This window comes from Pseudomonas sp. MWU12-2029, assembly GCF_023242425.1.
GTDB lineage: Bacteria > Pseudomonadota > Gammaproteobacteria > Pseudomonadales > Pseudomonadaceae > Aquipseudomonas > Aquipseudomonas kribbensis.
Genome location: NZ_JALJDY010000010.1, coordinates 230,192 through 287,862, shown reverse-complemented (window position 1 = coordinate 287,862; position 57,671 = coordinate 230,192). Strand labels below are relative to the sequence as shown.

The 57,671-nt window shown below is 61.3% G+C and carries 46 protein-coding genes (2 of these 46 running past the window's edge); 19 read left to right on the top strand and 27 right to left on the bottom strand.

Annotated elements, in window-relative coordinates; all coding sequences use genetic code 11:
• A protein-coding gene (locus tag M5B44_RS24035; RefSeq protein WP_248740724.1) for a LysR family transcriptional regulator crosses the window boundary here: on the bottom strand, nucleotides 1-714 show its 5' portion. The gene continues 210 nt to the left of window position 1, outside the view; only the first 714 of its 924 coding nucleotides appear in the window; its start codon is at nucleotides 712-714; the stop codon falls past the left edge of the window.
• Between the two features lie 130 nt (nucleotides 715-844).
• Here M5B44_RS24035 and M5B44_RS24030 point away from each other — a divergent pair, with 130 nt between their 5' ends.
• Complete coding sequence (locus M5B44_RS24030; RefSeq protein WP_248740723.1) at nucleotides 845-1,120, top strand: DUF2798 domain-containing protein; 276 nt, start codon at nucleotides 845-847, stop codon at nucleotides 1,118-1,120.
• Nucleotides 1,121-1,132: 12 nt separating this feature from the next.
• Here the strand turns inward: M5B44_RS24030 and M5B44_RS24025 are convergent, their stop codons facing one another.
• Complete coding sequence (locus tag M5B44_RS24025) at nucleotides 1,133-1,738, bottom strand: LuxR C-terminal-related transcriptional regulator (RefSeq protein ID WP_248740722.1); 606 nt, start codon at nucleotides 1,736-1,738, stop codon at nucleotides 1,133-1,135.
• 113 nt (nucleotides 1,739-1,851) lie between these two features.
• Here M5B44_RS24025 and M5B44_RS24020 point away from each other — a divergent pair, with 113 nt between their 5' ends.
• Entirely contained in the window at nucleotides 1,852-3,489 is a 1,638-nt protein-coding gene (locus tag M5B44_RS24020; RefSeq protein WP_248740721.1) for a hybrid sensor histidine kinase/response regulator, read from the top strand.
• Here the strand turns inward: M5B44_RS24020 and yecR are convergent.
• Both yecR and M5B44_RS24010 read right to left on the bottom strand, forming a co-directional pair.
• Nucleotides 3,461-3,769 carry a YecR family lipoprotein gene (gene yecR, locus M5B44_RS24015; protein ID WP_007950440.1) on the bottom strand — a complete coding sequence of 103 codons (309 nt, stop codon included), beginning with the start codon at nucleotides 3,767-3,769 and terminating at the stop codon, nucleotides 3,461-3,463. The two genes, M5B44_RS24020 and yecR, sit on opposite strands and share 29 nt — an antisense overlap.
• Before the next feature lie 44 nt (nucleotides 3,770-3,813).
• Nucleotides 3,814-4,128 (bottom strand): hypothetical protein, encoded by a 315-nt coding sequence (locus M5B44_RS24010; RefSeq protein WP_248740720.1) that lies wholly within the window; start codon nucleotides 4,126-4,128, stop codon nucleotides 3,814-3,816.
• Between the two features lie 327 nt (nucleotides 4,129-4,455).
• On the opposite strand from M5B44_RS24010, the gene M5B44_RS24005 reads away from it, so the two are divergent.
• Nucleotides 4,456-5,019 carry a hypothetical protein gene (locus M5B44_RS24005; RefSeq protein WP_248740719.1) on the top strand — a complete coding sequence of 188 codons (564 nt, stop codon included), beginning with the start codon at nucleotides 4,456-4,458 and terminating at the stop codon, nucleotides 5,017-5,019.
• Between the two features lie 562 nt (nucleotides 5,020-5,581).
• On the opposite strand, the gene M5B44_RS24000 is transcribed toward M5B44_RS24005, so the two are convergent.
• From M5B44_RS24000 to M5B44_RS23990, 3 genes are all read right to left on the bottom strand, one after another.
• Nucleotides 5,582-6,760 (bottom strand): cystathionine gamma-synthase, encoded by a 1,179-nt coding sequence (locus tag M5B44_RS24000; RefSeq protein ID WP_085711347.1) that lies wholly within the window; start codon nucleotides 6,758-6,760, stop codon nucleotides 5,582-5,584.
• Entirely contained in the window at nucleotides 6,757-8,133 is a 1,377-nt protein-coding gene (locus M5B44_RS23995; protein ID WP_248740718.1) for a pyridoxal-phosphate dependent enzyme, read from the bottom strand. The genes M5B44_RS24000 and M5B44_RS23995 overlap by 4 nt, the downstream gene beginning before the upstream one ends.
• Nucleotides 8,134-8,392: 259 nt before the next feature.
• Complete coding sequence (locus tag M5B44_RS23990; RefSeq protein ID WP_248740717.1) at nucleotides 8,393-9,328, bottom strand: Ppx/GppA family phosphatase; 936 nt, start codon at nucleotides 9,326-9,328, stop codon at nucleotides 8,393-8,395.
• 296 nt (nucleotides 9,329-9,624) lie between these two features.
• Here M5B44_RS23990 and M5B44_RS23985 point away from each other — a divergent pair, with 296 nt between their 5' ends.
• Both M5B44_RS23985 and map read left to right on the top strand, forming a co-directional pair.
• Nucleotides 9,625-9,885, top strand: a complete 261-nt coding sequence (locus tag M5B44_RS23985; RefSeq protein ID WP_085711344.1) for a ParD-like family protein — start codon at nucleotides 9,625-9,627, stop codon at nucleotides 9,883-9,885.
• The gene (gene map, locus M5B44_RS23980) at nucleotides 9,882-10,673 is read left to right on the top strand and encodes a type I methionyl aminopeptidase (protein WP_248740716.1); all 792 of its coding nucleotides are present in this window, start codon (nucleotides 9,882-9,884) and stop codon (nucleotides 10,671-10,673) included. Before M5B44_RS23985 ends, map begins: the two co-directional genes overlap by 4 nt.
• Nucleotides 10,674-10,735: 62 nt before the next feature.
• Here map and M5B44_RS23975 read toward each other — a convergent pair whose 3' ends face one another.
• From M5B44_RS23975 to ribBA, 5 genes are all read right to left on the bottom strand, one after another.
• A complete protein-coding gene (locus M5B44_RS23975; RefSeq protein WP_248740715.1) occupies nucleotides 10,736-11,890 on the bottom strand; it encodes an ABC transporter ATP-binding protein in 1,155 nt (384 codons plus the stop codon).
• A gap of 16 nt (nucleotides 11,891-11,906) precedes the next feature.
• Nucleotides 11,907-12,716, bottom strand: a complete 810-nt coding sequence (locus tag M5B44_RS23970) for an ABC transporter permease (protein WP_248740714.1) — start codon at nucleotides 12,714-12,716, stop codon at nucleotides 11,907-11,909.
• Between the two features lie 6 nt (nucleotides 12,717-12,722).
• Nucleotides 12,723-13,670, bottom strand: coding sequence for an ABC transporter permease (locus tag M5B44_RS23965; RefSeq protein ID WP_248740738.1), 948 nt, complete (start codon nucleotides 13,668-13,670; stop codon nucleotides 12,723-12,725).
• Nucleotides 13,667-14,692 (bottom strand): ABC transporter substrate-binding protein, encoded by a 1,026-nt coding sequence (locus M5B44_RS23960; RefSeq protein ID WP_248740713.1) that lies wholly within the window; start codon nucleotides 14,690-14,692, stop codon nucleotides 13,667-13,669. Before M5B44_RS23960 ends, M5B44_RS23965 begins: the two co-directional genes overlap by 4 nt.
• Before the next feature lie 166 nt (nucleotides 14,693-14,858).
• Entirely contained in the window at nucleotides 14,859-15,968 is a 1,110-nt protein-coding gene (gene ribBA, locus M5B44_RS23955; protein ID WP_248740712.1) for a bifunctional 3,4-dihydroxy-2-butanone-4-phosphate synthase/GTP cyclohydrolase II, read from the bottom strand.
• Between the two features lie 65 nt (nucleotides 15,969-16,033).
• Between ribBA and M5B44_RS23950 the strand changes: the two genes are divergently transcribed.
• The gene (locus M5B44_RS23950) at nucleotides 16,034-16,327 is read left to right on the top strand and encodes a DUF1330 domain-containing protein (protein ID WP_248740711.1); all 294 of its coding nucleotides are present in this window, start codon (nucleotides 16,034-16,036) and stop codon (nucleotides 16,325-16,327) included.
• A gap of 139 nt (nucleotides 16,328-16,466) precedes the next feature.
• Nucleotides 16,467-16,949, top strand: coding sequence for a hypothetical protein (locus tag M5B44_RS23945; RefSeq protein WP_248740710.1), 483 nt, complete (start codon nucleotides 16,467-16,469; stop codon nucleotides 16,947-16,949).
• 57 nt (nucleotides 16,950-17,006) lie between these two features.
• Here M5B44_RS23945 and M5B44_RS23940 read toward each other — a convergent pair whose 3' ends face one another.
• Genes M5B44_RS23940 through M5B44_RS23910 form a run of 7 tightly spaced genes read right to left on the bottom strand, consistent with a single transcriptional unit; the run spans nucleotide 17,007 to nucleotide 22,215 of the window.
• On the bottom strand, nucleotides 17,007-17,570 hold the full coding sequence (locus tag M5B44_RS23940) for an NUDIX hydrolase (protein WP_248740709.1): 564 nt from the start codon (nucleotides 17,568-17,570) through the stop codon (nucleotides 17,007-17,009).
• Between the two features lies 1 nt (nucleotide 17,571).
• Nucleotides 17,572-18,324 (bottom strand): GntR family transcriptional regulator, encoded by a 753-nt coding sequence (locus M5B44_RS23935; protein WP_134826442.1) that lies wholly within the window; start codon nucleotides 18,322-18,324, stop codon nucleotides 17,572-17,574.
• Between the two features lie 58 nt (nucleotides 18,325-18,382).
• Nucleotides 18,383-18,772: a carboxymuconolactone decarboxylase family protein gene (locus M5B44_RS23930; RefSeq protein WP_007957404.1), complete on the bottom strand. Its 390-nt coding sequence runs from the start codon at nucleotides 18,770-18,772 to the stop codon at nucleotides 18,383-18,385.
• 11 nt (nucleotides 18,773-18,783) lie between these two features.
• Entirely contained in the window at nucleotides 18,784-19,269 is a 486-nt protein-coding gene (locus M5B44_RS23925) for a flavin reductase family protein (protein ID WP_248740708.1), read from the bottom strand.
• Nucleotides 19,270-19,281: 12 nt separating this feature from the next.
• Nucleotides 19,282-20,763 (bottom strand): aldehyde dehydrogenase, encoded by a 1,482-nt coding sequence (locus M5B44_RS23920; protein WP_085603065.1) that lies wholly within the window; start codon nucleotides 20,761-20,763, stop codon nucleotides 19,282-19,284.
• Complete coding sequence (locus M5B44_RS23915; RefSeq protein ID WP_248740707.1) at nucleotides 20,760-21,593, bottom strand: alpha/beta fold hydrolase; 834 nt, start codon at nucleotides 21,591-21,593, stop codon at nucleotides 20,760-20,762. Before M5B44_RS23915 ends, M5B44_RS23920 begins: the two co-directional genes overlap by 4 nt.
• Nucleotides 21,594-21,624: 31 nt before the next feature.
• Nucleotides 21,625-22,215, bottom strand: a complete 591-nt coding sequence (locus M5B44_RS23910; protein WP_248740706.1) for an amino acid synthesis family protein — start codon at nucleotides 22,213-22,215, stop codon at nucleotides 21,625-21,627.
• 325 nt (nucleotides 22,216-22,540) lie between these two features.
• On the opposite strand from M5B44_RS23910, the gene M5B44_RS23905 reads away from it, so the two are divergent.
• Nucleotides 22,541-23,569 carry a WD40/YVTN/BNR-like repeat-containing protein gene (locus M5B44_RS23905; protein ID WP_085711333.1) on the top strand — a complete coding sequence of 343 codons (1,029 nt, stop codon included), beginning with the start codon at nucleotides 22,541-22,543 and terminating at the stop codon, nucleotides 23,567-23,569.
• Nucleotides 23,570-23,597: 28 nt separating this feature from the next.
• Nucleotides 23,598-25,982: an efflux RND transporter permease subunit gene (locus tag M5B44_RS23900; RefSeq protein ID WP_085711332.1), complete on the top strand. Its 2,385-nt coding sequence runs from the start codon at nucleotides 23,598-23,600 to the stop codon at nucleotides 25,980-25,982.
• Nucleotides 25,983-26,038: 56 nt separating this feature from the next.
• Here M5B44_RS23900 and M5B44_RS23895 read toward each other — a convergent pair whose 3' ends face one another.
• Entirely contained in the window at nucleotides 26,039-26,758 is a 720-nt protein-coding gene (locus M5B44_RS23895; RefSeq protein WP_248740705.1) for a FadR/GntR family transcriptional regulator, read from the bottom strand.
• Nucleotides 26,759-26,883: 125 nt separating this feature from the next.
• Nucleotides 26,884-28,620, bottom strand: a complete 1,737-nt coding sequence (locus M5B44_RS23890; RefSeq protein WP_114883595.1) for an IlvD/Edd family dehydratase — start codon at nucleotides 28,618-28,620, stop codon at nucleotides 26,884-26,886.
• Nucleotides 28,621-28,813: 193 nt separating this feature from the next.
• Here M5B44_RS23890 and M5B44_RS23885 point away from each other — a divergent pair, with 193 nt between their 5' ends.
• From M5B44_RS23885 to M5B44_RS23850, 8 genes are all read left to right on the top strand, one after another.
• A complete protein-coding gene (locus M5B44_RS23885; protein WP_248740704.1) occupies nucleotides 28,814-30,136 on the top strand; it encodes an MFS transporter in 1,323 nt (440 codons plus the stop codon).
• Nucleotides 30,137-30,158: 22 nt separating this feature from the next.
• Complete coding sequence (gene araD1 / locus M5B44_RS23880) at nucleotides 30,159-31,151, top strand: AraD1 family protein (protein WP_248740703.1); 993 nt, start codon at nucleotides 30,159-30,161, stop codon at nucleotides 31,149-31,151.
• Between the two features lie 9 nt (nucleotides 31,152-31,160).
• Nucleotides 31,161-32,741 (top strand): aldehyde dehydrogenase (NADP(+)), encoded by a 1,581-nt coding sequence (locus M5B44_RS23875; protein ID WP_248740702.1) that lies wholly within the window; start codon nucleotides 31,161-31,163, stop codon nucleotides 32,739-32,741.
• A gap of 96 nt (nucleotides 32,742-32,837) precedes the next feature.
• A complete protein-coding gene (locus tag M5B44_RS23870; protein WP_085711602.1) occupies nucleotides 32,838-33,146 on the top strand; it encodes a DUF5629 family protein in 309 nt (102 codons plus the stop codon).
• Nucleotides 33,143-34,318, top strand: a complete 1,176-nt coding sequence (locus tag M5B44_RS23865; RefSeq protein WP_248740701.1) for a lactonase family protein — start codon at nucleotides 33,143-33,145, stop codon at nucleotides 34,316-34,318. The genes M5B44_RS23870 and M5B44_RS23865 overlap by 4 nt, the downstream gene beginning before the upstream one ends.
• A gap of 156 nt (nucleotides 34,319-34,474) precedes the next feature.
• A complete protein-coding gene (locus tag M5B44_RS23860; RefSeq protein WP_007941320.1) occupies nucleotides 34,475-34,654 on the top strand; it encodes a hypothetical protein in 180 nt (59 codons plus the stop codon).
• 254 nt (nucleotides 34,655-34,908) lie between these two features.
• On the top strand, nucleotides 34,909-35,121 hold the full coding sequence (locus M5B44_RS23855; protein ID WP_248740700.1) for a hypothetical protein: 213 nt from the start codon (nucleotides 34,909-34,911) through the stop codon (nucleotides 35,119-35,121).
• Nucleotides 35,118-35,375: a hypothetical protein gene (locus M5B44_RS23850; RefSeq protein WP_248740699.1), complete on the top strand. Its 258-nt coding sequence runs from the start codon at nucleotides 35,118-35,120 to the stop codon at nucleotides 35,373-35,375. The genes M5B44_RS23855 and M5B44_RS23850 overlap by 4 nt, the downstream gene beginning before the upstream one ends.
• Nucleotides 35,376-35,380: 5 nt before the next feature.
• On the opposite strand, the gene M5B44_RS23845 is transcribed toward M5B44_RS23850, so the two are convergent.
• The 3 genes from M5B44_RS23845 to M5B44_RS23835 are packed head-to-tail and all read right to left on the bottom strand — an operon-like array spanning nucleotide 35,381 to nucleotide 40,844.
• Nucleotides 35,381-35,965 (bottom strand): glutathione S-transferase, encoded by a 585-nt coding sequence (locus M5B44_RS23845; protein ID WP_248740698.1) that lies wholly within the window; start codon nucleotides 35,963-35,965, stop codon nucleotides 35,381-35,383.
• The gene (locus M5B44_RS23840) at nucleotides 35,962-39,603 is read right to left on the bottom strand and encodes an AAA family ATPase (protein ID WP_248740697.1); all 3,642 of its coding nucleotides are present in this window, start codon (nucleotides 39,601-39,603) and stop codon (nucleotides 35,962-35,964) included. The genes M5B44_RS23845 and M5B44_RS23840 overlap by 4 nt, the downstream gene beginning before the upstream one ends.
• Nucleotides 39,600-40,844 (bottom strand): exonuclease SbcCD subunit D C-terminal domain-containing protein, encoded by a 1,245-nt coding sequence (locus tag M5B44_RS23835; protein WP_248740696.1) that lies wholly within the window; start codon nucleotides 40,842-40,844, stop codon nucleotides 39,600-39,602. The genes M5B44_RS23840 and M5B44_RS23835 overlap by 4 nt, the downstream gene beginning before the upstream one ends.
• Nucleotides 40,845-41,263: 419 nt before the next feature.
• Between M5B44_RS23835 and M5B44_RS23830 the strand changes: the two genes are divergently transcribed.
• The gene (locus M5B44_RS23830) at nucleotides 41,264-53,020 is read left to right on the top strand and encodes a glycohydrolase toxin TNT-related protein (protein WP_248740695.1); all 11,757 of its coding nucleotides are present in this window, start codon (nucleotides 41,264-41,266) and stop codon (nucleotides 53,018-53,020) included.
• A gap of 16 nt (nucleotides 53,021-53,036) precedes the next feature.
• Nucleotides 53,037-53,273, top strand: a complete 237-nt coding sequence (locus M5B44_RS23825) for a hypothetical protein (RefSeq protein WP_248740694.1) — start codon at nucleotides 53,037-53,039, stop codon at nucleotides 53,271-53,273.
• 428 nt (nucleotides 53,274-53,701) lie between these two features.
• Here M5B44_RS23825 and M5B44_RS23820 read toward each other — a convergent pair whose 3' ends face one another.
• The 3 genes in view from M5B44_RS23820 to M5B44_RS23810 are tightly spaced (each overlapping or abutting the next) and all read right to left on the bottom strand, a layout consistent with a single transcriptional unit that may run on beyond the window.
• Nucleotides 53,702-55,342, bottom strand: a complete 1,641-nt coding sequence (locus M5B44_RS23820) for a BatD family protein (protein ID WP_248740693.1) — start codon at nucleotides 55,340-55,342, stop codon at nucleotides 53,702-53,704.
• Nucleotides 55,339-57,075 carry a tetratricopeptide repeat protein gene (locus tag M5B44_RS23815; RefSeq protein WP_248740692.1) on the bottom strand — a complete coding sequence of 579 codons (1,737 nt, stop codon included), beginning with the start codon at nucleotides 57,073-57,075 and terminating at the stop codon, nucleotides 55,339-55,341. The genes M5B44_RS23820 and M5B44_RS23815 overlap by 4 nt, the downstream gene beginning before the upstream one ends.
• A protein-coding gene (locus tag M5B44_RS23810; protein ID WP_248740691.1) for a vWA domain-containing protein crosses the window boundary here: on the bottom strand, nucleotides 57,072-57,671 show its 3' portion. It continues 480 nt past the right edge of the window; the window shows 600 of its 1,080 coding nt (coding positions 481-1,080); its start codon lies off the right edge, out of view — the gene reads right to left on this strand; its stop codon occupies nucleotides 57,072-57,074. Before M5B44_RS23810 ends, M5B44_RS23815 begins: the two co-directional genes overlap by 4 nt.

The following is a 57,671-nucleotide window of genomic DNA, read 5'->3' as shown; positions in this document are numbered from 1 at the left end:
AATGCCCGCGCCATGAGCCGTCATCTGCGCCAGGGCATCGATGTCGTCGCTGATCCCGGTTGCATTGATCGGTGCTTCGAAGCGCCGCCCGTCGCGGATGAACCACCAGCGCAGGAAGCGCCCGTCCAGCGGGTAACGGAACGCAAGGCAGGCGTGCTGCGGAAGATCTTCCGGGGTAGCCGGGTAACCGGCCCTTCGCAGATAGCCGGGGCTGGCACAAATCACGAACGGCACTGACGCGACCTTGCGCGCGATGATGCCGTCCTCCAGTTGCGGCTCGATGCGCAGGCTCAGGTCGATACCTTCATGCAGGTGATTGATCTTGCGGTCGGTGGTCGAGAGCTCGAGCGTCAGCTGCGGGTAGCGCTCGGCGAAACCGGCAATGACCGGCGCCAGTACGTGGCGTCCGAATCCGGCGGTGGAGGCGATGCTCAAGTGGCCTTGAAGTTGCGTCTGGGGGTGGCTGATGGCGCTCTGCGCGGACTCAAGATCGAGCGCGATACGCTTCACTTTCTCGAAATACACCGATCCACTTTCGGTCAGCGCCATGCTGCGGGTGGTGCGTTGCAGCAGGCGAGTGTCGAGGTGAGCCTCCAGGCGGTTGAGCGTCTGGCTGACGGCGGCAGCGCTGACCCCGAGGACTTTTGCGGCGCCGACGATCGATCCCGCCTCAACGACTTTGATAAAGCAATCGATTGCACCCAGCAGATTCATGTGCGGATCCCGGCCACTGAATATTCATAAGATTGTGTTTATAAAGTCCTCACGACGATCCGTCTAGTTTCCGGATGGTCGGGTTGTTAGGGTGCTCGACGCCCGAGCATTTCAAACAACAAGGACCGACATGAATCAGCGACTTCCCTCAACCACCACCGCACTCAGCCCGCGTAAGCTGTCTGCCCGTGCCACGCCGTACGTGTTCGCGTTGTACATGGCGACCATCATGGCGTTCCTGATGTCACTGGTGATCACCGCGGCGAACTCCGGCATTGAGTCGGACTACCTTAGCAATGCACTGCACGCCTACAAACTGGCAATGCCCGTGGCGTTTTTGTGCATCCTGGTGGTCCGGCCAATCGTGGTGAAGCTGGTGGCGCTGACGGTGCACCCGCACCGCTGACGCAGGAACAAGCTACATCGCCCCGGAATATTTCACCGCTGCCGCCGCCCTCGACGGCACATTCAATGCCCGCAACAACGACGACACATGAATCCGCACCGTGAACGGGGAAATATCCAGTTCACGGGCGATTTCCTTGTTGGTCTTGCCTTGGGCAATCAGTCGCAGAACATCCTGCTGACGCGGGGTGAGGGCGGCGCCGGTTTCCAGCGGCAGCAGGCCCGACGGGGCGAATTTCACCAGTACTTCGCCTTCGCGGATCGCCAGGATGGCCTCGCCGATCTCGTCGGGGGCGATGTTCTTGCCGATGAAACCGTCGATGCCCGCCGCCATGACTTCGCCGATCAGCACCTCGTCATCCACCATCGACACCACGATCAGTGTGGTACGTGGCAGGCGCCGACGCAGTTCGCCGAGCTGGCTGACGCAAGTCAGGCCGGGGAAGCGCAGATCGAGGATCAAGGTGTCGGGTTCATCACCCGATGGCAGCAGGGCGAGCACCGCCTCCAGATCACCGGCTTCTTCAATCAGCGCTTCAGGCAACAGGCGCCGGACCGTGCGCACCATCGCTTCGCGAAACAGCGGATGATCGTCGGCTATGATGATTCGGCATGTCATGGCTCAACCCTCCCTGGGTCGACATTTCTCACGGCGTGCACCTTAGCACCGGGCGAAGGCGTTGCCTGTCGGTTCGTGCTGATTCTGACGATTGCCGCACAAGGACGTTCCCCATGAAGTTCGAAAAGAACACCGAGCTCGACCAGGCCAATCTGCGCATCATCATCGCCAGTATCGCGCTGGTTTACATGGGCGTGCTCGGTTTCCTGCCGGGCCAGCGCTTCGATACCTATCTGCCGGTGGTCACTTACATTGCCCTGTTTTTGCTGGCCTCCGTCGGGTTGCGTCAGGCCATCGTGCGTTGGCCGGGGCATTACCCGGCGCGACGGATCTTCGGCATGGTCCACGATTACACCGGCACCAGTTTCGGGCTGGTGGTCGGTGGCGAGGCGGCGTTGCCCATTTACGCGGTGATGGTCTGGGTCAACCTCGGCAACGGCATGCGCTATGGCTCGCGCTATCTGGCGATCGCCACGGTATTGGCATTGCTCGCGCTGCTGGCGGTCTATCGGTTGACGCCGTACTGGCAGGCGCAACCGTTCATGGTGTTGATGCTGATGATCACCAGCACGGTGATTCCGGTCTATGCGCACCTGTTGCTGGAGCGCACGCGCAAGGCTTCCGAAGAGGCGGTCGCGGCGAATCTTGAAAAGTCGCGATTCCTGGCCCAGGCCAGTCATGACCTGCGCCAGCCGATCCACTCCATCGGCCTGTTTACCGCGTGCCTGCGCGAATCGCGGCTGGGCGAGGATGAGCGGCGGCTGGTGGACAATATCGACCGGTCGCTGCTCAACGTGTCGCAGCTTTTCCGCTCGATCCTCGATCTGTACACCCTTGATAACGGCCGGGTTCAACCCAGGATGCAAACGCTGGAGCTGGGGCAGTGGCTGACGGAACTGATTCGCCAGAATGCCGAGGCTGCACGTTGGGCGGGTGTGGAATTGCGTCTGCACCGTTGCGAGCATTGGGTGCGCACGGATCCGGCCCTGCTGGCGACCATGGTGCAGAACGTGTTGTCCAACTGTTTCAAATATGGCGCGCAGCGGCCGGTGCTGGTGGGCGTGCGCAGAAAGGGCGCAGGGTTGGCCATCGTGGTGTATGACCGTGGCAGCGGCATCGCCGAGGAACATCTGCCCAGGGTTTTCGAGGAGTTTTATCGGGTTCGTCAATTGCGTGACAAGGACGTTGAAGGCGTGGGGCTGGGCCTGTCGATCGTCAAGCGGCTGGGGCAGATGATCGGTGTCGATGTGCGGATTCGTTCTCGGCTGGGGCACGGTACGGGCGTGACGCTGCAGGGGTTGTCACGGGTGGCGCCGCAGTTACCGGTCAACCGGGAGGAGGCTCGTCAGGTCGGATTGCTGACGGGGTTGAAGGTGTGTCTGGTGGAGGATGACCATAACGTTCTGCTGGCGACGTCGGCGTTGCTCGAACGTTGGGGCTGCGTCGTGCAGGCCGAGTTGACGGGGCAGGGGCTGGTCACCGACTGCGACATTATCGTCGCCGACTATGACCTTGGTTCGCACAGCACCGGTATCGAGTGCATCGATGACGTTCGTCGTCAGCGGGGTTTTGCGGTGCCGGCCATGATCATCACCGGGCATGACATCGAAAAAATCCAGGCGGCCCTGCATGACCGCCAGATAGCAATTTTGTCCAAACCGGTGCGCCCGGCCGAGCTGCGCGCGACCTTGCGTGCGCTGCGCGACCGGCAGACCGAAGCGGTCAGCGCTTACACAGATAGTCCTGCGTAATGGTGGTTTGCAGGCAGTTGTACTGGCCCATGGTGCGGCAGATGTTTTTCTCCGAGCCGGAGACTTCGGCGCTCTTGTAGCCCCAGACCTTGCAGCGGCCTTCAGCGGTGGCCAGACCTTGGGCAGCAGAGGTTTGCCCGCTTTCGAACTGGCCCAGTTCATAGGACACCTGGACGACGCCGTCGGTCTTGCTGCCGCCGGTGGCTTCCCATTGTTTCGGTGTGGCGCAGCCGGTGAGCACGACGGCGGCGAGGCTGAGGGTGGCGATGAGTGTTTTCATGATCGAACGGAATCCTTTACCGGATGAGAAGGCGGTGTAACGGTTTACTGGACCGGAATCGGCGACGCGCCTTTGGGCAGGCAGGACAGCGGAGGCGTCATGATGCCCATGCTGGCGACCGCGATGATCGCGCCGCTGGGCAGTTCGCAGTTGTATTCGCCGGCGGCGGTGTAGGCGGTGTAATACGTCAGGGTGCTGTCGTTGCGGATGTTGCCGATTTTGGAGACGGGCTTGCCGATGACGGTCTGGGCCCGTTCGCGCATGCTGTCTTCAGTGGGCTTGGCGGTCTGGCAACCGGTGGCGCCGACAAGCAGGGCACCGAGCACCGTGATTCTGGCGAAGTTGAGGTACAGGTTCATGGTGTTGCTTCCTTGGTGTTGTTGTTTTTCCAGGCACAACGATCCCGCGCACTGCGCAGCGGCAATGTTGGGGAGTGTCGGGGGTTGCGAGGGAATATAACGCCAGGGAACGGGGTGGTCGATTAGCACAAATGTGCTAGTGCGGCGCAACCGGCAGGCCGCCGGTCGCGCCGAACAGCATTACTGAGGGCTGTTGAACTGGTCTGAATAGCTGCCGGTCATGAGGGCAGACGCGACCTGATCGGAGCCCACGCCACGGCGAGAGTAGGCGAGCCGTCTGGCGTCCACCTTGTCTGCGCCATCGGAAGCGACTGCTCCAGCGCCCACATGATCGGCGCCATCGGAAGCGACTGCGCCAGCGCCCACATGGTCGGCCCCATCAGAGGCGACTGCGCCGGCGCCCACGTGATCTGCGCCATCGGAAGCGACTGCACCAGCGCCCACGTGATCGGCCCCGTCGGAAGCGACTGCACCAGCGCCCACGTGATCGGCCCCATCGGAAGCGACTGCCCCAGCGCCCACATGATCGGCACCATCGGAAGCGACTGCGCCAGCGCCCACGTGATCGGCCCCATCGGAAGCGACTGCCCCAGCGCCCACGTGATCGGCACCATCGGATGCGACTGCTCCAGCGCCTACATGGTCGGCGCCATCGGATGCGACTGCGCCAGCGCCTACATGGTCGGCGCCATCGGAGGCAACTGCACCAGCACCCACATGATCGGCACCGTCAGACGCGACGGCCTTGGCGCCAACGTGATCCGAACCATCCGAGGCAACCGAACCTGCGCCCACATGATCCGCCCCGTCAGACGCCACAGCCTGCGCCTGCGCCGCCCAGACTTCGGGCATCACCACCACTGTTGCCGCGACTGCCAGGACCATGCCTGACCAAAGCTTGTGTTTCATGATTTTCTCCACGACCCATCAGCCACCCAGCATCCGAGCATTCCCCGTCGGTTGACGGTGTGGCTCGTTGGCCCCGGGGTTAACCAGATTGGCGATTGGCACGGGCGCGCCGCGAGGCGCACGGGTGTCGACGTTTTGCATGAAACCTGAACAGCGAACTCGAAAAGTATAGTTCGCCCCGATCGGGTGGCAGGTCCGGGGAGCGCGAAGGCGATAGTCGGTTAACTTCCTTGCAGGCAAGCGCTAGAAGAAAATCAGTCTAAAAGCCGCGTAGCGCAAAGTGGCGTGTTTGCTAGGCTCAAGAATGTAGGCGAAGACGCAGACTGATGCGCAAGCGGATAGCGAGGAAGCGTTGGGCGCGTTCCGAAGGGTACACGGTTAGAAAGAACCCCGCGCTGGGTTCCAGCCCTTATGCCGTGTGAAGCAGCAGAGCACATTGCCTGTACTGTGGGAGTCCTGAGAAACCTCGTAAGCCAGAGACCAGCACTGGCCGCCTACTCGAACACCAAAGCCCGCTTCGTGCGGGCTTTGACGTTTCTGCGGGTTAGATGCTGGCCAGCGCTTGCGCCAGATCCGCACGCAGGTCCTCGATATCCTCTACGCCCACCGACAGGCGCACCAGGCTGTCACCGATGCCGAGCTTGGCGCGGGTTTCGGCCGGGATGGTGGCGTGGGTCATGATCGCCGGGTGCTCGATCAGGCTTTCCACGCCACCGAGGCTTTCGGCGAGGGCGAAAATCTGTACGTTCTCCAGGAAGCGTCGAGCACCTGCCAGATCACTGTTCAGATCCAGGGAAATCATCCCGCCGAAACCGCGCATCTGACGCTTGGCCAGTTCATGCTGCGGATGCGACTCCAGACCTGGGTAGTAGACGCGCTTGACCTGCGGCTGCTGCTCCAGCCAGCGCGCCAGCTCCAGCGCGTTGCTGCAATGACGCTCCATACGCAGCGCCAGGGTCTTCACACCGCGCAGCGTGAGGAACGCGTCGAACGGGCCGGAGATGGCACCGACGGCGTTCTGCAGGAAGCCCAGGCGCTCGGCCAGTGCTGGATTGTCACCGACTACCGCGATGCCGCCGATCACATCGGAGTGACCGTTCAGGTACTTGGTGGTCGAGTGCAGCACGATGTCGAATCCCAGCTCCAGCGGACGCTGGATCCACGGGCTGGCGAAAGTGTTGTCGGCCACGCAGATGATCCCGCGAGCCTTGCAGATGCGCGCAATGGCGGCGAGGTCGGACAGGCTCAGCAGCGGGTTGGTTGGCGTCTCCACCATGACCATGCGTGTGTCGTCCTGCAACGAGGCTTCGAACGCCGACAGATCGGCCAGATCGACGTAGCTGAAACGATGCCCGGCGCTGCGTTGACGCACTTTGTCGAACAGGCGGAAGGTGCCGCCGTACAGATCATTGCCGGACACGATGTGCGAGCCGGCATCGATCAGTTCGAGCACGGTGGAAATCGTCGCCAGCCCGGAAGCGAAGGCGAACGCCTGGGTGCCGCCCTCCAGATCCGCCACGCAACGCTCCAGGGCAAAACGCGTCGGGTTGTGCGAGCGGCCATAGTCGAAACCCTTGTGCACGCCGGGGCTGTCTTGCAGATACGTGGAGTTGGCGTAGATCGGCGGCATCAGCGCGCCAGTGGTCGGGTCCGGCGTCTGCCCGGCGTGGATCACGCGGGTGGCGAAACCCTGCGGGCGGGCGTTCTTGTCGTGCTGACTCATGCAAGGGATCTCCGTAGTTGGTTGAGCATGTCGACGCGGGTGATCAGGCCGTGGAAGCCCGAAGCGTCGGCAATGATCGCCACCAGGCCGCTGCTGAGCACGGCTTCCAGTTCAGCCAGGGTCGCGGCGGGGGCGAGGGTTTGCAGTTTGTCCGTCATCGCGCTGGCGACGGGTTTGCTGAAGAGCGAGGCGTCTTCGTGGACGCGCACCAGAATGTCCGATTCGTCGATCACGCCGACCAGTTGTTTGCCTTCCACCAGCACCGGCAGTTGCGAAACATCCGCCAGGCGCATGCGCTGGAACGCGGTCATCAGCGTATCGTCCGGGCCGACGCTGACGACTTTGCCGTCTTCGAAACGTCGGGCAATCAGGTCGCGCAGATCGCCGTAGCGTTTGCGCTGTAACAGGCCCTGATCGGTCATCCACTGGTCGTTGTAGACCTTCGACAGATAGCGCGTACCTGTGTCGCAGACGAAGCTGACCACGCGTTTCGGCACCGTCTGCTCACGGCAGTAACGCAGCGCGGCGGCGAGTAGGGTGCCGGTGGACGAACCACCGAGAATGCCTTCGGCTTTCAACAACTGACGGGCGTGATCGAAGCTTTCTTCGTCGCTGATCGAGTAGGCGCTGCGCACGCTCGACAGGTCGGTGATCGACGGAATGAAGTCCTCGCCAATGCCTTCCACCGCCCACGATCCAGCGGTGCCCAAGTGCTTGCTGCGGCTGTATTCAGCCATGACCGAACCGACCGGGTCGGCCAGGACCATCTCGAGGTCCGGTTGTACGCGTTTGAAGAAACGGGTCAGGCCGGTCAGCGTACCGGCGGAACCGACGCCGACCACGATGGCATCCAGATCATGCTCGGTCTGCGCCCAGATTTCCGGCGCGGTGCTGCATTCGTGGGCCAGCGGGTTGGCCGGGTTGTTGAACTGGTCGGCGAAGAAGGCGCCGGGAATGTCTTTCGCCAGACGGGCGGCGACGTCCTGATAGTACTCGGGGTGACCCTTGCCGACATCGGAGCGGGTGATGTGCACTTCGGCGCCCATGGCCTTGAGGTGCAGGACTTTTTCCGTGGACATCTTGTCCGGCACCACCAGCACGACGCGGTAGCCCTTGGCGCGGCCCACCAGTGCCAGGCCCAGGCCGGTGTTGCCGGCGGTGGCTTCAACGATCGTGCCACCGGGTTGCAGGCGACCGTCGCGTTCGGCGGCGTCAATCATCGCCAGGCCGATACGATCCTTGATCGAGCCGCCGGGGTTCTGGGATTCGAGCTTGAGAAACAGGGTGCACAGACCGGTATCGAAGCGGGTGACTTGTACCAGCGGAGTATTGCCGATCAGCCCAAGTACGGCAGGGCGTGATTCCTTTGACATTTCTTCACCTCTTTGTGGTGTTGATCGCGTTCCATTCGCGGGGGAAAAGCTCGCGTGCAACATAGGCGCAGACATCAACTGTCGCAACCATTAGTCAGCGTGCAATTCAGCCATTTCGATCTAACCATAGAACGAAATCAGAGAAGGGAAGGAAGCGATTTACCGAGGTTTACACAGAGGCGTCATCGAGTATTCAAAGGGCGTCTTCAGCGGCAGGAACGGCTTGATCTGACGATGAATATCCGGCAGCGAAAACCGATCAGTGGTTGCTCATCAGACCGTGCAGCACACCCAGCCGCAAACCGGGTTCCGATGGCTCCATTTGCGCGATGCCGAACACCTTGAAGGCCGCGAGCATGACGACCAGGCCGCCGGGCAGAATGCTCTGGCGATGCGACTGCAGGCCGACGAGTTTCAATTGCCGCACATTGCTGACGTCCAGCAGGCGAAGCGACAGCCGCAGCAGGCCGCCATAGGTGATGCCGCCCTGACCGTAGTCGTTCAGGCGATTGGCCTTGAGCACTTTGGCCAGCATCCGTGCCGTGCCCGAGGAGCCGATAGTCTGCTGCCAGCCCTGGGCGCGATAGCGGCGGGCGACTTTCTCGAATTGCAGGATGGCCACCCGTTCGGCCTCTTGCAGGGCGCCCGGGGAAATGTCGCCATTGCGAAAGTAGCGTGCGCTCAGGGTGCCGCTGCCGATGGCGATGCTTTCGGTCAGTAACGGTTGCGAACCCTGGCCGAGGATCAGTTCGGTGGAGCCGCCACCAATGTCGACCACCAGGCGCATGTCATCGGCGACCGGCAAGGTGTGGGCCACACCGGCGTAGACCAGACGCGCTTCTTCGTGCCCGGAAATCACATCGATGCGAAAGCCCAGATGCCGCTCCGCACTGCCAAGAAACAACTGGGCATTGTCGGCCTCGCGCACGGCGCTGGTGGCCACCGCCCGCACACGGCCCGGCTCGAAACCGCGCAGCTTTTTGCCGAACCGCGCCAGGGCCTGCCAGCCGCGATCCAGTGCCATCTCGTCGAGCGCCCGGCCATCGAATCCCTCGGCCAGCCGCACCGGTTCACGCAAGGTTTTCACTTCCTGAATCATGAAGCCTTTTCTGCTGCGGACCGACTGACCGATCATCATGCGAAACGCATTCGAACCGAGATCGATGGCAGCAAACAGCGAGGCGTCTTCTTTCATGGGAATCCTTGCAAAATCCACCACCCCAGGCCCGGGCGGTTTGCGAGGATTCTGCAATGGCTTCGATGACAACCTGATGACGCGGGGAGGGCGGTTCAATGAATTTGACGCTGTCATGACAGTGTCATTATCGGGTGTCCATACTTGCCCCCAATACATCGCGTGCTTTTCATGATTTTGGCTGCCAACTTTGGCAGCTTTTTTTTGCCTGCGATTTGACTTGTCAGCGAAATTTGCAATTCGAAGGAATGCCCGATTAATATACGATCCATATATATTTCATATCGGATTTCGTAATGGGCATCGTAAAGATTTCAGAGGACATGCACGAAAACCTGCGCATCTCCAGCAATGCACTCAGCCGCTCGATCAACGCGCAGGCCGAGCACTGGATGCGCATCGGCATGCTCGCCGAGCTGTATCCCGACCTCGATCACCACGCCATCTGCCGCTTGCTGATTCGCGCCGAGCAAGCGGGTGGTCTGGATCTGCAACAAATCTGTGCCCTGGCCGATGCCGCGCAGAACATCCCGGTTCAAGAGGCAGCCAAGGCATGAGAAACCCGATCAAGATCAACACCCGGGCCGAGATCGCCCAATCCCGTGTGGCTGCGCAATTGGCCGCCGAGGTGCTGGCGATGCTGGTGCCCCACGTCAAGGCCGGGGTTACAACGGATCAGCTCGACCGTTTGTGCAACGATTACATCGTCAATGTGCAGAAGGCGATTCCGGCCAACGTCGGTTATCACGGCTTCCCGAAAACCGTCTGCGCGTCGGTCAATGACGTGGTCTGTCACGGCATTCCATCGGGCACGCCGTTGAAGGATGGCGACATCCTCAATCTCGACATCGCCGTGATCAAGGACGGCTGGTTCGGCGACACCAGCCGCATGTACGTGGTCGGCCAGGCCTCAGCCGAGGCGCAGCATCTGATCAAGACTACCTACGAGGCCATGTGCGCCGGTATTCGCGTGGTGCGTCCGGGCGCCACCCTGGGTGACATCGGTCATGCGATCCAGAGCCTGGCGGAGCGCGAAGGTTTCAGTGTGGTGCGCGAGTACTGCGGGCACGGGATCGGCAAGGTCTATCACGATGAGCCGCAAGTGCTGCATTACGGATATCCGAATCAGGGCCTGAAGCTGAAAGCGGGGATGATCTTCACCATCGAGCCGATGCTCAATGCCGGCAAGCGCCATGTGAAGAACATGCCGGATGGCTGGACCGTGCTGACCAAGGATGGCTCGCTGTCGGCGCAGTGGGAACACATGGTGGCGGTGACGGAGGACGGGTTTGAGGTGTTGACGGCCTGGCCTGATCAGATCGAAGGTTTTACGGCTATCGCTTGAAAAAAAGGCCACCGCAACCCTACGTTGCGGTGGCCGCAAGTAACACGCGAAAAGTCCGCAGGTCAGTGAGCGCCCGCCGCTTTGTTCAAGTCGCTTTCGGCCCACTCGGTATAGACGCAGGCATCGGCAGTCGCCCAGCGCACCTGCACCGGATCCCCGGCCTTCAACGGCATCCCCGCCGCCGACAGCGCTTTCACCGTCATCGAAGTCCCGCCTGAAGTCACCACACTGCACGTCTGGCTCTCGCCCAGAAACAGCACCTCGACCACCTTCGCCGAAACCTCGTTCCAGCCCGCTGCCAACGGCTCGCTCGCCGCTTGCTGCACACTCAACGCCAACGCCTTTTCCGGGCGCACCATCAGCAAAACATCCTGCCCGGTCTGCAATCCGGCAGTCAGGCGAATCGACAGCGATTGCCCTTCAAAACTCGCCGCGCCGTTGCCCTGAGCCTTGAGTTTGAGGAAGTTCGAGTTGCCAAGGAACGACGCCACAAATGCATTCGGCGGATTCTGGTACAGGTCATAACCGCTGCCGAGCCCGACAATCTTGCCGTGACTGAAAATCGCGATGCGCTGGGACAGGCGCATGGCTTCTTCCTGATCGTGGGTCACGTAGACGATGGTGATGCCGAGGCGACGGTGCAACTGGCGCAACTCGTCCTGCAAGTCTTCGCGCAGTTTCTTGTCCAGCGCGCCGAGGGGTTCGTCCATCAGCAGAATGCGTGGCTCGTAGACCAGCGCCCGTGCGATGGCGACCCGTTGCTGCTGGCCGCCGGACAGTTGCGAAGGACGGCGATGAGCGAACTGTTCGAGTTGCACCAGTTTCAGCATCGCATCGACACGTTTGTCACGCTCGGCCGCCGCGAGTTTGCGGATCGCCAGCGGGAACGCGATGTTGTCGCGCACCGACAGATGTGGGAACAGTGAATAACGCTGGAACACCATGCCGATGTCGCGTTTGTGCGGCGGTACGTTGACCAGCGACTGTCCGTTGACCAGGATCTCGCCGCTGCTCGGGGTTTCGAAGCCGGCAAGCATCGACAGCGTGGTGCTTTTGCCCGAGCCGCTGGAGCCGAGGAAGGTCAGGAATTCGCCGTCCTTGATGTCCAGCGAGATGTTGTCCACGGCGGCGAAATCGCCGTAGTGCTTGTTCAGGTTGCGCAGGCTGACCAGGGGTTTGTCGTTCTGCTGGGATGCGTCTTTGATCACGGCACTCATGTCGTACTCCTGGCGCTCAGGCGCTGATTTCGTTGCGCCGGCGCAGCGCGGCGGCGATCACCATGACCAACACCGACAGGCCGATCAGCAGCGTCGAAGCGACGGCGATCACGGGCGTCAGGTCCTGGCGCAGGGTGGTCCACATTTTCACGGGAAGGGTTTGCAGGGTCGGGCTGGCCATCATCACGCTGAGCACCACTTCGTCCCACGAAACCAGGAAGGCGAAGAGGGCGCCGGCCACCATCCCCGGACGAATCGCCGGAAAGGTCACCTTGAACACCGCTTGCAGGCGTGACGCTCCGCAGATCACCGCCGCGTCTTCAATCGACTGATCAAACAGCTTCAGCGAGTTGATGATCGAGATGATGGTAAACGGCAGCGCGACGATCACATGGCTGACGACGAAGGCGAACATCGTCCCGGTGTAGCCGAGCTTGAGGAACAGCGCGTACACCGCCACGGCGATGATCACCAGCGGCACGATCATCGGCAGGGTGAACAGGCCGTAGAGCATTTCCCGGCCGGGAAAGCGCCCGCGCACCAGCGCAAAGGCAGTCGGCAAACCGAGGGCCACGGCGCAGATCGTGGTCAGCACCGCAACCTTGAAGCTGGCGGCCGCTGCATTCATCCAGTCGGCATTGGAGAAGAACTGGCCATACCATTTCAGCGTCCAGCCCGGTGGCGGGAACACCAGCCATTGGGACGAGCCGAACGACAGCAGCACGATGAACACGATCGGCAGCAGCAGAAACAGTGCGATCAGCCCGGTGGTTGCATACAGGCCGAAGCGCATCCGGCGGCTCATGGCGTTGGGAGTCAGGAGCATGTCGGCTTACCTCGCGTTACTGGCGCCAACCGGGGATTCCGGCTGAAGCTTCAGGTAGAAGTAGAACAGCACCAGGGTGATGACGATCAGCAACGCGGCGCCGGCGCTGGCCAGACCCCAGTTGAGGAACGATTGCACCTGCTGAATGATGAACTCCGGCAGCATCATGTTCTGCGCCCCGCCCAGCAGCGCCGGGGTGACGTAGTAACCGAGCGACATCACGAACACCATCAACCCGCCGGACGCCAGGCCCGGCCGGCACAGCGGCAGGAACACCCGGAAGAAGTTGGTCCATGGACTGGCGCCGCAGATCGAGCCGGCCTGCAGGATCATCGGGTCGATGGCCTGCATGGTCGCCTGCAACGGCAGCACGATGAACGGGATCATGATGTAGCTCATGCCGATCACCACGCCGGTCAGGTTGTGCACCATTTCCAGCGGCTGATCGATAATGCCCATGGCCATCAAGGCTTTATTGATGACGCCCGAAGCCTGCAGCAGCACCAGCCACGAATAGGTGCGGGCGAGGAGGCTGGTCCACATCGACAGCAGCACGATGTTGAGGATCCAGCGACCCCAGCCCCGTGGCACCAAGGTGATTGCCCAGGCCAGCGGGAAGCCCAGCAGCAGGCTGAACACCGTCACCAGTCCGGCCACCGAAAAAGTGTTGAACAGCACCCGGGCGTACGCCGAGTTGGCGAACAGTTGTTCGTAGTTGCCAAGGCCCGGCACCGGTTCGAGAACGCCGCGCAACAGCAGGCCAATCAACGGCGCGAGAAAGAACAGGCCGAGGAACAGCAGCGCCGGCGCGAGGTTGCCGGCGCCGCGCCAGCGTTGCTTGAGGGACGGGGCTGGCGCCATGGCACTGGCCTTTTTTTCGGCGGCCGACCCGGCAGCGCTGGCGGCGCTCCCGGTGGCAGTGGAGGGACGGGACGCGGTGGCCGCCATTTTCATTTGACCAGCCATTCGTTCCACCGTGTCGCGATGGCCTGGCCGTTCTTGGCCCAGTACGCGAAATCAAGAGTGATCTGGTCCTTAGCGTAGGCAGTCGGCAGGTTCGGGGCCAGCGTCGAGTCCAGACGCTGCACACTGTCGACGTTGACCGGGGCGTAGGCGGTCAGGTTGGAGAAGTCGGCCTGGCCCTTCGCGCTGCTGGCGCTGGCCAGGAACTTCATCGCCGCGTCCTTGTTTTTCGAACCCTTCGGCACGACCAGGATGTCAGCCATTACGAGGTTCTGTTTCCAGCTCACGCCCACCGGTGCGCCGTCTTCCTGCAGGGCATGGATCCGGCCGTTCCAGAACTGGCCCATGCTCGCTTCACCGGAAGCCAGCAGTTGCTGCGACTGCGCGCCGCCGCCCCACCAGACGATGTCTTTCTTGATGGTGTCGAGTTTCTTGAAGGCGCGATCCAGGTCCAGCGGGTAGAGCTTGTCGGCCGGCACGCCGTCGGCGAGCAGGGCCAGTTCGAGCACGCCGGGGCTCGGCCATTTGTACAGGGCGCGTTTGCCGGGGTAGGTCTTGGTGTCGAACAGCGCGCTCCAGTCCTGCGGCTTGCTGGCGCCGAGCTTGCCCTCGTTGTAGCCGAGGACGAAGGAGAAGAAGAACGAACCGACGCCGTAGTCGCTGACGAAGCGCGGGTCGATCTTGTCGCGCTGGATCTGTTTGAAATCGAGGGGTTCGAGCAGGCCTTCGGCGGCGGCGCGCAGGGCGAAGTCGGCTTCGACGTCGACCACGTCCCATTGCACGTTGCCGCTTTCGACCATGGCCTTGAGTTTGCCGTAGTCGGTCGGGCCGTCCTGCACGACGGTGATGCCGCTGGCCTTGCTGAACGGATCAGCCCAGGCCTGTTTCTGCGCATCCTGGGTGCTACCGCCCCAGCTGACAAAGTTCACACTCTCGGCGGCCATCGCGGCCTGACCGGTCACGCTCAGCAGTCCCGCAAGAAAGATCGCGGTTGCAGCTTTGTTCAACACCATTTTTACGCCCTCATTGTTGTGTTTTTGAGCGGGCTTGCGTTGTTGCCCGCCTGTCGGGAGCAGTAGCTGGACGGTTTTTCAGGTCGTCCGGTCTATGGAATATCATATTATGGTATTCCAAACATTGTGCAAGCACTTTGCCTTACCGGCTATCTGGCAAACGGGGTCATTCGGTGAACGGAATGCTCTCGACCACCTCAAGATCGTAGCCGGTCAAACCGGCATATTTCAGCGGTGGGCCCAGGTGACGCAGCTTGCCGACGCCCAGGTTCTGCAGAATCTGCGCTCCGGTGCCGACCTCCGAATAGATCCGCGATTGCGAGCGACTGAACTGCCGTGGCGGCTGCGTCAGTTGCGGCACCCGCTCCAGCAACGCCTGCGACGACTCATGATTGGCCAGCACCACGACCACGCCATGGCCTTCGGCCGCGACCCGTTGCAGCGCTGCCCACAGCGTCCAGTTCGTCGGTCCGCTGTACTCGGCACCCACCAGATCGCGAAGCGGATCGATCACATGCACACGCACCAGCGTCGGCTCCTCACGGCGCAGCTCACCCATGACCATCGCCATGTGCACACCACCCTCGATGCGATCTTCGAAGGTGATCAAACGGAACGTGCCATGCACCGTCGGCAACTCCCGCTCGCCGATGCGCTCGATGGTGTGTTCGGTGCTCAGGCGATAGTGGATCAGGTCGGCGATGGTGCCGATCCTGATCCCGTGCTTGCGCGCAAAGACTTCCAGATCCGGGCGGCGGGCCATGGTGCCGTCGTCGTTCATCACTTCGACAATCACCGAGGCGGGCGTGAAACCTGCCAGACGCGCCAAATCGCAACCGGCCTCGGTGTGACCGGCGCGGGTCAACACGCCACCTTCCTTGGCGCGCAGCGGGAAGATATGGCCGGGCTGCACCAGGTCTTCAGCGCGAGCGTTCGACGCCACCGCAGCGGCCACCGTGCAGGCGCGGTCGGCAGCAGAAATGCCGGTGGTCACGCCGACCGCCGCTTCGATGGAGACCGTGAACGCCGTGCTGAACACGCTGCCATTGCTCGGCACCATTTGCTCAAGCCCCAGACGCTGGCAATGATCGTCAGTCAACGTCAGACAAATCAGCCCTCGGGCCTCACGGGCCATAAAACTGATCGCTTCGGGCGTGCAGCGATCAGCGGCCAGCAGCAGGTCGCCTTCGTTTTCCCGATCCTCGTCATCGACCAGCAACACCATTTTGCCGAGGCGATAATCTTCGATGATTTCTTCGATGCTGTTGAAGGCCATGCTGGACTCTCGATTTGAGTGAAATTCGTGGTATACCATAATACAAATTCAACCAAGAGGTCACTATGAAGGCGTACTGGATTGCTCACGTGGACATCACCGATCCCGATCACTACAGCCAATACACCCAGCGCGCGCCGAAAGCGTTCGCCGAGTTCGGCGCGAAGTTTTTAGCCAGAGGCGGGCGCAGCGAAGCGATGGAAGGGCGGACGACGCCACAGCGAAGCGTGGTGATCGAGTTCGAAAGCTACGAGCAGGCGGTGGCGTGCTACCGCTCGGCGGCGTATCAGGAAGCAAAGAGCTATCGCGAGGAGTGGGCGCGGGCGGAGATCATTATTGTGGAAGGGATGGCGCCGTAACGTCTTGCCTGCAAACCCGCAAGAACTACAGAATCGAACGCGGCCGCGATCTTTTGATATTTTTTCTGGATCAGGAGATCGTCCGCCGGACGGAATTTAATGCCTGCGGTTTTGCACGGTGTGCTCTAAGGGAATATTGATGCGCATGACAAAAGGAATGTTTGCAGGTGGGCGAGTAGGCCTCTGGCTGGTGATTGCGCTATTTGTAAATGCAGTCTTTCTGGCTTTTCTGATTTTCGGGAACAGTGCGAAGGAACGCGATCTGGAGCTGGTTAAAACCAAAGAACCCCTGCTGGTCGAAGGGCAAGGCGGCGATGACAATTACTATGTCCTGCCGATGGGAACAACGCTATATCACGATAAAAGCTTTCCTGAAGGGCACGATCGTTATGTGGTGTATCTGAATCACAAAGGTGCCATTGCCCACGAAGAAGTCCCAATGAAGCCTGAATATGGCGGTTCTTTTATCGATCCTCTTTGGCTGGCCAATATTGATGCCGATACCTTGAAAGACATTTTCAAGCGTTTCCCGCTCTCCAAGAAAGACATCTCCGCTGCTCTCAAAGCCAATGAAATCACCAAAGATGATCTGGCGGATATCATTCGTGCGATGCCGGATTGAGCACCTATCTACCGAGGAATCGGGCCGGGCTCTGTATCTCTTGCAAGTGACGGCTGATCAACGCATGAAATGAATCTTGCCGCTGTCGTCATTGCCCATGTACATGCCATAGACCCCGGCCTGGCGTTCCTCGATGTAGCGTTCGAGGATCTGCCGGATCGCCGGGTAGTAGATCTGCTCCCACGGGATGTCTTCGGGGGCGAAGAATTTGCAGTCCCGGGTTTCCGGACCGTACTCTCCAGTGATTTCCAGTGCGAGGGCGCGGAAGATGATGTAGACCTCGCTGATCTTCGGCACGCTGAAGATCGAATACGGCGAGACGATTTCCGCGCGCACGCCGCTTTCTTCCCAGACTTCGCGCAGGGCGGCCTGTTCGGTGGTTTCGCCGCTTTCCATGAAACCGGCGGGCAGGGTCCAGGTGCCCGGGCGCGGGGGAATCGCCCGTTGGCACAAGAGGTATTTGCCGTCCTGCTCGATGATGCAGCCGGCGATGATCTTCGGGTTCACATAGTGGATGTAGCCGCAGCCGCGGCACATCAGGCGCTCGTGCGTATCGCCCGACGGCACCTGCTGACCGAGGTCGGCGCCACCGCATTTCGGGCAAAAGCTCGGGCTGAACATGTCAGTGACCTATACGCGGTTCTTTCAGTGCGATGGGCAGGGTGATCGCCGGTGTGGCGCCGGTCTCTTCCTGTTTACGCTTGAGGTACTCGAGGGCCACGGCAGCCGCAGCGCGGACGTGATCGACGCAGGCCTGATGCGCTGCGAGTGCGTCGCCGCTCTTGATCGCCTCGACCATTTTTTCCATTTCCTGGTTGCTCGCGCCGCGACGGTTTTCCTGGGACACCGAGGTCGCCCGCAGGTAGCTGATGCGCGCCTGCAACTGACGCAACTGGGTGGCCGCGACATGGTTGCCCGAGCCTTCGAGCAGTACGTCGTAGAAACCCTGCACCGAGTCGATCACCTGTTGCAGTTCGCCGTCCTTGAGCGCCTTGCGGTTCTCGTCGAGGGCTTTTTCCAGGGCCTTGATGTCCTTGGCCTTGGCGCGCAGGGTGAACAGCTGGACGATCAGGCCTTCGAGCACGCAGCGCAGCTCATAGATGTCGACCGCATCGGCGAGGGTGATGATCGCCACGCGCGGACCCTTGGCGTCAGCGAACTCCACCAGGCCTTCGGATTCCAGGTGGCGCAAGGCTTCGCGCACCGACGTACGGCTCACGCCCAGGCGATCGCACAGATCGCGCTCCACCAGGCGATCGCCCGGCAGCAGCTGGAAGTTCATGATGGCGCTTCGCAGTTTATCCAGCACGATTTCGCGCAGGGTGACGGGGTTGCGATTGACCTTGAAGCTGTCGTCGAGTGGCAGGCGTTTCATGGGGTCCGCTCTTTAAGTTGGCTGTCCATGCCAGACGGGCATTCAAACAGCCGAGGGGTTAACTGGAGGCCTCGGCGTCGGCTTCGGCGAAGGCTTCACGGGCGAGCCGGAAACTGTCCACGGCTGCCGGGACGCCGCAATAAATACCGACCTGAAGCAGAATTTCGCGTATTTGCTCACGACTCAGGCCGTTACGCAAGGCGCCGCGCACATGCAGCTTGAGTTCATGCGGGCGGTTCAGCGCAGAGATCATCGCCAGGTTGATCATGCTGCGCTCCTTGAGCGACAGACCCTCGCGCCCCCAGACATGGCCCCAGCAGTATTCGGTGACCATTTCCTGCAGCGGGCGGGTGAAGTCGTCGGCGTTCTCGATCGAGCGCTGAACATAGGCTTCGCCGAGCACCTGGGTGCGGATCTTCAGGCCTTGCTCATACTTTTCGTTGCTCATGTGTCCTCCGCTCAGCCCAGTGTCGGCAAGCCGCCGAGCTTGCCCTTGTGATAGATCATTGGCGTCACCGGTTGCGCCGGCAGGATCAGGTTCTTCACCGCACCAACGATGATCGCGTGATCGCCACCGTCGTACTCGCGCCACAATTCGCACTCGATGATCGCCGTGGCCTTGGCGAGGATCGGGTTACCGAGTTCGCTCAAGTGCCAGTCGATGCCATTGGCCTTGTCCTTGCCTTTACCGGCGAAAGCGTAGGCCTCGGCGGTCTGGTCGGCGGACAGCAAATGGATCGCGAAACGCTTGCTGTCGCGCAGCACCGGATAAGTGTCGGAGGCGTAGTTGGGACAGAACAGTACTAGCGCCGGATCAATCGACAGCGCACTGAAGGCGCTGGCGGTGATCCCGACGATGCCGCCGTCCGGGTCGAGGGTGGTGACCACCGTGACCCCGGACGGAAACGAGCTCATGACGTCTTTGTAAATGCCGGGTTCGATCATGTCGCAGGACTCCTAGCGCATCACAAACGGATCAGGCATCGGAGCCTGAGAGAGGTTGATCCACACCGTTTTCAGTTCGGTGTAGGCCAGCACCGAATCGATGCCGCTTTCGCGTCCATAGCCACTGTTCTTGAAGCCGCCGATCGGTGCCATGGCCGACACCGCGCGGTAGGTGTTGACCCAGATGATCCCCGAGCGCACGTCCCGGGCCAGACGGTGGGCGCGGCCCAGGTCGCGGGTCCAGATACCGGCGGCAAGGCCGAACTGCGAGTCGTTGGCAATCGCCAGCGCTTCGGCTTCGTCCTTGAAGCGGATGACCGAAGCCACCGGACCGAAGACTTCTTCCTGCATGATCTTCATCGAGTTGCGGTCGCACTCGAACAACGTTGGCTCGTAGAACCAGCCATCGCCCACACCGCTCGGGCGTTTGCCCCCAAGACGCAGGCGCGCACCTTCGGCGATGGCGTCGGCCACCAGACCTTCGACCACGGCCAGTTGCTGCGCAGTGGCCATCGGGCCCATTTCGCTGCTGTCGTCCTGCGGGTTGCCGATGCGGATGCGCTGGGCGCGCTCCACCAGCCGGCTGACGAACTCGTCGTAGATTTCGTCCTGCACCAGCAGTCGCGAACCGGATACGCAGCTCTGGCCGGACGCCGCGTAAATCCCGGCGATGGCGCCGTTGATCGCGCTGTCGAGATCGGCGTCGGCGAAGATGATGTTCGGCGACTTGCCGCCCAGTTCCAGCGACAGCTTGGCGAAGTTTTCGGCGCTGCTGCGCACCACATGCCGGGCCGTGGCCGCGCCGCCGGTGAAGGCGATCTTGCGGATCAACGGATGGCGGGTGAGGGCGGCGCCGGTGCTCGGGCCGTAACCGGTGACGACGTTGACAACGCCCGGCGGAATCCCGGCTTCGAGGGCCAGGCGCGCCAGTTCCAGAATGGTCGCCGAGGCGTGCTCGGACGGTTTGATCACGATGGTGTTGCCCGCCGCCAGCGCCGGCGCCAGTTTGATCGCGGTCAGATAAAGCGGGCTGTTCCACGGAATGATCGCGGCAACTACACCCATGGCTTCGTGCACGGTATAGGCAAACAGGTCGGGCTTGTCCAGCGGCAGGGTGCCGCCTTCGAGCTTGTCTGCAAGGCCTGCGGTGTAGTGGAAAAACTCCGGCAGATATCCGACCTGACCCCGGGTTTCGCGGATCAGTTTGCCGTTGTCGCGGCTTTCCAGCTGCGCCAGTTGTTCCTTGTTTTCAGCGATCAGGTCACCGAGACGACGTAACAGTTTGCCGCGAGCGGTGGCGGTCAGGCCGCGCCATGCCGGGCTGTCGAAAGCGGTTTGCGCGGCTTGCACGGCGCGCTCGACATCGGCCTCATCGGCGTCGGGCAGTTCGGCCCAGGGTTCGGCCAGTGCCGGGTTTAGGCTTTCGAAAGTCTTGCCGGAGAGGGCGTCGACCCATTCTCCGCCGATGCACATCTGGAAGCGTGCGAGTGTCATGCAACGATCCCCTTAATATGGTTTTGTCGGGCGTGTGCGGTTTCGAGAAATTCCAGCAGCTTCTGGTTCACCAGCCGAGGCGACTCTACCGGCATCATATGCCGTTGCTCGGGCAGCACGGCAACCTTCGCGCCGGGAATGCGCGCGGCCAGTTGCTCGGCCATTTCCGGGGTCGATCCGGGGTCCAGCTCGCCGGTGGCGATCAGCGTCGGCGCCTGGATGCTGCCCAGGTCGTCGGCGCGGTACATGTCTTGTGTGGCGAACAATTCGTAGGTGGTCAGGTAACCCTGCGGATCATTGCCGGCCAGGGTCTGGCGAATCGCGGCGATCTGCGCCGGGTTGGCTGCCTGATATTCACGGCTGAACCAGCGCGACAGTGCCGCTTCGGCATTCGCATCCGGCCCGTGCTCTGCGGCCTGCGCGGTGCGGGCGATGACGCCGGCGCGCTGCTCTTCGCTGCGGTTGAACACGCTGTTGAGCACCACCAGGCTTTTCAGGCGTTCCGGGTAATGCAGGGTAAATGCCCGTGCCACCAGGCCGCCCATGGAAAAACCGATCACCGATGCCAGCGGCAATTGCAGGTGGTCGAGCAGCTCCAGCAACTGATCGGCATAACCGAGCAGGGCGGTGCCGCTGGCCGGACGCGGGCTGGCGCCATGGCCGAGCATGTCGTAGGCGATCACCCGGTATTGCGTGGCCAGACCAACGATCTGGCCGCCCCACATTTCTTTGTTCAGGCCCACGCCGTGGATCAACACCACGGGGTGGCCCTGGCCGGTCGCCAGATAACTGGTGCCGGCCGGGGTGAGTTCAGCGGTATGCCGAATCATGGAGCGCTCCTGCAGTGCCTTTTTATTGTGATTACTGGGCTTTTTCGGCGGCCAGTTCTTCCAGATCGATGTAGCGGTTGCCGATGCGCGGATGCAGGCGACCACCGTCGGCGCAACCGAGCACCACGACGATTTCGTCGGCGCGCGGGGCGTCTTCTATCTGCATTTCCAGGGTGATGTAGTGCGAGCGCAGACCTTCGTCGTCCTTGTGCATCATCGGGATCTGAATCGAAGTACCCGGACCGCCGCGCTTGTTGGTGAAGCTCAGGTAGCTCTTGGCCTTGACCGCTTCGCGGTAGTGATTGCCGAAGCGCAGGGTGTGGATCACCGCCGAGGCGTGTTCGATCTCGCCATTGGCACCGACCACCGCAGCCTTGCCGTAAGCCTCGATCTTTTCGGCGCCGCCGATGATGCCCACCAGACGCTCGACCATCATCGCGCCGAGGTCGGAGCAGTTGGCGCGGATCTGCGGCTTGAGATCCTCGACAAAGCCGTTGCCGACCCACGGGTTTTTCATCACGACGGCCAGGCCCACCATGGTCACCGGGGTGTCGGAAGCCTTGCCGCCTTCAATGAAGGTCTCTTCGACATAGCTGACGATCTTGCGAATTTCGAAACTCATGAGCTGCTCCGTAGGGGATAAAGAGTGTCTGTGCGTCTGATGGTATACCATAATACCGATCGTGCAAGTCCCCCACGCAAGATTCCCGTCCATCAGTCGGACGAATGCCCGCGCATTCAGCCGCCGCTGTAATCCCTTTCGGTTAACAAAAGATAACGTTGCGCCGATTGTCAGACGTTTCGAATGCCCGATAGGATGAGCCAGCTTCCGAAGTGGCTCTGGATTGCGGGTTTCAGGACTATGCTTCTGACCAGCCGTCGCCGGAGCACACTTGCGGCGCCCTTGAAGGCCGAATGGCCTAACAATAATAAATAGGGGAAGGTCTATGAGTCGTTGCCGCCCGCCGGCGTTACGCAACACCGCGTTGCTGGCCACAGCACTCTCTCTGCTGGGCTTTGCCACCTTGTCGGCGCCTGTCCTGGCTGCCGAAGCGCCCGCCGACGTGGTCTACGCCATCGAATCGGCCAAGGCCCCGAAAAGCCTGATGCTCGATGTCGTTCACGCCGGTTCACGGCTGGTGGCGGTCGGGGATCGCGGGCACATTCTCTACTCCGACGACCAGGGCAAGTCCTGGACTCAGGCCAAGGTGCCGAGCCGCCAGTTGCTGACGGCCGTGTATTTCGTCGACGACAAGCACGGCTGGGCCGTCGGCCATGACGCGCAGATCCTCGCCAGCGAAGACGGCGGCCAGACCTGGACCAAACAGTTCGAAGACCTCAAGCGCGAATCGCCGCTGCTCGACCTCTGGTTCAAGGACCTCAACAACGGCCTGGCCGTGGGGGCCTACGGCGCGTTGCTGGAAACCACCGACGGTGGCAAAAACTGGCAAGACGTCAGCGACCGCCTCGACAACCAGGACCAGTTCCACCTCAACGCCATCGCCGCCGTCAAGGACGCCGGGCTGTTCATCGTGGGCGAGCAGGGCGCTATGTTCCGCTCCGCCGACTGGGGCCAGACCTGGGAAAAAATCGAAGGCCCGTATCAAGGCTCGCTGTTCGGTGTGATCGGCACCGCCCAGCCTTCCACGCTGCTGGCCTACGGGCTGCGCGGCAACCTCTACCGCTCCACCGATTTCGGCAGCACCTGGCAGCAGGTCGAACTCAAGGCTGCGCGCGGCGCCCTGGAGTTCGGCCTGTCCGGCGCCACGCGGCTCGACGACGGCTCCATCATCATCGTCGGCAACGGCGGCACGGTGATCAGCAGCAGCGACAACGGTGAAACCTTCAGCGTGTTCAACCGCCCGGATCGTATCTCGCTGTCGTCGGTCACCGCCGCCGGCAACGGCAACCTGATCCTGAGCGGGCAGGGTGGCGTCCACACCACCACGCCAAACGGCACCGAGCTGGGCAAATGAGCCGAATCAATAATAAGAAGGCGGGGCTATGACTTCCTTGAGCACTCATCATCAGGACAAGGCGACGTTCCTCGAACGCCTGATCTTCAACAATCGCCCGGCAGTGATCGTGATCTGCCTGCTGGTCAGCATTTTCCTGTTCTGGCAGGCGACGCTGATCCGCCCGTCCACCAGTTTCGAAAAAATGATCCCGCTCAAGCATCCGTTCATCGAGAAGATGATGGAGCACCGCAACGATCTGACGAACCTGGGCAACACCGTGCGCATTTCGGTGGAAGCCAAGGACGGTGACATCTTCTCCAAGGAGTACATGGAGACCCTGCGCCAGATCAACGACGAGGTGTTCTACATCTCCGGCGTCGACCGTTCCGGCCTGAAGTCGCTGTGGAGCCCGAGCGTGCGCTGGACCGAAGTGACCGAGGAAGGTTTCGCCGGCGGTGAAGTGATTCCGCAGAGCTACGACGGCTCCCAGGACAGCCTCGACATGCTGCGCAACAACGTGCTCAAGTCGGGTCAGGTCGGGCGTCTGGTGGCCAACGACTTCAAGTCGAGCATCGTCGACATCCCGCTGCTGGAGTCCTACCCGGACCCGCAGGACCAGGGCAAGTTGCTGGCGCTGGACTACCGCCAGTTCTCCCATGAGCTCGAAGACAAGATCCGCAACAAGTTCGAAGCGCAGAACCCCAACGTCAAGATCCACATCGTCGGTTTCGCCAAGAAGGTCGGTGACTTGATTGATGGTCTGGTGATGGTGGTGATGTTCTTCGGCATCGCGTTCGTCATCACCCTGATCCTGCTGCTGTGGTTCACCAACTGCCTGCGCAGTACCGTGGCGGTATTGAGCACCACGCTGGTGGCGGTGGTCTGGCAACTGGGGTTGATGCACTTTTTCGGTTTCGGTCTCGATCCGTATTCGATGCTGGTGCCGTTCCTGATCTTCGCCATCGGGATTTCCCACGGCGTGCAGAAGATCAACGGTATCGCCCTGCAATCGAGCGAGGCGGATAACGCGCTGACTGCGGCGCGGCGCACCTTCCGGCAACTGTTCCTGCCGGGGATGATCGCGATTCTCGCGGATGCGGTGGGCTTCATCACACTGCTGATCATCGACATCGGCGTGATCCGTGAACTGGCCATCGGCGCGTCCATCGGCGTGGCGGTGATCGTGTTCACCAACCTGATCCTGCTGCCGGTGGCGATTTCCTATGTCGGCATCAGCAAGCGCGCCATCGCCAAGAGCAAGAAGGACGCGAACCGCGAACATCCGTTCTGGCGCCTGCTGTCGAATTTCGCCAGCCCGAAAGTCGCACCGGTGTCCATCGCGCTGGCGCTGATCGCCTTCGGTGGCGGCCTCTGGTACAGCCAGAACCTGAAGATCGGCGACCTTGATCAGGGCGCGCCGGAACTGCGTCCGGACTCGCGCTACAACAAGGACAACAACTTCATCATCAACAACTACTCCACGAGCTCCGACGTACTGGTGGTGATGGTCAAGACCAAGTCCGAAGGCTGCTCGCGCTATGAAGCGATGGCGCCGATCGATGAGCTGATGTGGAAGATGCAGAACACCGAGGGCGTGCAGTCGGCGATCTCGCTGGTGACCGTGTCCAAGCAGATGATCAAAGGCATGAACGAGGGCAACCTGAAATGGGAAACCCTGTCGCGCAACCCGGACGTGCTGAACAACTCCATCGCCCGTGCCGATGGCCTGTACAACAACAGTTGCTCGCTGGCGCCGGTGCTGGTGTTCCTCAACGATCACAAGGCGGAAACCCTGGACCGTGCGGTGAAAGCCGTGCAGGAATTCGCCAAGGACAACAACAAGGACGGTCTGGAATTCATCCTTGCGGCGGGTAACGCCGGGATCGAAGCGGCCACCAATGAAGTCATCAAGCAGGCTGAACTGACCATCCTGATTCTGGTGTACATCTGCGTGGCGGTGATGTGCATGATCACCTTCCGCTCCTGGGCGGCGACCCTGTGCATCGTGCTGCCGCTGGTGCTGACCTCGGTACTGGGCAACGCGCTGATGGCGTTCATGGGCATCGGCGTCAAGGTCGCAACCTTGCCGGTGGTGGCGCTGGGCGTGGGGATCGGCGTGGACTACGGCATTTACATCTACAGCCGTCTGGAAAGTTTCCTGCGTGCTGGTTTGCCGTTGCAGGAAGCCTATTACCAGACCCTGAAATCCACCGGTAAGGCGGTGCTGTTCACCGGTCTGTGCCTGGCCATCGGCGTGTGCACCTGGATCTTCTCGGCGATCAAGTTCCAGGCCGACATGGGCCTGATGCTGACCTTCATGCTGCTGTGGAACATGTTTGGTGCGCTGTGGCTGCTGCCGGCACTGGCCAAGTTCCTGATCAAGCCTGAGAAACTGGCGGGGCAGAAGGGCAATTCGTTGTTTGCCCACTGATCGGCGAGCCTGAAACGAAAAAGCCGCAACCCAAGGGTTGCGGCTTTTTTATGTCTTCAGGACAGTTCGGTGCCGAGCACAACACTCAACGCACTCCGCGCATCATCCAACTGCACCAACGTCGCATGCCTAGCCCCCAACGCATCACGATTTTCGATCGCGGTGAGAATCGCCTTGTGCCGAGGCAACGCCAGTTCATGCAGATTCGGCCGCTGGTTGGAATGCTTCAACGCCTCGGCAATCGCCACCGACAGCATGTTGCACAGGTTAGCCAGCAAGTCGTTGTGGGTCGCATCGGCAATGCGGCTGTGGAAATCCAGATCCGGTTGCAGCAAGGCTTCCGGGGTCGGCGCGGCTTCCATGCGTTGGTAAGCCTCGGCAATCGACGCGATGTCGGCATCCGTAGCGTGCTGGGCGGCGAGGGCGGCGGCGGCCGGTTCGATGATGCTGCGCACACTGGTCAGCACATTGAAGAATTCATTCTGCGGGCTGCTTTGCATCAGCCAGTGCAGCACGTCCGGGTCGAGCATGTGCCATTCGCGGCGCGGCTTGACCACGGTGCCGACCCGCGGCTTCGAGTACACCAGCCCCTTGGCCACCAACACCCGCGTGGCTTCGCGCAACACCGGCCGACTGACCGCGTATTCCTCGCAGAGCAAGGCTTCGGCGGGCAGTTTGTCGTCAGGCAGAAAACGGCCGGAGACGATCTGCATGCCCAGTTCCTGGACGATGCGCGAGTGCATGCTTTTACGGTCGGAAGGTTTGCGGTAATCCATGGGGAACGGCACGATCCTGAGCGATGGAGATGCCGCGCATCATAGCAGGCACCACACAATCTTGAGGCAGATACACAAAGCAAATGTGGGAGCTGGCAAGCCAGCTCCCACAGTGGATGGCGTTGTTAATGGGAGTGTCGAGGGACCTCAGCACCACGGCAACCGACCAGGAAATCAAAATCACACCCCTGATCCGCTTGCAGCACATGGTCGATATACAACTGACGATACCCGCCCACCAACAACTGCTGTGGCGGTTGCAGATCCGCCATGCGCGCCGCCAGTTCGGCGTCCGGAATATCCAGGTGCAGACGCCCGCTGGCGCAGTCCAGCTCGATCCAGTCGCCTTCCTTCACCACCGCCAACGGCCCGCCGGCCGCCGCTTCCGGGGCGACGTGCAAGACCACGGTGCCGTACGCCGTGCCGCTCATGCGTGCGTCGGAGATGCGCACCATATCCGTCACACCTTGGGCCAGCAGCTTGGCCGGCAAGCCCATGTTGCCGACTTCGGCCATGCCCGGATAACCCTTCGGCCCGCAGTTTTTCATCACCAGAATCGAGTTCGCATCGACGTCCAGTTCCGGGTCGTTGATCCGCGCCTTGTACATGTCGAAGTTCTCGAACACCACGGCGCGGCCACGGTGCTGCATCAGTTCCGGCGTGGCGGCAGATGGCTTGAGCACTGCGCCCAGTGGCGCCAGGTTGCCGCGCAACACGCAGATCCCGCCGTCAGCACGGATCGGGTTGTCGAGAGTGCGGATCACTTGGTCTTCGCCGTAGATCGGTGCATCCTTGGTGTTCTCGCCAATGGATTTGCCGTTGACGGTCAGCGCGTCCGGATTCGGAATCAGATTGGCCTCGCCGAGGCGGCGCAGTACAGCCGGCAAGCCGCCGGCGTAGTAGAACTCTTCCATCAGGAAGCGCCCGGACGGTTGCAGGTCGACAATGGTCGGCATGCCGCGACCGATGCGGGTCCAGTCGTCCAGATCCAGTTCGACGCCGATACGTCCGGCGATGGCTTTGAGGTGAATCACCGCGTTGGTCGAACCGCCAATCGCTGCGTTGACCCGGATCGCGTTTTCAAAGGCCTCTTTGGTCAGGATCTTCGACAGCTTCAAGTCTTCCCGAACCATTTCCACCGCACGCATGCCGGACATGTGCGCCAGCACGTAACGCCGCGCATCTACTGCTGGAATCGCCGCGTTGTGGGGCAGGGATGTGCCCAGTGCTTCGGCCATGCAGGCCATGGTCGACGCGGTGCCCATGGTGTTGCAGGTGCCGGCCGAGCGGGACATGCCGCCCTCGGCCGCCAGGAAGTCGTCGATGGTGATGGTGCCGGCCTTGACCTGTTCGCTGAGCTGCCAGACCACGGTGCCAGAGCCGATGTCCTTGCCCTTGTGCTTGCCATTGAGCATCGGCCCGCCGGTGACAACGATAGCCGGTACGTCGCAACTGGCCGCACCCATTAACAACGCCGGCGTGGTCTTGTCGCAACCGGTCAGCAACACCACGCCGTCAATCGGGTTGCCGCGAATCGCTTCCTCGACGTCCATGCTCGCCAGGTTGCGGGTGAGCATGGCGGTCGGGCGCAGGTTTGATTCGCCGTTGGAGAACACCGGGAATTCCACCGGAAAGCCGCCGGCCTCGATCACACCGCGTTTGACGTGCTCCGCGATTTGGCGGAAGTGCGCGTTGCACGGTGTCAGCTCCGACCAGGTGTTGCAGATGCCGATGATCGGCTTGCCGTGGAACTGATGGTCGGCGATGCCCTGATTCTTCATCCAGCTGCGGTACATGAAGCCGTTCTTGTCGGCCGTGCCAAACCATTGGGCGGAGCGCAGGGTGGGTTGCTTATCAGACATGATCGATTCTCTTATTGTAAGACTATTGTTTGCGAGCTTCGGCTAAACATAAGCGCAAAATCGACGGTTTGGAAGTGTTGTTGGGTAATTAGTATTACTATATAGTCGTTTTCGACGGAGGGATGGCCCTGGCGGTTTTCCGTGAGAGGCGTCCCCCGAGGTTCCATAAAAACAACAATCGGAGACCGATCCCATGAGCCAGGAACTGCGGCTTGTCCGGCGCATCACGCTGAAACTGATTCCCTTCCTGATCCTGCTGTACCTGATCGCCTATGTGGATCGCTCCGCCGTCGGCTTCGCCAAGCTGCACATGGGCGCCGACATCGGCATCGGCGATGCCGCCTACGGCCTCGGTGCCGGGCTGTTTTTCATTGGCTACTTTCTGCTTGAGATCCCCAGCAACCTGATGCTCGAACGCTTCGGCGCGCGGCGCTGGTTTGCGCGGATCATGATCACCTGGGGCGCGATCACCATCGGCATGGCCTTCGTCCAGGGCCCGCACAGTTTCTACGTGATGCGCTTTTTGCTCGGCGCGGCGGAGGCGGGGTTCTTTCCCGGCGTTCTGTACTACATCACCCAATGGTTCCCGGTGCGCCATCGCGGCAAGATCCTCGGGCTGTTCATCCTTTCCCAGCCCATCGCGATGATGATCACCGGCCCCGTGTCCGGCGGCCTGCTGGGCATGGACGGCATTCTCGGTCTGCACGGCTGGCAGTGGCTGTTCATCGTCATCGGCACCCCGGCGATCCTGCTGACCTGGCCGGTATTGCGCTGGCTGCCGGACGGTCCGCAGCAAGTGACATGGATGGACCAGGCCGAGAAAGACTGGCTGACCGGTGAGCTGAAAAAGGATCTGCAGGAGTACGGCCAGACCCGCCACGGCAATCCGCTGCATGCGCTGAAAGACAAACGTGTGTTGTTGCTGGCGCTGTTCTATCTGCCGGTGACCCTGAGCATCTACGGACTTGGCCTGTGGCTGCCGACTCTGATCAAACAGTTCGGCGGCAGCGATCTGGTGACCGGTTTCGTGTCATCGGTGCCATACATCTTCGGCATCGTCGGGTTGCTGATCGTGCCGCGCAGTTCCGACCGCATGAATGATCGCTACGGGCATCTGGCGGTGCTTTACGTGCTTGGCGCCCTTGGCCTGTTCCTCAGCGCCTGGCTGTCGTTGCCGGTGGCGCAACTGGCGGCGTTGTGTCTGGTGGCGTTCGCGCTGTTTTCCTGCACGGCGGTGTTTTGGACGCTGCCGGGGCGGTTCTTTGCCGGCGCCAGTGCGGCGGCGGGCATTGCCTTGATCAACTCGGTGGGCAACCTCGGCGGTTACATCGGACCGTTCGTGATCGGCGCGTTGAAGGAATACACCGGCAACCTCGCTTCGGGCCTGTACTTCCTGTCCGGGGTGATGGTGTTCGGGCTGGTTCTGACGGGCGTCGTCTATCGCTTGCTGGAGCGCAAGCATGTGCTGCCGGTCGAGCAATTTGCGGCGAGTGCACGCGGTGCGACGCGCACCTGATTTGTTTCAACAGGAGAACATCATGCATCTGGTTCAATTCGAATTAAGTAACGGCGAGCGCCGTGTCGGGGTGGTCGAGGGCGGTCTGGTGCGCGAAGTGCAGGATGCGCGCACGGTTCGTGATCTGGCACTGGCGGCGATCGAGGCCGGCAGTACATTGGCGCAGCAAGTGCAAACCCTCGGCCTCGGCATCAGCCACGATTACGCGCAGTTGCTCAAAGACCTGCGCGTCCTGCCGCCGCTGGATCACCCGGACCCGGCGCACCTGCTGGTCAGCGGTACCGGCCTCACGCACCTCGGCAGCGCCTCGGCCCGGGACAAGATGCACCAGCAGGCCGGCGACGAAGCGGCGATGACCGACACCATGCGCATCTTCAAGTGGGGCGTGGAGGGCGGAAAACCGGCGGCGGGGCAGGCCGGGGTGCAACCGGAATGGTTCTATAAGGGCGATGGCAGCATTGTCGTGCGTCCCGGTCAGCCGTTCCCGCTGCCACCGTTTGCCGAAGACGCCGGCGAAGAACCGGAGATGGCCGGCCTCTACGTTATTGGCCACGACGGCAAGCCGTATCGCCTCGGGTTCGCGGTGGGCAACGAATTTTCCGATCACGTCATGGAGCGCAAGAACTACCTGTATCTGGCCCACTCCAAACTGCGCAGTTGCAGCTACGGCCCGGAGCTGCGCGTCGGTGAGTTGCCGCAACATCTGGCCGGCACCAGCCGCATCCTGCGCGACGGCGAAGTGCTGTGGCAGAACGAGTTCCTCAGCGGCGAGGCCAACATGTGCCACAGCCTGGCGAACCTCGAATACCACCACTTCAAGTACATCCAGTTCCTGCGTCCGGGCGACGTGCACATTCATTTCTTCGGCACCGCGACCCTGTCGTTCGCCGATGGCGTCCGCACTCAGCCTGGCGATGTGTTCGAGATCAGCCAGGCCGAATTCGGCGCGCCGCTGGTCAACGGCATCGCCCCGGTTGAAGCCGTTTTCCTACCGGACAGCATCGGCACCCTTTAAGGAGATCCCATGACTCAGATTCTCGGTCACAACTACATCGGCGGCCGTCGCAGCGCTGCGGGCAGCGTCAAGTTGCAGAGCATCGACGCCACGACGGGCGAGGCGCTGCCTCACGATTTCATTCAGGCGACGCAGGAGGAAGTGGACGCCGCCGCCAAAGCTGCCGCTTCTGCCTACCCGGCCTATCGCAGCTTGAGCTCTGAACGACGCGCGCAATTTCTCGATGCCATCGCCGATGAGCTGGATGCGCTCGGCGATGATTTCGTCGCGGTGGTCTGCCGTGAGACCGCGTTGCCTGCCGGGCGGATTCAGGGTGAGCGTGGTCGCACCAGCGGCCAGATGCGGCTGTTTGCCAAAGTCCTGCGGCGCGGTGATTTCTACGGCGCGCGCATCGACCTGCCGCTGCCGGATCGCCAGCCGCTGCCGCGCCCCGATCTGCGTCAGTACCGCATCGGCCTCGGCCCGGTGGCGGTGTTCGGCGCGAGCAATTTTCCGCTGGCATTTTCCACCGCTGGTGGCGATACCGCGTCGGCGCTGGCTGCCGGTTGCCCGGTGGTGTTCAAGGCCCACAGCGGCCATATGGCCACGGCCGAATTCGTGGCTGACGCGGTGATTCGGGCGGCGGAAAAAACCGCGATGCCGGCCGGTGTGTTCAACATGATCTACGGCGGTGGCGTCGGCGAGTGGCTGGTCAAGCATCCCGCCATTCAAGCCGTCGGCTTTACCGGTTCGCTGAAGGGCGGACGGGCACTGTGCGACATGGCCGCTGCGCGTCCACAGCCGATCCCGGTGTTCGCCGAGATGTCCAGCATCAACCCGGTGATCGTATTGCCCCAGGCCATGGCCGTGCGTTCGGAAACTGTCGCTCGCGATCTCACGGCATCGGTGGTGCAGGGCTGCGGTCAGTTCTGTACCAACCCGGGCCTGGTGATCGGCATTCGTTCGCCGCAGTTCACGGCGTTCGTCGAGCAAGTCGCTGCGCTGATCAGCGATCAACCGGCGCAAACCATGCTCAATGCCGGGACCCTTGGCAGCTACGGCAAGGGTCTGGAAAAACTCCTGGCGCACGCCGGCATCGAGCATCTGGCCGGCAACCCGCAGCAGGGCAATCAGGCGCAGCCGCAGTTGTTCAGGGCCGATGCCAGTCTGTTGATCAATGGCGATGAAGTGCTGCAGGAAGAAGTGTTCGGCCCGACCACGGTGGTCGTCGAAGTGGCGGATCAGACGCAATTGAGTGCGGCGCTGCTGAGGCTGCATGGTCAGCTCACGGCGACCCTCATCGGTGAACCGGCAGATTTCGTGCAGTTCCCGGAACTGACGCCGTTGCTGGAGCAGAAGGTCGGGCGGATCCTGCTCAACGGTTATCCGACCGGTGTCGAGGTGTGTGATTCGATGGTTCACGGCGGGCCGTATCCGGCGACGTCCGACGCCCGTGGCACCTCGGTCGGCACCCTGGCCATCGATCGTTTCCTGCGCCCGGTGTGCTTCCAGAACTACCCCGACAGCATGCTGCCGGACCCGTTGAAAAACGCCAACCCGCTGCGGATTCAGCGGCTGGTCGACGGCAAGCCTTCACGCGAAGCGCTCTAAGCCGAATCGCCGGGCCTTGTGTGGACAAGCTCCCCTGAGGCCCGGCGGCCACATTGAGCTATCATTGCCACTTTCCCCCTGAAAGACATGATCGACATGACTGCCGTACCAGACACCCTTCTCAACGCCCTCGAACACTGCGGTATGGTCGAAATCGACGGCCTGCACGCCTTCGAATTCGCCCTCGATGAAGACGACAACCTGCATATCGAGTGCATCGATGGCCGGACGGCCAAGCATTGGGAGTTCACACCGGCCCAGGTTGAAGCGGCGACGTTCGACCAGGACCTGCAGAGCTGGTTGATCATCGGTTTTGCCAGCGACACCAAAACCGTCGGCGAACACCGTCTGGTCTGCCTCGGTGATGTACTCAGCAGCGCCGACGACGAGGATGAAACCGAATGAACATGCGTAAATTCTGGCCGTTGCTGATGGCCGGCAGCGTCGGTGCGATGGGCCTGTCCAGTGCCTCGGCCGAAAGCTTCCAGTTGCTGGTCGGCTCCTACACTGCCGGCACCAGCCAGGGCCTCTACCGGATGAACTTCGACAGCGCCACCGGCCAGATCGACGCCAAACCGCTGCAGGTGATCAAGAGCGAAAACCCGTCGTGGCTGACCCTGTCCAAGGATCAGCACCGGGTGTTCGTGGTCAACGAAAACGGCCCGGGCCAGAAAGACCCGGTCGGTCGCGTCAGCAGTTATTCGATCGATCCCAAGACCCACGCCCTGACCCTGATCAATCAGGTGCAGAGCCTGGGCAACGAGCCTACCCATTCGAGCCTCAGCGGCGATGCAAGCCATCTGTTCGTCAGCAACTACTCGGTGGTTGAAGATCCGGGCGGCACCCTCGCGGTGTTGCCGGTGGGCAGCGACGGCAAGCTCAAACCGGTGGTGCAGATGAGCGCGCACCCGGCTAGCCGGGTCAATCCCGAGCGTCAGGCCTCGAACCACGTGCACTCGACGATTTCCTCGCCGGATGGCCGTTATGTGTTCTCCAACGACCTGGGTGCAGACAAAGTCTTCGTCTACCAGTTCGACCCGAAAGCCAATCCGGACCTGCCGCTGACTCCGGCGAAAACCGCTTCGGTGCAACTGCCTCCGGGCAGCGGGCCGCGTCATCTGCTGTTCAGCGCTGACGGCAAACATGCCTGGCTGACCATGGAGATGAGCGCCCAGGTTGCCGTGTTCGATTACAAGGACGGCGTGCTGACCCAGACGCAAATGGTTGATCTGGCGGCGGGCCAGCCGACGTCGGACAAAGCCGCTGCGGCGCTGCACGCGTCCTCCGACGGCAAATTCCTCTACGTCAGCAACCGTGGCACTGCCAATCAGCTGCTGGTGTTCGCCATCGACCCGGCCAGCGGCCAGCTCAAGGAACTGCAGCGACGTTCGGTGGAAGGCGATCACCCGCGTGAGTTCAGCCTCGATCCGAGCGGCAAATTCCTGCTGATCGCCAACCAGAAGAGCAACCAGATTGTCGTGGTCGAACGCGACGGCAAGACCGGTCTGCTCGGAAAAACCGTGCAAAAACTGCCGATGGACGCCCCGAGCGACCTCAAGTTTCTCGTGCGTCAATAAGCCGCAGGCCCCGGTCTACGGGGCCTGACGCTTTGTATTAATCCTGCTGATAACAGGTAATGGTGCAAAGCATTTCAACGCAGCAACCCTCGAGCGTTAAGTTTGCTTCACGGCCCAACCGGGCAAGCAAGCCAACCGAACTCGAGGGTTACCGCCATGAACTTCAATCTCTTCTCCGTTATCGCCGCTTCTGCCATCTCTGCCACCGTTGCTCTGCCAGCCAGCGCCAACGTTGAAATCAGCGACAAAAAATCCCACACCCAGAGCTACACCCAGAAATACCTGCAACAGAGCGCCAACTTCTATGCCGCACTGGATCACAAAGCCCAACACTGAAATTTCCGTCACGCCCTGGAACTGCCCAAGGCTGCGATCCTTTGATCTTGTTTATCAAAAGCAAAATCAAAAGATCGCAGCCTTGGGCAGTTTTTTGCGTGTGTATTGTCAGGCGATAGACTTTTTCAAACGGCGAGATAGACCGGCTAAATAATCAACGAAGCTGATGGTTACTATGGCAAACGCTGAGTGGTTGCCACGGCTTTTTTGATTGATTCTGTGGGCGTCGAAACATTGTCCACGGAGCACACATCATGGCCAGTTCAATCATCACTTCCGCCAAACGCGGCGCCTATCTGGCCATCGGTCTGTACCTGGTCATGGTGCTGTTCGTCAGCCTCGCGTCCCAGTCGCAACACAGCTTCGATGCGCCGATCCAGGTCGCGCATCCCGGCGTCCAGTTCGAACTTCGCTCGCAAAACGCAGCGGTGGATTCCGTTGAACTCGCGGGAGCCGTCGGAGCATGAAAGGCTACAGATTCTGGGTCATCGCCGGTCTGGCGATCATGACCAATGGCGCGTCCCTGTTGGGGTTCGGCCAGGGCTCGGTCGGCGGGCTGGCCCGGGCCATAGAGGCCAACCACACCATCGCCCACAACATCGAACGGGCCAATGCGCTGGGGCTGCTGGCCGGCAATCCACCGGTGAAAAACGAAGCGAGTTTTTTCGGACCGTTCCAAGTGGATTGCTCGGCCATCGGCATGTGCCAGGTGCTGGCGTAAGGCGCTTACTTTTTCATGATGGCGGTGAACAGATCCGACTCAAGAAAGCGTTGTAACCACGCCTGCAATCTTTCATAAGGTGTTGTCGCAAACCAGTCACGATCAACATGGGCGAACTGGCGGACGAAGGGCAGCAGCGCGATATCGGCCAGGCAAGGATGATCGGTCAACAAGTAGTCGTGGTCTTCGAGCAACTCATCCAGCCTCTGCAGGAACAACGCACCTTCGGCGCGATAAACCTCCATCGGTTGTTCCGGATAACGCTCGGCGTACTTGTAGCGATTCAAATGCACCTTGAACACTTGATCGTTGGCTTCGATCAACTCGGCAATCCTTGAATCGTCACCCAGCAACCAGTTATCCGGATCATTCTGCGCCAGCGCCCAGCGCATGATTTCCAGGCTCTCATCGATCACCTGACCACCGGCATCCAGCACCGGCACCGTGCCCTTGGGCGAGATCGCCAGCATCTCCGCCGGTTTGGCCTTGAGGCTGACTTCGACGATGTCCACCGGCACGCCCGAATAACGCAGGGCCATCCGCGCGCGCATTGCGTACGGGCAGCGGCGGAACGAATACAGCGTGTTCATTTCACCTCCAGTGTGCTCAAACCATTGCCCTGACGCTGTACCTGAATCTGCACCGGAATCCGCTCGTGCATTTCCTGCACGTGGGAAATCACCGCGACCTTGCGCCCCTGTGCCTGCAAACCGTCGAGGGCGTCCATGGCCAGTTGCAGGGATTCCGGATCGAGGCTGCCGAAGCCTTCATCGATGAACAGCGATTCGATCTTCAACGTGCTCGACGCCATCGAGGCCAGACCCAATGCAAGAGCCAGCGACACCAGGAAGGTTTCACCGCCGGACAGCGAATGCACCGAGCGCAGTTCGTCGCCCATTTCGGTGTCCATCACCAGCAGACCGAGCATGCTGCCGCCGCGTTTGAGGCGATAGCGTTTGACCAGTTGCCGCAGTTGCGCGTTGGCGTGATGCACCAGCAGGTCGAGGTTGTAGGCCTGGGCGATCTTGCGGAAGGTGTCACCGGTGGCCGAACCGATCAAGGCATTGAGCCGCGCCCAGCGCTGATACTCGGCATAGGCGTCGGCGATCTGCTGCGCCAGCGCGGAATTGGCATTCTGCCGGCGCTGATCCTCGACTTGCTCGGCACGCAGCTCGGCGCAGAGCTGTTCGCTGACGCCGCACTGGTTCTGCAAGTCGGCGAGGGTGGCGGCGAGTTGTTCGGCTTCAAGGTTGCCGTTGTGTTGCGCCTGATGTTCGAGCAACTGGCGATCGCGTTCCTGCAACAGCACTTTGGCGTGTTCCAGGGCTTTTTCGTTGCGCTGCAAACGCTCGCGCAACTCGCCGACCTGCGCGTCATCGACCCGCAACAGATCTTCGAGACCGCCGTCATCCAGTTCTGGATGGCGAGCGCGCCAGTCGGCAATCTTGCCGGCCAGATCGCGGTCTTCGGTTTCCAGTGCCTGCAAACGTTCTTGCTGCGCTTTGAGTTCGGCGGAGATTTGCACGAGTTGAGTGCGCACGCCTTGCAGTGCCTGTGTCGTGGTGGACTCTGCGTTGCGCGACTGTTCCACCGCGAGTTCAAGCTGCTGCTGCCAGTGCTCGGCACAATTGTGATCGCCCAGCAATTGCGCCAGTTTCTCCTGGCTGGCCTGTTGCTGAGCGGTCAGCGCGTTGAGCTGTTGCTCAGCGGTTTGCAGCTGCTGGACACGGCTCTGCTGACGATCCTGTTCCTTCTCGAGCGTCTGTTGGCGTTGTTGCTGTTCGGCCAGCTCTTCCTTCTGCTGATCGACTTGCGCCAGGCGCTCGGCAATCTGCCGGTCAAGCTGCATGAAGGTCGCGGCCGGTTCGGCGCGCAGGGCTTCGTGAGTTTCGGAGGGCAGCAGTGTGGCGAAGGCTGCGAGTTCTTCGTCCAGACGCTGGCGGTCAGCGCCCAACTCGCGCTGCTGATTGCTCAGATGCTGGGCCGCTTGCTGGTGAGCGGTTTCGGCGTGACGCAATTGCTGGGTCAGGCGCGCCGCGTCCTGTTGCAGCGTGAGCAGGGCGGTCTGGCGCTGTTCGTCCTGGGTGATGCTCTGGTTCAGTTGATCGTTCTGGCGCGTCAGCCACGCAGCGCGCTTGTCGCTGTCCTGACTCAGCAACGGTGCGGCCAGCGGATGAGACTCGATGCTCGGCGTCAGCGCTTGCTGTTGTACCGCCAGTTGTTCCTGTTGTTGCAGCAACTCTTTCTGTTGAGCAATCACGCCACCGACGCTGGTACGCAGTTCGGTGAGTTTTTCCTTCAGTTGATCGACCGCTTGCTGCGCGTTGGCCTGTTCGCTTTCATCGTGACGACCGAGGCTTTGCAGCAGGGCTTCCGGTTGGTGATACGGATGCTCGTTGCTGCCGCAGACCGGACACGGCTGGTCGTCCTGCAACTGCGCACGCAGTTCTTCGACACTGGCACTGCGGGCCAGACGCTGGCGTTCGAGCAATTCACGGGTGACGTTGAGGGTCTGTTCGGCGACGGTGAGTTCGGACTTGGTTTTCACCCCGTCCTGGGTCAGGCGCTCGCGTTCCTGTTGCGCATCGAGCTGGCGCTGTTGCAACTCGGCACTGCGTTTGTCCAGTTCCTGCTGACTGGCCCACAGGCGCGTCAGATCTTCGACGGCGCGCAGTTGTTTGCGGTTGTCCTGCAGCAGAGTGCCGAGGATGCCGATCTGTTCGGCGACGGCATCCGGCTCAGCGCCGGCCTCCTTGAACAGCACCTCAAGCTGCTGCTTTTGCGTGGCCAGTTCTTCGGTGGCGCGGGCGGCGTTCTGTTCGAGATTCGCCAGCTCGCTTTCGCCCTTGTTCAACCGGTTGCCGATCAGCATCAATTGCTGCAAACGGTCGCGGTAGGCATTCCAGGCTTCGCTCAACGGTGCCAGATGAGTGCTTTGCTCCAGATCGGTGGCGATGCGTTGGAGGCGCTCGGCAACCTGCTTTTGCTGATCGAGCAGGGTCTGGATTGCGCTTTGGCCCTCAGTGCTGGCCTGTTCGGCGGCCTGCTTTGCCTCGGTGCCGGAAGCAACATCCTTGGCCAGACGGGCGAGGGTGCTTTGCTCATCGAAGGCCTGGCGCAACAGCGGCGCACTTTCGCTCTGTTGCTTCTGCGCTTCGGTCAGGGCGATTTGTACAGCACTCATGTCTTGTTCAAGTTGAGCCTGACGTTCAGTCAGCTCATCTTGTTGTTGGGTGTGCGCGCTGATTTGCGCCGCCAGTGGCGTCAGCCGTGCGTCGATTTCAGCCTTGCGGGCGAACTGGTGCCGTTGCGGGGCGAGCTGTTCAAGGCGCGTCAGTCGCAAGCGTTCGCCGGCCAGCGTTTCGCGCTCATGTTCGGCGCTCTGCAGTTGCTCGGCGGCTGCCTGCTGCGCGTCCTGCAACAGGTGCAGATCCTTGAGCCAGGTGTGCTGCTGCTCAAGCTGTTTGAGCTGGGCCTGCTGCAACTTCAATTGCTGCTGGGCAGCATTGAAGCGTTCGTCGAGTTCGGCGCGGGCCTCGGGCGGCAGCGGGGTCACGCCGGTCGCTTGATCCTGCAACTGCTTGTGGGCTTCGCGGGCTTCTTTGGTCTTGTCGAACGCGCGCCGGCCGAGGCGGGTGTACAGCGCGGTGTCGGTGAGTTTTTCCAGCAGTTCGCTGCGGTCGTTGTCATCGGCCTTGAGGAACGCACTGAACTCACTCTGGGCCAGCAGCACGGCGCGGGTGAACTGTTCGAAGTTCAGGCCCAGCGCGGCTTCGAGTTGAACCTTGTACTCGCCTTTCTGGCTGGCGAGCAGTTGATCCTGATCGATGTCGCGCAGGCTCTGGCGGCTGGCCTGCAACTTGCCGCCGGCCTTTTCCCGGGCGCGGTTGGCTTCCCAGCGCGCGCGATAACGGCGGCCATCGACGCCGACGAAATCCACCTCGGCAAACCCTTCGCCCGTACCACGCCGCAGCAGGGTGCGCGGATCGCCGGTGGCGATTTCGCCGTCGGCGTCCGGCACCTTGGCGTCACGTCCGGTGTTGTTCAGACGCGGTACTGCGCCGAACAACGCCAGGCACAAGGCATCGAGCAGGGTACTTTTGCCGGCGCCGGTGGGGCCGGTGATGGCGAACAGGCCGGCGCTGGCCAGCGGTTCAGCGGTGAAGTCGATCTCGAACGGGCCGGCCAGCGAAGCAAGGTTCTTCAAACGAATGGCGAGAATCTTCATGGCTGCTCGCCCTCCATTTGTACGTCTTGCAGCAGTTCGGCGAAGTCCTTGAGGGTTTGCTCATCGACCTCGTTGCCGTAATTGTCGAGCCAGGCGCGGCTGAACAATTCCTGCGGGGTGAGATGATCCAGCTCGATCAGCGCGCTGCCGTCCTCGGCGTTGTCAGCGCCACGGTTGCCGGCGTATTCGGCGGCGATTCGCACCAGTCGTACAGCCTTGCCTTGCAAGGCGCTTTCGACTTGATGGCGCAGATCCGGTTGCGGCTCGTCGAGGGTCACGCGCACTTCCAGCCACGGCTGGCGCTGGGTTTCGGCCAGCAGGTCAATGTTCGGCAGGTCCGCCAGTTGCAGCAGGATTTCCGCCAGCGGCGCAGGGCCGAGGCGTTGCAGATTGACGGAACGGGGGATCAGTATCGGCTCGACGCTGACCAGGGTTTCTCCGTCGAGCACGACGTCGAGAATCTGGTGCTGATAACTGATTTCCGAAAACGACAACGGAATCGGCGAGCCGCTGTAGCGAATCCGTTCTTCGCCATTGACCTTCTGCGGCTTGTGCAAATGGCCGAGGGCGACATAGCTGATGCCCGGCCCGAACAGGCTGGCGGGCAAGGCTTCGGCGTTGCCAATGATCAGGCTGCGTTCGGAGTCTTCCGACACCGAGCCGCCGGCCATGTGCGCGTGGCTGATGGCGATCAGCGCCTGGCCTGGCTGGCGCCTGGCGTTGGCCGCTTCGATCAACCATTCATGCACCTGCCCAATGCCGCGCAAATAGTTGTCGCCCAGCTGTGCGCCGGTCACTTCGGCCGGGCGCAGGAACGGCAGCGCCAGACACCACGCGGCGATCTCGCCGGACGCATTCGGCAGCGGCAACAACAGGCGTTCCGAATCGAGCTGGCCGTCGTCCAGCCACAACACCCGGCCCAACGCATGGGTACGCAAACGCCGCATCAACGGCGCGGGCAACTCGATCCGCGAGCCGGAATCGTGGTTGCCGGCAATCATCACGATGGTCAGCAACGGCTGCTGCTCGTGGGCGCTCACGATGAAATCGTAGAGGCGTTCCTGGGCTTTGACCGGCGGGTTCACCGTGTCGAAGATGTCGCCGGCGATCAGCAGCACGTCCGGCTGCGCCAGCTTCAATTGGCGCAGCAGCCATTCGAGAAAACAGCTGTGTTCAAAATCGCGCTCCTGGCCGTGCAGGTTCTGCCCAAGGTGCCAGTCGGAGGTGTGAAACAGACGCAAGGCTGACTCCGCAATAAAAAAAGGTAATGGCCGCGTGGATATGAAAGCGGCGAAAGAGGGGGAGTTTACAGATTATTGGGACAGGTGGGCCGATCGGGAATTTAGAAGCCATCTCCCGAAAAGTATGACTGTATTACTACCGTTCGTCGGCAACCTTGCACGGACTCACACATTAATTGACGCCAAAATAGTGGCCATCTAATATCGCGCCACTATTGTGACATCAGTGTGCTGCTATGAGGGAGCTGGCAGATGTGTCGCGGCCTGCTCCGTGACCGATCCCGCTACATCCAGGTTGCCCCGGCAACTTTTCCTCTTACTCACTTCTCGGTCGACCGGCGTCGTGTGAATGCCTGTCGGGAAGCGCTGCGCCTGCGGTCTGCCTGCCCATTTCCGTTTGTTGCATTGAGACCTTCGACATGGACGTTCGCCAGTACGCCTTTCTCGCTCGCCTGCCATCTGCGGCCGTAAAAAAACGCGATACTTTTTGGGGCATGCCCAAGCGCGGGCTGGCGTTTCTGCTGGCCAACGTCATGTTCTGGCAACCGATGTGGGCCCAGGCCGACGGCATCGTGGTGGCCAACCCCGGCACCACCCTCGACCGCGCCGGTAACGGCGTACAAATCATCAACATCGCCACGCCTAACGGCAGCGGCCTGTCGCACAACCAGTTTCATGAGTACAACGTCAGCGCCCAGGGCGTCATCCTCAACAACGGTTCCAGTCAGGCTTCGTCCACTCAACTGGGCGGCTACATCATTGATAACCCGCACCTGAAGAACAGCGGGTCGGCCCAGGCGATTCTCAACGAAGTCATCGGCGGCAGCCCGAGCCAGCTGCGCGGTTACACCGAAGTGGCAGGGCAGTCGGCGCGAGTCATCGTTGCCAACCCGTACGGCATCAGTTGCAACGGTTGCGGTTTCATCAATACGCCGCGCGTGACCTTGACCACCGGTAAACCGGTGCTGGATGGCAGCGGCCGACTGGATCGTTTCCAGGTCGATCAGGGCACGGTCGCCATCGAAGGCGCCGGGCTCAACGCAACCAACGTCGACCGCTTCGAAATCATCACCCGCAGCGCGAAGATCAACGCCGAGATTCAGGCGAAAAACCTGGCAATAATCGCCGGTCGTAATGACGTCAACGCCGACAACCTCAATGCCACGGCCCGCGCCGATGACGGCAGCGCCAAGCCACAGCTGGCTATCGACTCCTCGGCACTGGGCGGCATGTACGCCGGGGCGATCAAACTGGTCGGCACAGAGGCCGGGGTCGGGGTGAAACTCGACGGCAAGCTGATTGCCAGCGGCGGCGACATCCAGCTCGATGCCAACGGTCAATTGAGCATGGTCGATACCTCGGCCACCGGCGCAGTCAACCTCAAAGCCGCCAGCCTCGATGCGCGTGGACCGGTCTACGCCGGTACGGCACTGAACGTGCAAACCCAAGGCAATCTGAACAACCAGCAAACCCTCGCGGCCCGGGACAGCATCAACCTCAGCGCCGGTGGGCAAATCACCAACGGTGGCGTCATCGAAGCCGGGGTGAATGCCGATGGCGGTCGCAATGCCAACGGTGATGTGAGCCTGAGTGCGCAAACTGTCGTCAACAACGGCAAGAGCATCGTGGCCAGTCGCAATCTTGCGGTGAATGCCACGCAGGTCCTGAGCAACCAGGGTGGCACCCTGAGTGCGGCTCAAAACCTCAATGTGGTTGCCGGGACACTGGACAACCAGAATGACGGTCAAGTCCTGAGCAGTGGTGCACTGAACGTCACCGCCAATCAGGCGCTCAATACCCGCGGCTTGATCAACGGCAAAGGGAGCGTGACCGCCACCATCGGTCAGTTGAACAACAGCGGTGGCGAGGTTTCCAGTACCGGGGTCACGCGACTCAACGGTACGGCGTTGAATAACGTCGGCGGTCAGGTCCTGGGCGATCTTGGGCTGAACATCGATCTGAGCGCCGCATTGGACAATCGCGACGGTGTGCTCGGTTCTGCGCTGGCACTCGACCTCAAGGCCGGCAGTCTCGATAACCGCGACGCCGGGGTAGTGGTCAGTGACGGGCGACTTGTGGTGCGTGTCGGCGGTCTGCTCGACAACCGCAACAAGGGTGAAATCACCGCCAAAGGCGCTATCGATGTGCGGGCAGGGCATCTCGATAACCGTGATGGCAAGGTTTCCGGCAAGGGTACGCTGCAGTTGCGCAGCGATACGGCGGACAACCGTGGCGGGCTGATCCAGGCCGATGGGGCATCGACGCTGACGGTCGACCGCCTGGACAACCGTGACAACGGGCTGATCATCGGCAAGGCCGGCGTTGCCTACGAAGGTACGCGGCTGGACAACACCAAGGGTCTGGTCAGTGCGGTGGGTGCGGTCAGCATCAAGGCCGGCGAAGTGCAGAACGCCGCAGGACGGATTTCCAGCCAAGGCGATTTGTTCGCCACGATCGGCCTCCTGCAACAGCTGGGTGGGGCATTGGTCGCGCAGGGCAATCTGAGCCTGACCGGCAGCACACTCGACAACCGCAATGGCGGTCTGGTCGGCAGCAAGAAAGCGTTGACCGTTACGGTGGACGACATCGACAACCGGGCGGGCGAGATCTCCAGCAGCCAGCTGTTGAACATCAAGGGCCAGCGACTGGACAACAGCGATGGCGGCAAGATTCTGACCGATACCGACCTGGGGCTGGTCGTCGCCAGGCTGATCAACCAGAACAAAGGCCTGATCGCTGCAAAGGGTGCAACGACCCTGAGTGGCCGATCGCTCGATAACAGCGGCGGCACCTTCGACAGCCTCAAAGGGCTGTCGATTACACTCGATGATGCACTGATCAACACGCAAGGCCTGATCAGCAGCGAAGGCAAACTGACCATCAATGCCGGGCGGATCGATAACAGCACCGGCAGCCTGAGCAGCGCCGGTGCGCTGGCGTTGACCAGCAATGGCGCGCTCATCAACCGCAACGGTGCCATCAGCACCGACAGCACCCTGTCACTCGACAGCGCCAGCTTCGATAACAGTCAGAAAGGCCTGATCTCCGGCAAGGATACCAGCCGAATCGTCACTGGCGATGTAGACAACAGCCAGGGTGGCCGCATCATCAGCGGCGCATCGCTGGACTTCACTGCGGCGCAGGTCAACAACCAGAAAGGCCGCATCGCCAGTCAGCTCGCCCTGAATGCGTCGGTGCGAGGGCTCGATCAGCAGGGTGGTGAGCTGTTCAGCAAAACCAGTCTGAGTCTCGACCTGAACAATGGTCAGTTGAACAACCAGAACGGTTTGATCAACGCCCCCGGCGAACTGCTGCTCAAGCAACTCAATGGCGTGAACAACCAGGGTGGTGAGATCTCCAGCCAGCAAGCCTTCACGTTCGCTGCCCATGACCTCGATAACAGCAACGGCAAACTGCTGAGCCAGCAGGGTCTGGTCGTGCGTATCGCACAAGCGCTGAACAACACCAAAGGTGTCATTTCCGCGGCATCGCTGGATAGCCACAGCGACAGCCTGGACAACCGCGAGGGCTTGATCAGCAGCGACGGCCAACTGACGCTCGCCACGGATCAGACTCTGGATAACCGTGCCGGCAACATTGTCGGCAAATCCGATGCGACGGTGCAGGCGAAAAAACTCGACAACCAGCACGGCCAGTTGATCGCTACGGGCGTGCTCAAAATCGATGCCGAAGCGCTCGACAACCGCCTGAACGGTCTGGTGGGCTCGACGAAGGCCCTGACCTTGAATGTCGCTGACCTGGATAACCGTGGCGGTGAAATCAGCACCAACAGCGATCTGCAGGTCACCGGCAAAAAACTTGATAACAGCGACGCGGGCAAAATCTTCACCGGCCAGGCGTTGACGTTGACCGTCGAACAGTTGATCAACCGCAACAAGGGTCTGATCAGTGCCGGCACAACCTTCGGTGTACAGGGCGGTTCGCTGGACAACAGTGGCGGGGAGCTGGTGAGCCAACAGGCCATGGGCCTGACGTTGACCGGTGCATTCGACAACAGCCAGGGCAACGTCAGCAGCGAAAACCTGTTGACCGTCAAAACCTCGCAACTGACCAACGTCAGGGGCAGCCTGTCCAGTGCCTCGGACCTGACGCTCGACAGCAGCGGCAAGGTTGATAATCAGGGCGGTGCGATCGTTACCGATGGGGCTCTGATCCTCTCCAGCAGCAGCCTCGACAACCGCCAGGCCGGCACCCTGAGTGCCAGCAAGGCCGTCACCGTCACCACGGGGGCATTTGATAACAGCACCGGTCGACTCAGCAGTGCCGATACGCTCAATCTTGTTGCCGGCCAGGTCATCAACCGTGATGGCGGCCAGATCGCCAGTGAGGGTGCGTTGAAGGCATCGGTCACCGGGCTCGATCAGCAGGGCGGCAAGCTGTTCAGCAATTCCAGTCTGATCCTGGACATGAACAACGGACAGTTGAACAACCAGAACGGCCTTATCAAAAGCCCGGGCAGTCTGCTGCTCAAGCAACTCAATGACGTGAACAACCAGGGCGGGCAAATCTCCAGCGGCGAAGCCTTCACCCTCACCGCGCAGAACCTCGACAACAGCAACGGCAAAGTTCTGAGCACTCAGGGTCTGACCCTGCGCATCGCCCAGGCACTGGACAACGTCAAAGGCCTGATCGGCGCCGCCACCATCGACGCACACAGTGCCAGCCTGAACAACAGCGGCGGTAGCCTGATCAGCCGTGGCGACCTCGACCTCACCGTAGACGGCTTGTTGCGCAATGACAGCGATGGCCTGACGAGTGCGGCGCAGGCGCTGCGCGTCCGCACTGCCGACCTGAACAACCAGGGCGGCATATTGCAGGGCGTCAGTGCCGTTACGCTCGATGCCATGGCGCTGAACAACCGCGACAAAGGTTTGATCAACAGTCAGGGCAGCCTGTCGCTGACGGCGAAATCCCTGGACTCCAGCAACGGTGGCGAAGTCTCCGCCAGCGGTGACATCGATCTGACCCTGACCTCGCTGACCCAGAACGGCGGGCGTCTGCTGGGCGACAAAGCCGTAACCGTGGATCTGACCAACGGCGATCTCGACAACCGCAACGGCTTGCTGACCGCCAAGGGACCGCTGACCCTCAAACGCCTGCGCGACCTGAACAACCAGGATGGCGAAATCTCCAGCAACCTGGGTTTTGATGTCATCGGGCGGGTCTTGAACAACAGTGCCGGCAAGTTGATCAGCGGCGAAAAACTGAAGATCAGCGGCACCACGCTGACCAACCGGAATGGCCTGATGTCGGGTTGGCAGGCACTGAGCGTTAACGGTGACAGCCTGGACAACCGCGACAACGGCACGCTGTCCAGCCGCAACGGTGATGTGACCGTCGAGCTCAAGGACGCGCTGCTCAACAGCAACGCCGGCGCACTGGTCGCGCAAGGCAATCTGGACGTCAAGGCCGGCAGTCTGGACAACAGCAACAAGGGCATCCTCAGCAGCGTGGCGGGGCAGACCCTTACGCTCAATGGCGCACTCGACAACCATCAGGGCGGCTTGATCAACAGCGGCGCCGCACTGGACATCACCAGCGCTGCGCTGACCAACGCCGATGGCTCCATCAACGCACTCGGGGCGATCAACGCCAGCGCTTCGAGCCTGGACAACAGCGGCGGCAAGTTCGCTGCCAACGATGCGATCACCCTGAACCTGGCGGGGCAGTTGAACAACAACGCCGGCAAACTGGCCGGCACAGGCCCGGTGGTGATCAAAGGCGTCACGGACTTAAGCAACCGCAACGGTCAGCTCGCCAGCCAGGGCACACTGCAACTGCTGACCGGCTCCCTCGACAACGGCGGCGCCGGCACCATTGCGGCGAAGGATCAATTGCAGATCACCGCCAGTGCAGCGGTGCGTAACGATGGCGACGGCCTGATCTACAGCCAGAACGCCGATTTGCAGCTCAAGGCCGCCAGCCTCGCCAATGGTAAAGGGGCGATCCAGAGCCAGACCGGCTTGACCCTCGATATCGCGGGCGACCTCGATAACCAGAGCGGCAAAGTCATCGCCCAAGAGGGCAGTGTGGTTGTCAGCGCGGCCAACATCGACAACCGTGGCGGCATTCTGTCCAGCATCAAGGGCGCGCTCGAGGCGCGAACCGTCGGCGTACTGCGCAACGGTTTCGACCTGAACAACAACCGCCAGGGTGGCGTCATCCAGGCGCAGGGCCTGAAGCTGTCGGCACTGGCCGGCCTCGACAACAACGGCGGGCGTCTCTCTGCGCAAGGCACCGACGCGAACATTACTACCGCCGCATTCGATAACCGCAATGGCGTGATCTATGCCAAGGGACTGGTCGGCGTAACGGGCTCGAGCCTGGACAACGGCGCCGGGCAGATCGCCGGTCAACGCATCGACTTCGGTTTGAGCGGTGCATTGAGCAACGGCGCGGGTGTCATTGAAAGCAACAGCCAATTGACCGTCAAAGCCGCCAGCGTCAATAACCAGAATGGTCGCCTGCGCTCGCTGGGGACTGACGGCAAGACCGAATTCCAGATTGGCGGTCTGCTCGACAACCGCAATGGTGTGCTGGAAACCGCCAACACCGATATGACGCTGGCCGTCGGTAGCTTCCTCAACGAGGGGGGCCAGCTCAACCATGTCGGACGTGGCCGGTTCGATATCTCCACGGCCAATGTGCTCGGTGCGGGTGGCAGCATCACCACGGGCGGGCTGCTCGATCTGACGGCTGACACCTGGAACAACTCCAGCGTGATCCAGGCCGGACGCCTGAACGTGAATGTCCGGCAATTCAGCCAGAGTGCCAGCGGCAAACTGCTGGCCTCCGATCTTCTGCAGATACGCGGAGGCAACTGGAGCAACGACGGTCTTCTCGCCAGCGATGGCGTCATCGACATGCAACTGAGCGGCACCTATGGCGGCAATGGCCGGATGTCGAGCCTGCGCGGGCTGAACCTGAGCGCCGCGCAAGTCAATATCGGTGGCGCCGGCAGCATCGCCAGTGGCGGATCGTCGACGATCAGTACCGGTGGAGCGCTCGTCAACTCGGGCCGCATCACGTCCAGTGAAGATCTGACGGTCAACGCCGGCAGTGTCGCCAACTACGGCACCTTGGGCGCGGCGCAGAACCTGAACATCAATACCGGCAGTTTGCTCAATGATCGCGGGCTGATTTTCAGCGGCAACGACATGACGCTGAGTGTTGGCAATCTGACGAACCAGAACGGCGACTTCTACGGTCTGGGCAACGTGACCATCAAGGGCTATGGCACTGCGCAGGCCAGCCAGGTCGCGAACCTGTCGGGCTCGATGGAAAGTGGAAAGACTTTCAAGATCGACGCTGCCAACTTCGCCAACCGTACTTCCGGCGATGACGGCACGCAAAACTTCGCTCTGAATCGCAAGCTGGTGTCCGGCTTCATCGCCGTGCAGTGTGGCGATTGCTCGGGTGGCACCTACGACGTCAACCTGATTGCCCGTGAAGTGTTCGAGGGCGGTCAGGACAACGACACCACGGCGTCCTCGTTGTTGAGGGCCGGTGGCGATTTCGTTTTCAACGGCGGTGAATTCCTCAACAGCAAAAGTACCCTCAGTGCGTCGGGCAACATCACCATCAACGCCACCAATATGAGGAACGTCGGCGCGGTCAGTGGCAGCGTCGAACGGACGCGTATCTATCGCACCGGTGCAATCGACTCGGGCTCGTTCAACACGTTCATGCCTGAGGTGGTGGCGTACAACCAGCGCAACAACCCTGATTTTCCCAACGTCTACTACATCGACGGCACTGGCCAATTCGCTCAGGGTGTCGTGGCCTCCGGCACCGAACGTGAGAAAGGCCATGATGGTGGCATGATCCGTGTCATCACGATCAAGGATTCCGTGACGAACAAGGGGGTCAGCGACCTTACCCTGTCCGGATACGCGTGGGGTAACACCAGCCTTCAATCTCAGTACGACGCCAATAACCTGGTGCAAATGCCGACCCGATTGCAGGGTTTTGAGCTGAGGGACGACAAGGAAGTCGCGCGCGATGGCAGCAGCGTAAACTCCGGTCGCAACGCCGTCATCCAGGCTGGCGGCAACGTATCGATCACCGCCACCCAGGATCTGAAAAACAGCGTCATCCATCAGGATTACGGCTCCACCGGCGGTGCCAACAAGGTCGGCAACACCAACGTGGGCGCGACCGGCACAACCGTCATCCGGGTCAACAGCCAGTTGCCGCCTGATCTGGCGCAACAGCAAGTCAACCCGCTGACCCTGCCGGGTTTCTCCCTGCCAACCGGCGACAAAGGCCTGTTCCGTATGAGCACCGAGGGGGCCAGTGATCTTGCCCCGGTCGTCGCCACCGGACCATCACCGACCTGGACCGTGGCCGGCGAGTCGGTCAACGCCGAGCAGCATCTGGTCGCAGGCAGCAGCGGTGGCCCGCGCAGCTTGTTGGTCGACACGCCCGCGCCGGTCTCTGACAGCACCCGCGCCGTCGACACCTTCAGACGTGACCCGACGATGGTCAAGGCGGTTGCCAGCACGCTCGACGTGAATCTCCCGGTAACGCCAGCGGGTCCGGGCCGTAGCGGTCGGGGCAATGATGCTCGGGAGTCGGTCGACACTCGACCGGTCACTCGCGTAACCGGCCTGCCGGACACCAAGGCCCCGGTCAACGGCCACAAATACCTGATCGAAACCAACCCGGCGCTGACCAACCTCAAGTCCTTCATGAGTTCGGACTATTTGCTCGGCAAGCTGGGTTACGACCCCGATCAGAGCGCCAAGCGCCTCGGTGACGGCCTGTTCGAGCAGCGTCTGGTCCAGCAAGCCGTGACCGCGCGCACCGGCCAGGCCTTTATCGACGGTCGCAGCAACAACGAGGACATGTTCCGCTACCTGATGGACAACGCCGTTGCCAGCAAGGATGCGCTCAATCTGTCGGTGGGCGTGGGCCTCACGGCCGAACAGGTGGCGGCGCTGACCCACGACATCGTCTGGCTCGAAGAGCACGAAGTGAACGGCGAAAAAGTGCTGGTGCCGGTGCTGTACCTGGCCCAGGCCAACGGCCGCCTCGGCCCGACCGGCGCGCTGATTGCAGGTAACGATGTGACGCTGATTGCCGGCGGCAACCTGGACAACGTCGGGACGTTGAAGGCGACGAACAACCTGTCGGCGACAGCCAGCAAGGACATCGTCAACAGTGGCCTGATCGAGGCGGGTAACCGTCTGGACCTACTGGCGACCAACAATATCGTCAACAAGTCCGGCGGCATCATCACCGGCCGCGATGTGAACCTGACCACTCGCACCGGGGACGTGATCAATGAACGCACGATCACCTCCTCCGACAACAGCACCCGGTTTGGCACCCAGCATCATGACTACGCCGACAACGCGGCAAGGATCGAAGCGGCCAATGACCTGACCGTCAAAGCGGCCAAAGACATCAACATCGCCGGCGGCGTGATGAAGAGTGGCCAGGACATGGTCCTGAATGCCGGGCGCGACATCAACGTTTCATCCGTCCAGGTCAACAACAGCGTTTTCCAGGACGACCGCCACAACAGCAGCGACGTCACCCAACTGGGTGCCGAGATCGACGCCGGGCGCGACTTCAAGGCCGATGCCAAACGTGATATCGCCGTTGTTGCGAGCCAGATCGATGCCAAGCGCGATGCATCGATCAAGGCCACGGGAGACTTGCTGATCACTTCGGCGGCGGACGAAACCCACTCACTGTCGAAGAGCAAGAAGCTGACCGTTCAGGAAGATCATGTCAGCCAGGTCATGTCCGGTATTTCGGCTGGCGGCGACGTCAGGCTGGATGCGGGTAAAGACCTCAGTGTGGTGTCCAGTCGTGTGACGGCGGGCGATGAGGCGTATCTGGTGGCGGGGAACAATTTGGAGGTCCTGGCCAAACAGGACTCGGATTACTCGCTTTACGACAAGAAGAAAAAGGGCAGTTTCGGCAGCCTCAAAACCAAGCGTGATGAAGTCACCAACATCACGCACGTGGGCAGTGAGATCACCTCGGGTGGCGACCTGACCCTGAAAAGTACCGGTGATCAGCGCTATCAAGTGGCGAAACTGGATAGTGGTCACGACATCACGCTCGACAGTGGTGGCTCCATCACATTTGAAGGGGTCAAGGATCTACACGATGAGAGCCATACCAAGAGCAACAGCAACGCGGGATGGAACTCGGCAAAAGGCAAGGGCAATACGGATGAAACCCTGCGCCAAAGCGAGCTGACAGCCAACGGCAAACTCGTCATCAAAGCTGTTGACGGTTTGAAGATCGATATCAAAAAGATCGACCAGCAAAGTGTCAGTCAGACCATCGACACCATGGTCGCGGCTGATCCAAAACTGGCCTGGCTCAAAGAGGCGGAACTGCGGGGCGACGTTGACTGGCGCCGTGTCGAGGAAATTCACAAGAGCTTCAAGTACTCGAACTCCGGGCTGGGTGTAGCTGCGCAACTGGTTCTGGCCATTGTGCTCGCAGCGGTCACCGGGGGCGCGGGCGCAGGTTTGATTGGTGCCACTGCCGGAACCTTTACCGCAGGTGTTGCCAACGCGGTTCTGATAGCCGTCGAGACCACCGCCGCCAATAGTGCGATCAGCAACAAAGGTGATTTGGGCTCGGTGCTCAAAGACGTCTTCAGCAGCGACAACATCCAGAGCTATGTGCTTTCCGGGATGCTGGGCGGGATCGGTACAGGTCTTGGTTACAACCCGACCGAACTCGGGTTCGACTGGAACAGCGCAGGGCAGGTGGTTCTCAAGACCAGTGCCGACACGCTTGCCCAGACAGCTCTGCAGGGCGGCAGCCTGGGCGATAACTTCATCAACAATATGTTGGGTGCTGTTATCGACATCGGCGGTGCTCTGGCGGCCAACAAAATCGGCAATTTGAATCTGGTGGATGGAAGCCCGACCAAGATTGCAGCGCACGCGCTTGTGGGTGGTCTGAAATCCATGGCCATGGGCGGAGACTTCAAGACCGGAGCCTTGGCGGGTGGCGCGAACGAGGCCATGGTTCAATACCTGGCGGATTTGATACTGCCTGCCGATTACGATCCGAATATGCCGGGGGCCGGTCAGTCCAAAGCCAACCTGTTGGCGATGTCGCAGTTGATGGCCGTGCTTTCTGCTGTGCTTGCCGGGACCGACCCCAATATCGCTGCGAACATTGCGGCCACGGCTACGCAGTACAACTACCTGTCGCACTCGGATCTTGAGCGCGCTGCGAAGGAGATGATCAACTGCGGAAACGACTCGACCTGCGCAAACAAGGCTTATGGCGAATACCATGAGCTGAGCCAGAAACAGGATATTGAGGCGGTCGCACAGTGTGCATCCAATCCGGATCGATGCGGTCCCTTCTCCAGTCTGGTTGCCGACGCGGAGAGCAAAGCCCAGAAACTCAAAGACCTGGCCGCTTCTGCATCACCTGAAGCCGCTCACCTCTTTGATCTGCTGATCACCGAGAACTATGGCTTCCAGAACATGCTGGCGGGCATTACCGCCGGGCATACGGTTGCAGCTATTGCCGACACGCTGGTCCAGACGCTCGGTATCAGTCATGAATTGGCGATGGCGGCTGTTGAAGGTCTAGCGCAGAGCGTGTCTGCCATAGCGCCGACGATCAAAACGCCTGGAGGTGGGAAGGGCGGGACGAAGGGGGGAGAAGGAACTGGTGGCTCAAAAGGGGGCGGTGGAGGACCAAAAGGCTGGGAGCGGGGGCCAGTGGTCAACCCGACGACAGCGCAGGTCGCGACTGCTGAAAAGATGGGTGTTGATCCGCGTTGGGTGAAACCTGACGGAAGCCCTGATTGGCCAACAAAAGAAAATAATGGTTTTGACGGGGGGTTCCATAGGGAGCCGACGATTACCGAGTTCCAGCCGGGTCGTACGTTTGACAGATTTGGTGGTCGTTATGATGATAAAGGTAACTTCAATGATCAGGGTAAGTTTGCGGCTCCGATTGACGTACCGTTTGAAAATCGCGCCTTGCCTGACTCAAGCCTGAATTCTCCTTATAGGCAGTATGAAGTCTTGAAGCCCATCCCTGGTGTAAACGCTGGACCTGCATCCCCTTGGTTTGGAAAACCTGGTATGGGGACGCAGTATCAATTGCCAATGAGCATTGACGAGTTGGTGACGCAAGGTTACATCAAACAGATAAAGTAACTTGAGGGTATTAGCGATGGACTTTGAGCAGCTAACCGATTGTTTTTTCAAATATGCGCGGGAGCAAGGAAACCCCTATGAGAGTTTTCCTTTAGATACTGAAGTAGATGAATTTGGAGGTCCGTATATTGAGGTTTCCGAAAAAGGGGGGTTGGCTATTGTTGCGAAAGATCGCGGGCAAGAATGCATGAGGAAAGAATCAACATCGCCGGAAATATTGGCAAAATGGGTGTATGAGCTTTTCAATAAATAACCACCAGGAAATTCACAAAGGGACTGACAAGAGACAAAAGAAAAAAAAGTAAAAGGGGACAGATTTATTTGATTAATAAATCTGTCCCCTTTTTAATGTTACTGATGAACGCGTCCTGGCTGTATTGCTGGATGTCATTTTTCACGAAAGTGAAACCGTCAGGTATGCGGCGCTGGACGCGATCAGGTCGATGACAAGCTCAGGTGTGGAAGCGGGAAAGTGCTTCGCTCTGATTGCGTCGGCCATCGAGCGAGCAAAGCAGGAAAACAACCAGGCAGGGCGAGTGTCGGTGTTGAATCTCGAGCATCTGCTTACAAGCAAATAAAGAAGGAGGGCAGACCACGTCGAGTGGTCTGCGGATCGTGCCAGAAACAAATTCGAGCGCGACGTGCGGCATCGTTTGATGTCGTTTGCTGGTGTTCTTTCGCTTACTTCGGATAAAGCGGCGGCAACCCACTATCCCCAACCGGATCCTGCACCCGTTCCGCCGTCGGAATCGTGCGAATCGCCCGCCACAGATCCTCACCCTGCCAATGCTGCCCGGTCTCGCTGTAGAGCGCGCCGTTCAAACCATCGAGTGCATCCGACAACGGCACAAAACGCGCTGCCATATCCGCCAGAGTCTCCGGCTGCTGACGGGCCCACGCGTCGAGCGCCTGGCGGGTGGCTTGCGGGTCGTTGGCCTGGCTGGCGCGTTTGATGTCGTCGAGCAGCGTGCGCGGGCTCGGGCCGGTTTGTGCGGCGCGCAGGATTGCCGGTTGCCAGCGGGCGCGCCACCAGAGGCCGAAGCCGAGGAGGGTGGTGCAGGCGAGGATCAGCGTGCTGAGTTTCCACCACCACAGCGCTTCGCTGTCGGCGGTGTTGAAGGATTGCGCGCTGCCAGCCGGGGTGTCGACCTGCAGGCTCGGGTTGTTCACCACTTGCAGGGTGCGGGCCGGCAGGCTGGTGTGTTCCAGGTGATCTTCGAAGGTGTTCCACCACACCACGTCCACGGTCGGCAGTTCGATCGAACCGCTGCGGCTCGGCACCAGGGCTTCGCGCTCTTCACGGCTGCCGATCAAACCACGCTCGCTGCTCTGGTTGTTGAGCACCGGTTGGTCCGGGTAGCGACGCAGGCCGTTGGCCTCGGTGGCCGGCAGGGCGGGCAGCTGCGAACTGGCCAGGCCTTCGACCTTGAGGGTCAGGCTGCGGGTCAGGGAGTCGCCGACCTGAGAGTGATCAGGTTCCGGGTTCCAGCTTTCGCTCAGGCTCAGGCTACGGGCCGGCAGCCACGGCGCATCGGCCGGATAAGTGATGGGTTTAGGTTTGACCGTCAGCGGGATTTCCGTAGAGGTCACTCGCAACACCTTGCCCGGTTTCGGACCCTGTGCGTTGGTGTCCTTGGCAGGCTGGGTGTCCACCCGTGTGGCGCTGAAGGTTTGCGGGGTGATGGTCAGCAAACCGCTGTGCTGCGGGAAGATCGCATAGCGCATTTCGATCACGCCATGTCGCACGCCGTTGATGTCTTTTTCGTAGGTGCGTGTATCGCCCAGCTGTTCAACCCGTGCATCGGTGATCTGCAACGGGGTGACGCTGCTGTCGTCGTACAGCGACACCGAATGGTAGATGCGCAGGGTCAGGACGGCCTGAGCCTGCACATAGACGTTGCTCTGGTCGAGGCTGGACTCGATGAACACCGGGTCGAGCACGTTCTTTTCTTCGGTTACGTCGCTTTCCACCACCTGTACGGTGATCGGCTGGCTTTGTGTTTCACCCAGTTTCAATGACGGAATTTCAACGCTGCCATTCTGTTTCGGCAGCAGGGTGATGATCCAGCGGGTGGTGGCGCGGTTCTCGTTGTTGAGCGTGTTCAGCTGGTTGACCTGACGCGTGCCGCGCACTTCGAACAGCGGTTCCAGCGGGGTCAGGTCCGGTTTGCCGAACTGCGTGACATCGTTGGATTCGAGGGTGAGTTCCACCGTCTCGCCGGAGTTCAGGCGACTGCGATCCACACTGGCCGTCAGCTCGGCCGCCTGAGCGGTGGCCGTGCAGATCAGCAGGGGTAGCAAGAGTGCGGTGAAACGGGTCATCGAGTGTTTTCCTGATCCTGATGTTGTTGCTGTTCGTACCAGAATTTGCGTCGCAGCAGTTCGCCCGGATCGTCCGGGATCTTGCCCAGCCATTGTTCCAGTGCCTGACGTTGCTCGCCTTCGAGGTTGTCCTCGCCGGGACTCAGCGTCGGGGCCGTATTCTGTTCCGGGTCCGGCGCGCTGTCCGGCAGTTCGTTGGGGCCCGGCTGTGGGGGCGTGGTCGGCGGCGGTTCGTTGGCCGACTCCGCAGGCTGGGCCTCGCTTTGTGCGTCATTCTTGATCGCCGGTGGCGGCGCGGTGGCGGGCGGTGGTTCGTCGCCCGGCACGTTCTGCTGCGTCGGTTGCTTCTCGGGCTCGGCGGGCGGCGGGGTGTTTTTCTGCTTGAGCAGGTTCTCCACCAGTGCCTTGTTGGTCAGCGCCGGGCGCAAGTCCGGTTGCAGCTCCAAGGCCTGTTCATAGGCGTCGATCGCCGCTTCCAGCTCACCGCTTTTCGCCAGTGCGTTGCCACGATTGTAGTGGGCGCGGGCATCACTGCCCTCGGCGAAACGCTCGGCGGCGCCACTGTAATCGCCGGCCTCGTACAACGCCAGTCCTTGCCACTGGTGGTCTTCGAAGTGTTGCGCGGCCTCGGCCGGACGCTTCTGCTTCAGCAGATGCAAACCCTGTTGGTCGGGGCGCAGCCAAAGGTCTTCGAAACTGAAAGCGTAGCTCGGTTGCGGCAGGCAGAAGAGCAGCGGCAGACAGAACAACCAGCCACGGCGCCCGGCACACGCTGCAAGCAGCAACAGCGGCAACAGCAGCCAGTAACCCTGATCGGCCCAGGTATCGAGGCGCAGGGTCTGACCGTCATTGCGCAGGCTGCGCGGGCCATCGAGCAGACCGAGGCTGCGCAAGTCCGATTCATCCAGCCGCGCGCTGTGATACTCGCCACCTACGGAATTGAGGAAGGCACCGAGGCCGGGGCTGTCGAGTTGCGGCACGCGGATCGCACCCTGGGCATCCTTGAGGAAACTGCCGTCCTCCTGAGCAATCGGCGCGCCCTCGGCGGTGCCGATGCCGAGCATCAGCAGCTGCGCCGATTGCCCGCTCAGTGCGCGGCGAATGCCTTGGCGTTCTTCTTCCGAAAGCGAAGAGCCGATCAGCAGAATACGGCCCTGACCCAGCGCCCCTTGTTCCAGCAAGGTCAGCGCCTTGCTCACGGCAAGATCGGCGCGATGGCCGCTCTCCGGCATCAGCGACGGCTTGAGGGCATCGAGCAGATTGCGACTGGTCGCCAGATCATCCGACAGCGGCACCAGCGTGTGGGCGCTGCCCGCGTAAACGACGATGGCGGTCTGCGCATCGCTGCGTGCTTTGAGCAGATCGAACAGTTTGCGCCGGGCCTGTTCCAGACGCGTCGGCGGCGAGTCGGTGGCGAGCATTTCCGGGGTCAGCTCCAGCACCACCACCAGCGGATCCGCCGGCTTCTGGCTGGTTTGTTCGACCCGCTCCCAGCTCGGCCCGAGCAGCGCCAGGATCGTCAGGAACCACGCAACACCCAATGCAACCCACGGCAGTTTGCTGTCGCGACCGCTGCCGCCACTGAGCAATGCGGCATGGAACGCCGGCGGCAGAATCATCTGCCAGCGTCCGGCGCGCTTCTGCCGGTGCCAGAGCTGCCAGATCAGCCAGCCGAGCAGCGGCAACAGCAGCAACCACCAAGGACGGAACCAGTGCGGCCAGAGCGCGATCATCGGCGCCTCCGCAGACGCAAACGCTTGAGGCGCTCGCGCCAGTCAGGCAGGGGGCTTTGCAGATACAGCTCCTTCGTGAACAGGCGTTGCAGCGGGTTGTCCGGCCACAATTCACGGGCGACCAGCAACATGCTCAACAGCAACGCCAATGCCAGTGGCCATTGATACAAGGCCTGAGCCGGGCGCGCCTGGGTCGGTTGCTGGGCCACCGGCTCCAGTTGGTCGAGGGTGTCCTTGATCGCTTGCAGTTCCTTGCCGTCGCGGGCACGGAAATAACGGCCACCAGTAGCGTCGGCGATGGCCTTGAGTGCCGGCTCGTCGAGGTCGAGGGTCGGGTTACCGCCGAGCAGTGCGGTGGCGCCGCTCTCTTCGGGATCGGCACCGATGCCGATCGGATAGATTTTCACGCCTTCGTTGGCCGCCAGTTTTGCGGCGGTCAGCGGCTCGATCTCTCCGCCGTTGTTGGCGCCGTCAGTCACCAGAATCAGCACGCGGCTCTGCGCCGGGCGCATGCGCAGGCGTTTCAGGGCCAGACCGATGGCGTCGCCAATCGCGGTGTTCTTGCCGGCAATGCCGATCCGCGCTTCGTCGAGCCA

What these genes read in the sequence shown, in the direction of transcription:
- M5B44_RS24030 (WP_248740723.1), top strand. Translation starts at nt 845, where the DNA reads ATGAATCAGCGACTTCCCTCAACCACCACCGCACTCAGCCCGCGTAAG.
- M5B44_RS24025 (WP_248740722.1), bottom strand. Translation starts at nt 1,738, where the DNA reads ATGACATGCCGAATCATCATAGCCGACGATCATCCGCTGTTTCGCGAA.
- M5B44_RS24020 (WP_248740721.1), top strand. Translation starts at nt 1,852, where the DNA reads ATGAAGTTCGAAAAGAACACCGAGCTCGACCAGGCCAATCTGCGCATC.
- yecR (WP_007950440.1), bottom strand. Translation starts at nt 3,769, where the DNA reads ATGAAAACACTCATCGCCACCCTCAGCCTCGCCGCCGTCGTGCTCACC.
- M5B44_RS24010 (WP_248740720.1), bottom strand. Translation starts at nt 4,128, where the DNA reads ATGAACCTGTACCTCAACTTCGCCAGAATCACGGTGCTCGGTGCCCTG.
- M5B44_RS24005 (WP_248740719.1), top strand. Translation starts at nt 4,456, where the DNA reads ATGATCGGCGCCATCGGAAGCGACTGCGCCAGCGCCCACATGGTCGGC.
- M5B44_RS24000 (WP_085711347.1), bottom strand. Translation starts at nt 6,760, where the DNA reads ATGAGTCAGCACGACAAGAACGCCCGCCCGCAGGGTTTCGCCACCCGC.
- M5B44_RS23995 (WP_248740718.1), bottom strand. Translation starts at nt 8,133, where the DNA reads ATGTCAAAGGAATCACGCCCTGCCGTACTTGGGCTGATCGGCAATACT.
- M5B44_RS23990 (WP_248740717.1), bottom strand. Translation starts at nt 9,328, where the DNA reads ATGAAAGAAGACGCCTCGCTGTTTGCTGCCATCGATCTCGGTTCGAAT.
- M5B44_RS23985 (WP_085711344.1), top strand. Translation starts at nt 9,625, where the DNA reads ATGGGCATCGTAAAGATTTCAGAGGACATGCACGAAAACCTGCGCATC.
- map (WP_248740716.1), top strand. Translation starts at nt 9,882, where the DNA reads ATGAGAAACCCGATCAAGATCAACACCCGGGCCGAGATCGCCCAATCC.
- M5B44_RS23975 (WP_248740715.1), bottom strand. Translation starts at nt 11,890, where the DNA reads ATGAGTGCCGTGATCAAAGACGCATCCCAGCAGAACGACAAACCCCTG.
- M5B44_RS23970 (WP_248740714.1), bottom strand. Translation starts at nt 12,716, where the DNA reads ATGCTCCTGACTCCCAACGCCATGAGCCGCCGGATGCGCTTCGGCCTG.
- M5B44_RS23965 (WP_248740738.1), bottom strand. Translation starts at nt 13,670, where the DNA reads ATGAAAATGGCGGCCACCGCGTCCCGTCCCTCCACTGCCACCGGGAGC.
- M5B44_RS23960 (WP_248740713.1), bottom strand. Translation starts at nt 14,692, where the DNA reads ATGGTGTTGAACAAAGCTGCAACCGCGATCTTTCTTGCGGGACTGCTG.
- ribBA (WP_248740712.1), bottom strand. Translation starts at nt 15,968, where the DNA reads ATGGCCTTCAACAGCATCGAAGAAATCATCGAAGATTATCGCCTCGGC.
- M5B44_RS23950 (WP_248740711.1), top strand. Translation starts at nt 16,034, where the DNA reads ATGAAGGCGTACTGGATTGCTCACGTGGACATCACCGATCCCGATCAC.
- M5B44_RS23945 (WP_248740710.1), top strand. Translation starts at nt 16,467, where the DNA reads ATGCGCATGACAAAAGGAATGTTTGCAGGTGGGCGAGTAGGCCTCTGG.
- M5B44_RS23940 (WP_248740709.1), bottom strand. Translation starts at nt 17,570, where the DNA reads ATGTTCAGCCCGAGCTTTTGCCCGAAATGCGGTGGCGCCGACCTCGGT.
- M5B44_RS23935 (WP_134826442.1), bottom strand. Translation starts at nt 18,324, where the DNA reads ATGAAACGCCTGCCACTCGACGACAGCTTCAAGGTCAATCGCAACCCC.
- M5B44_RS23930 (WP_007957404.1), bottom strand. Translation starts at nt 18,772, where the DNA reads ATGAGCAACGAAAAGTATGAGCAAGGCCTGAAGATCCGCACCCAGGTG.
- M5B44_RS23925 (WP_248740708.1), bottom strand. Translation starts at nt 19,269, where the DNA reads ATGATCGAACCCGGCATTTACAAAGACGTCATGAGCTCGTTTCCGTCC.
- M5B44_RS23920 (WP_085603065.1), bottom strand. Translation starts at nt 20,763, where the DNA reads ATGACACTCGCACGCTTCCAGATGTGCATCGGCGGAGAATGGGTCGAC.
- M5B44_RS23915 (WP_248740707.1), bottom strand. Translation starts at nt 21,593, where the DNA reads ATGATTCGGCATACCGCTGAACTCACCCCGGCCGGCACCAGTTATCTG.
- M5B44_RS23910 (WP_248740706.1), bottom strand. Translation starts at nt 22,215, where the DNA reads ATGAGTTTCGAAATTCGCAAGATCGTCAGCTATGTCGAAGAGACCTTC.
- M5B44_RS23905 (WP_085711333.1), top strand. Translation starts at nt 22,541, where the DNA reads ATGAGTCGTTGCCGCCCGCCGGCGTTACGCAACACCGCGTTGCTGGCC.
- M5B44_RS23900 (WP_085711332.1), top strand. Translation starts at nt 23,598, where the DNA reads ATGACTTCCTTGAGCACTCATCATCAGGACAAGGCGACGTTCCTCGAA.
- M5B44_RS23895 (WP_248740705.1), bottom strand. Translation starts at nt 26,758, where the DNA reads ATGGATTACCGCAAACCTTCCGACCGTAAAAGCATGCACTCGCGCATC.
- M5B44_RS23890 (WP_114883595.1), bottom strand. Translation starts at nt 28,620, where the DNA reads ATGTCTGATAAGCAACCCACCCTGCGCTCCGCCCAATGGTTTGGCACG.
- M5B44_RS23885 (WP_248740704.1), top strand. Translation starts at nt 28,814, where the DNA reads ATGAGCCAGGAACTGCGGCTTGTCCGGCGCATCACGCTGAAACTGATT.
- araD1 (WP_248740703.1), top strand. Translation starts at nt 30,159, where the DNA reads ATGCATCTGGTTCAATTCGAATTAAGTAACGGCGAGCGCCGTGTCGGG.
- M5B44_RS23875 (WP_248740702.1), top strand. Translation starts at nt 31,161, where the DNA reads ATGACTCAGATTCTCGGTCACAACTACATCGGCGGCCGTCGCAGCGCT.
- M5B44_RS23870 (WP_085711602.1), top strand. Translation starts at nt 32,838, where the DNA reads ATGACTGCCGTACCAGACACCCTTCTCAACGCCCTCGAACACTGCGGT.
- M5B44_RS23865 (WP_248740701.1), top strand. Translation starts at nt 33,143, where the DNA reads ATGAACATGCGTAAATTCTGGCCGTTGCTGATGGCCGGCAGCGTCGGT.
- M5B44_RS23860 (WP_007941320.1), top strand. Translation starts at nt 34,475, where the DNA reads ATGAACTTCAATCTCTTCTCCGTTATCGCCGCTTCTGCCATCTCTGCC.
- M5B44_RS23855 (WP_248740700.1), top strand. Translation starts at nt 34,909, where the DNA reads ATGGCCAGTTCAATCATCACTTCCGCCAAACGCGGCGCCTATCTGGCC.
- M5B44_RS23850 (WP_248740699.1), top strand. Translation starts at nt 35,118, where the DNA reads ATGAAAGGCTACAGATTCTGGGTCATCGCCGGTCTGGCGATCATGACC.
- M5B44_RS23845 (WP_248740698.1), bottom strand. Translation starts at nt 35,965, where the DNA reads ATGAACACGCTGTATTCGTTCCGCCGCTGCCCGTACGCAATGCGCGCG.
- M5B44_RS23840 (WP_248740697.1), bottom strand. Translation starts at nt 39,603, where the DNA reads ATGAAGATTCTCGCCATTCGTTTGAAGAACCTTGCTTCGCTGGCCGGC.
- M5B44_RS23830 (WP_248740695.1), top strand. Translation starts at nt 41,264, where the DNA reads ATGGACGTTCGCCAGTACGCCTTTCTCGCTCGCCTGCCATCTGCGGCC.
- M5B44_RS23825 (WP_248740694.1), top strand. Translation starts at nt 53,037, where the DNA reads ATGGACTTTGAGCAGCTAACCGATTGTTTTTTCAAATATGCGCGGGAG.
- M5B44_RS23820 (WP_248740693.1), bottom strand. Translation starts at nt 55,342, where the DNA reads ATGACCCGTTTCACCGCACTCTTGCTACCCCTGCTGATCTGCACGGCC.
- M5B44_RS23815 (WP_248740692.1), bottom strand. Translation starts at nt 57,075, where the DNA reads ATGATCGCGCTCTGGCCGCACTGGTTCCGTCCTTGGTGGTTGCTGCTG.